Source organism: Streptomyces sp. NPDC051136, assembly GCF_044455745.1.
GTDB lineage: Bacteria > Actinomycetota > Actinomycetes > Streptomycetales > Streptomycetaceae > Streptomyces.
Window position 1 is genome coordinate 1 of record NZ_JBITFE010000016.1, and the last position, 54,720, is coordinate 54,720.

Sequence of the window (54,720 nt, forward strand, 5' to 3'; positions counted from 1 at the left end):
GAAACGCCCGGTTACATTTCGAACCCGGAAGCTAAGCCTTACAGCGCCGATGGTACTGCAGGGGGGACCCTGTGGGAGAGTAGGACGCCGCCGAATTCCTTTTAGAGCTCTGGCTCTTGGGCACGCAGCCCGAGAGCCAGAGCTTTTTTGCGTTGAGGTAAGGTCAGTGGGCATCATCGGCTCGTTCACCCCAGGAGGCCCCCGCGTGGAGGTCCAGGAGACCCGCGTGCAGACCGACCGGGTCTTCACCATCCCGAACATCCTCAGCATGGCGCGCCTGGTCGGCGTGCCCGTCTTCCTGTGGCTCATCCTGCGGCCCGAGTTCGGCGGCCCGCAGAGTGACGGCTGGGCGCTGTTGGTGCTGGCCCTCAGCGGGGTCAGCGACTACCTGGACGGAAAGCTCGCACGGCGCTGGAACCAGATCAGCAGCCTCGGCCGGCTCCTGGACCCGGCCGCCGACCGCCTCTACATCCTGTCGACGCTGGTCGGACTCACCTGGCGCGAAATTCTCCCGCTCTGGTTGACCCTTGTACTGCTGGCCCGGGAAGCGGTCCTGCTGGTGATGGTGGGCGTTCTCCGGCGGCACGGCTATCCGCCGCCGCAGGTGAACTTCCTGGGCAAGGCCGCCACCTTCAACCTCATGTACGCCTTCCCGCTGCTTCTGCTCAGTGACGGAAGCGGATGGATCGCGTCACTCGCCGCAGTTTTCGGATGGGCGTTCGCTGGGTGGGGTACAACCCTGTACTGGTGGGCAGGTGTTCTCTACATGGTGCAGGTCCGCCGCTTGGTACGTGCGGACTCCGCAGCCGATTGAACTCACAGATTGTGCGGCCCCGGTGGCCGGATGGCCCGCGCTGCAAAAGTGCGGGACCCTGGACGGGTGAAGTCGGCTGAACCGTCATCTCTCAGAGGAGGACGCTTCCGACATGAAGGCCGTCGTGATGGCTGGAGGCGAAGGTACACGCCTTCGTCCCATGACCTCGAGCATGCCCAAGCCGCTCCTGCCGGTGGCCAACCGGCCGATCATGGAGCATGTGCTTCGGTTGCTCAAAAGGCATGGGCTCAACGAGACCGTCGTCACCGTTCAGTTCCTGGCCTCACTGGTCAAGAACTACTTCGGTGACGGCGAAGAGCTCGGGATGGAGCTCACCTATGCCAACGAGGAGAAGCCACTCGGTACCGCCGGAAGCGTCAAGAACGCCGAGGAAGCGCTGAAGGACGACGCCTTCCTCGTTATCTCCGGTGACGCCCTGACCGACTTCGACCTCACCGACCTGATCAATTTCCACAAGGAAAAGGGCTCGCTCGTCACCGTGTGTCTGACGCGGGTGCCCAACCCCCTTGAATTCGGCATCACCATCGTCGACGAAGAGGGCAAGGTCGAACGCTTCCTGGAGAAGCCGACCTGGGGCCAGGTCTTCTCGGACACCGTGAACACCGGAATCTACGTCATGGAGCCCGAGGTCTTCGACTACGTCGACCCCGATGTGCCCGTGGACTGGTCCGGTGACGTCTTCCCGCAGCTGATGAAGGAAGGGAAGCCCATCTACGGCTACGTCGCCGAGGGCTACTGGGAGGACGTCGGCACCCACGAGAGCTACGTGAAGGCCCAGGCCGACGTCCTGGAGCGCAAGGTCGACGTCGACATCGACGGTTTCGAGATCTCGCCCGGTGTCTGGGTGGCCGAGGGTGCCGAGGTGCATCCGGACGCCGTGCTGCGCGGGCCCCTGTACATCGGCGACTACGCCAAGGTCGAGGCCGGGGCCGAGATCCGGGAACACACCGTGATCGGGTCCAACGTCGTCGTCAAGAGCGGCGCCTTCCTGCACAAGGCCGTGGTGGCCGACAACGTCTACGTCGGACCGCACAGCAACCTGCGGGGCTGCGTGGTCGGCAAGAACACCGACATCATGCGTGCCGCGCGGATCGAGGACGGCGCGGTCATCGGTGACGAATGCCTGGTCGGTGAGGAATCGATCATCCAGGGCAATGTGCGGGTCTACCCGTTCAAGACCATCGAGGCCGGCGCCTTCGTCAACACCTCGGTGATCTGGGAGTCCCGCGGGCAGGCGCACCTGTTCGGTGCCCGCGGTGTCTCAGGCATCCTGAACGTGGAGATCACCCCGGAGCTCGCGGTGCGGCTGGCCGGCGCGTACGCGACGACCCTGAAGAAGGGGTCCACCGTCACCACGGCCCGCGACCACTCCCGTGGTGCCCGTGCGCTGAAGCGGGCGGTGATCTCCGCTCTGCAGGCCAGCGCCATCGACGTACGCGACCTGGAGAACGTACCGCTGCCCGTGGCGCGGCAGCAGACCGCGCGGGGCAGTGCCGGCGGCATCATGATCCGGACCACCCCGGGTGTGCCGGACTCCGTCGACATCATGTTCTTCGACGGCCAGGGCGCCGACCTCTCGCAGGGGAGTCAGCGGAAGCTGGACCGGGTGTTCGCGCGCCAGGAGTACCGGCGGGCGTTCCCCGGAGAGATCGGGGACCTGCACTTCCCGTCGAGTGTCTTCGACTCCTACACCGGGTCGCTGCTGCGGAACGTCGACATCACGGGCATCGCGGAGTCCGGGCTCAAGGTGGTCGTCGACGCGTCCAACGGCAGCGCCGGGCTGGTGCTGCCCAGCCTGCTCGGGAAGCTCGGCGTCGACTCGCTGACCATCAACCCCGGTCTCGACGAGGCCAGGCCCACGGAGTCGGCCGACATGCGCCGGTCCGGCCTGGTGCGCCTCGGTGAGATCGTCGCGTCCTCGCGGGCCGCGTTCGGCGTGCGGTTCGACCCGGTCGGTGAGCGGCTGTCGCTCGTCGACGAGAAGGGCCGCATCATCGAGGACGACCGTGCGCTGCTGGTGATGCTGGACCTGATCGCGGCCGAGCGGCGCAGTGGACGGGTCGCGCTGCCGGTGACGACCACCAGGATCGCCGAGCAGGTCGCCGCGTACCACGGCACGCAGGTGGAGTGGACGACCACCTCTCCCGACGACCTGACCCGGGTCGGCGGCGAGGAAGGGGCGATCTTCGGCGGAGACGGCAAGGGCGGCTTCATCGTCCCCGAGTTCAGCAGCGTGTACGACGGCACCGCGGCCTTCGTGCGGCTGATCGGACTGGTCGCGCGCACCCAGCTCACCCTGAGCCAGATCGACGCGCGGATCCCGCGGGCCCACGTGCTCAAGCGGGACCTGGCCACTCCCTGGGCCGTCAAGGGCCTGGTGATGCGGCGGGTCGTCGAGGCGGCCGGGGACCGGTCCGTGGACACCACGGACGGAGTCCGGGTCGTCGAGGCCGACGGGCGCTGGGTGATGGTGCTGCCCGACCCGGCGGAGGCGGTCACGCACCTGTGGGCCGAGGGCCCCGACGACGCCTCGGCGCAGGCGCTGCTGGACGAATGGGCCGCGGTGGTGGACAGCGCGGGCCGCTAGGACGGGCCGCACGCGTACGTGCCGGACAAGTGTCCCCAAGGGGGCCTGTCCGGCACGCCGGTGGGGCCGTTCGGAGGTAGTGGCGGCGGCGTGCGACGATGTGCGGCATGCCGCAGCCACCCCCCGTTCGGAGCACAGCCACGCGGCCCGCGCGCCCGGACGCGTCCATGTCGTTGCTGACGAACGTCATGGACCACAGTCTCGACGACGGATACGCCGAGGCCGCCGCGCGGAAGAAGGCCGACGGCGGCGGCGGGATGCCCCGGACGCTCCGGGCCAAGCTGGGCCTGGCGGCCGGTCTCGTGCTCGCGGCCCTGGTCGTGACCGTCGGCGCCGCCCAGGCACGGGTGGCCGCTCCCGTGGTCGCCAAGGAACGTGAAGAGCTGGTCGACCGCATAGAGGGCGAGACCTCGGCCGCCGACAAGCTGGAGAAGAGCGTCGACGCGCTGCGCGACGACGTGAACACGCGACGGCGCGAGGCGCTGGAGAAGAGCGGCGAGGGCGACCGGTCCGACCTGGTGGGCATGCTGTCGGGCGCGGTCGAGGTGCACGGCCCGGGGGTGAAGCTCGTGGTCGACGACGCCAAGGACGTGAGTTCGGGCGCGGACGGGCAGCCGCGCGGCACCTCGGGCTTCTCCGACACGGGCCGGGTGCGGGACCGGGACATGCAGCGCGTGGTCAACGGGTTGTGGGAGTCGGGCGCCGAGGCGATCTCCATCAACGGACAGCGCCTGACGGCACTGTCGGCGATCCGGGCCGCCGGTGACGCGATACTGGTCGACAACAGGCCGCTGGTGCCGCCGTACTCGGTGCTCGCGGTGGGGGACGGCCAGGGGCTGAGCAGGGCCTTCCAGGACAGTGCCGACGGCTTGTACCTGAACGCTCTGCAGGAGAGCTACGGCATCCGCACCGCCATCTCCGTCGCGGACGACCTCACGCTGCCGGCCGCACCGAGTCTGATCGTACGTACAGCACAGCCGATAACCGAGAAGGGCACATCGTGATCGCCGTACTGGGCCTCGTCGTGGGAGTCGTGGCCGGATTGCTGGTCCGGCCCGAGGTGCCGGCGGCCGTGGAGCCGTATCTGCCGATCGCCGTCGTGGCGGCGCTGGACGCCGTCTTCGGTGGTCTGCGGGCCATGCTCGACGGCATCTTCGACGACAAGGTCTTCGTGGTGTCGTTCCTGTCGAACGTGGTCGTGGCCGCACTGATCGTGTTCCTGGGCGACAAGCTGGGCGTCGGGGCGCAGCTGTCCACCGGTGTCGTGGTGGTCCTCGGCATCCGGATCTTCTCCAACGCCGCGGCGATCCGACGCCACGTCTTCCGGGCGTGAGGCGGATGAGCGAGCACGACGAGCAGAGCGCGAACCGGCTGCGCAAGGAGCTGCCCGACGAAGTGGCGCCTTCGGCGGACCCGGGTCCGGACACGGAACCGCCGGCGGGCGGCGCACCGCCGGAGACCCGGCCGGAGCGAAACGGACCGACCGGCAGGCAGCGGCTCCTGAAGGGGCTGTGGCCGCCGCGCCTCACGCGGGCCCAACTCATCGTGGCCCTGCTGCTGTTCGGGCTCGGCTTCGGCCTCGCGGTCCAGGTGGCGTCCAACAGCGACAACGACAGTGCGCTGCGCGGCGCCCGCCAGGAAGATCTGGTCCGCATCCTCGATGAACTGGACGACCGTACTCAGCGTCTAGAAGACGAGAAGCAGGGTCTCGAGAGTCAGCGCGACGAGCTGGAGAACAGCTCCGACCAGGCGGAGGAGGCCCGCAAGCAGACGCTCGAGAAGGAGCGGCAACTGGGCGTTCTCGCGGGCACCGTGGCCGCGCAGGGGCCTGGCATCACGGTGACCATCGAGGACACGAAGGGGACGGTCGAGGCGGACATGCTGCTCGACGCGATCCAGGAGCTGCGTGCGGCGGGTGCGGAGGCGATCCAGGTGAACGGTGTCCGGGTCGTCGCCGGCACGTACCTCGCGGACTCCGGCAACTCCGTCGGCGTCGACGGGAACAAGATCAACGCGCCCTATCGTTTCCAGGTCATCGGCAAGCCGCAGGACCTCGAACCGGCTCTCAACATTCCTGGAGGAGTGGTGCAGACTCTGGAGAAGGAACAGGCCACCGTTACTGTTGAGCGGTCGAGCAAGATCGTCGTGGACGCCTTGCGAGCGGCGGAGCGGCCTGACTACGCTCGGTCGTCCTCCCAGTGAACCGGCGGTGCATGGGGGGCGTCCGGCGAGGGCATGAGGTTGCGGGGGGTCGGCGCACCGATTGGGTGGTGCGTGGTGGAAACTGTCCGGTGGAGACGGACGTTGTGAAGGTGTCCGGGTCGGTCAGTGCGTTCAGTAAGGGTTCGTCCTGCCCCACGGGCGGGTCTGTTTCGGTCAAGGGGAATCGCCCGTGAAGTTGTTTGCGAAGTTGTTCGGCAAGAGCGCGCGAGAGGGCAGCGGCGACAACGCGACCGCCCGTCATCGCGCACAGCCCGACGCGGAGGGCCGGCGCCCGATGTACCGGGACCAGGTGGGTGGTCCGGGCGCGCCGTCTGTTGACCCTGCTCAGTCCGGCGGCATAGGTTTCGGCCAGCCCTCCGCCGCAGGTACGGGTGGTGGGTACACCCCCGACCCGTACGCGTCGAACGCCCCGGTGGGGCAGCCGCGGCAGGAGGATCCGTCCATGTCGGCCCTGGTGTGTACGAGGTGCGGCAACCGCAACGCGGAGAACAGCCGCTTCTGCTCCAACTGCGGCGCTCCGCTGCGGGCCGGCGCGGTCCCGGAGCGTGCGTCGGAGACGACCTCCACGATCTCCATCTCCGGCCTGGAGGCCTACGACGCCGAGGTCACCGGCCAGACCGCGATGCCGTCGCTCTCTCCCGAGGCGCAGGCGGCCGTCGACGCGCTGCCGCTGGGCTCCGCGCTCCTGGTCGTGCGGCGCGGCCCGAACTCGGGCAGCCGCTTCCTGCTGGACGGCGAGCTGACCACCGCCGGACGTCATCCGCAGAGCGACATCTTCCTGGACGACGTGACGGTCTCGCGCCGGCACGTGGAGTTCCGCCGCAGCCCGGACGGTTCGTTCACGGTCGCCGACGTCGGCAGCCTGAACGGCACGTACGTCAACCGGGAGCGCATCGACCAGGTCGCCCTGTCGAACGGTGACGAGGTGCAGATCGGCAAGTACCGGCTGGTGTTCTACGCGAGCCAGCGGGGTTACTGACCCGCCCCCGGGCGGCCCGCCCGGGGAACCCCCAGGGAAGGTCCATGTTTCAAACACCGAGCGGCGGCGCCGGTCACGGCGTCGCCGCCACGGACAGTGGGCTGATGAGCATCGGCGCAGTGCTGAACGCGCTGCGTGACGAGTTCCCCGACATCACCGTCTCCAAGATCCGTTTCCTCGAGTCGGAGGGCCTCGTCGAGCCGCGGCGGACCCCGGCCGGGTATCGCAAGTTCAGCGCGCACGACGTGGAGCGCCTCGGTGAGGTGCTGCGCATGCAGCGCGACCACTACCTGCCGCTCAAGGTGATCCGCGAGCACCTGGACGCCGTGGAGCGCGGCGAGGCCGTCGCCCTGCCGAGAGTCGGCCGTCAGCGGGACGGGGAAGCCGTACCGGAACCGGCCGAAGGGGCGACGGTGGCCCGGATCGGGCGGGACGAGCTGCTCGCCACGGCCGGGGTCGACGACCGGGACCTGAAGGAGTGGGAGTCGTACGGGCTCCTCGCTCCGCTGCCCGACGGGGCGTACGACGCCGAGGCGGTCACCGTGGCGTCGCTGGTGGTGCAGCTGGGGCGGTTCGGGATCGAGCCGCGGCACCTGCGGGCGATGAAGGCCGCGGCCGACCGGGAGGCCGGGCTCGTGGACCAGGTGGTGGCCCCGCTGAAGCGGCACCGCAACCCTCAGACCAGGGCCCACGCGGAAGCCCGCACCAAGGAGCTGGCCGGTCTGGCGGTGAAGCTGCACGCGGCGCTGGTGCAGACCGCCCTGGGCGTGCGGCTGCCCTGAAGCAGGCGGGACGCGGAATCCTGGTCGCGCAGCCGATACGGACCCGGATCGCCCACCCGATCCCGGCCCGACTACCCAAACGTCCCGGGCACGGCCTAGGGTTGCTGTGTGAACGAGCTCGATGTCGTAGGTGTCCGGGTCGAGATGCCCTCCAACCAGCCGATCGTGCTGCTGCGCGAGGTGGGCGGCGACCGCTACCTTCCCATCTGGATCGGACCGGGGGAGGCGACGGCTATCGCCTTCGCCCAGCAGGGCATGGCCCCGGCGCGGCCGCTGACGCACGACCTGTTCAAGGACGTGCTGGAGGCCGTCGGCCAGGAGCTCACGGAAGTGCGCATCACCGACCTGCGTGACGGGGTCTTTTACGCGGAGCTGGTCTTCGCGAGCGGCGTCGAGGTCAGTGCCAGGCCGTCCGACGCCATAGCGCTGGCGCTGCGCACCGGTACGCCGATCTACGGCAGCGACACGGTCCTCGACGACGCCGGCATCGCGATCCCGGACGAGCAGGAGGACGAGGTGGAGAAGTTCCGCGAGTTCCTCGACCAGATCTCACCCGAGGACTTCGGGACCAGCAACCAGTGAGACGCGGCCCGTTTCGCGCACATCCGACCAGCCTTTCCCGGGATCGGGCACGCGAAACCACCCTTAGGGTGATTATCACTCGGCGTGCCGAGTGTGGCGATCGTTGACGCACCCTTGGTGACTGCCTACCTTCGAGGAGGCAGGTCAAGGACGGAGGTCGGCGTGAGAATCAGCGGCGACGGTACGGTTGGGGGTGGCGCCGGGCCCAGCCTCGGGGCAGGCGGTCCGTACCCTCCCCCGGGCTCCCGGCTCCGCGCAGGCGCGGGCCACGCCCAGCAGGGTGTTGCGGCCGATCCCGGTCCACAGCGACGGGCAGCCGTGCCGACCAGCGGAGGGGCGACGTCGATGGCGTCCGAGCAGATCGGCTACCGCGGGCCGACGGCCTGCGCGGCCGCCGGCATCACCTACCGGCAGCTCGACTACTGGGCCCGCACGGGTCTCGTCGAGCCCGGCGTGCGGCCCGCGCACGGATCCGGAACGCAGCGGCTCTACAGCTTCCGCGACGTGGTCGTGCTGAAGATCGTCAAGCGTTTCCTCGATACCGGGGTCTCCCTGCAGAACATCCGGACCGCCGTCCAGCACCTGCGGGAGCGCGGCTTTCGCGATCTGGAGCGGATGACGCTGATGAGCGACGGCGCCACCGTCTACGAGTGCACCTCGCCCGACGAGGTGCACGCCCTCCTCCAGGGCGGCCAGGGCATCTTCGGGATCGCCGTCGGGGTGGTCTGGCGGGACGTGGAGAGCGCGCTGTCCCAGCTGCACGGGGAGCGGATCGACACGGGTGAGACCCTGGTCGGGCACAATCCGGCGGACGAGCTGGCCCGGCGGAGGAACAACCGGGCGGTCTGACCGCGCCGCGCCCGGGTTCCGTCCGGCGGTGGTGACGGCATTGTCAGTGGCGTAGGGCAGCATCGGAGATGTGAGAACCGCGCCCACGATCCTGCATCTCGACATGGATGCCTTCTTCGCCTCGGTGGAGCAGGCGTCCAAGCCGAGCCTGCGCGGAAAGGCCGTGGTGGTGGGCGGCCTCGGGCCGCGCGGCGTGGTGGCCACCTGCTCGTACGAGGCGCGGGTGTTCGGGGTGCACTCCGCGATGCCCATGGGCCAGGCCCGTCGGCTCGCCCCGCACGCCGCCTACCTCGTCCCCCGCTTCGAGCTCTACCGGTCGATCAGCGAGCAGGTGATGCGGCTGCTGCGCGAGCTGTCGCCCCTGGTGGAGCCGTTGAGTCTGGACGAGGCCTTCGTGGACCTGGAGGCCGGTGGGACGGCCTGGGACGCGGAGTCGGCACGCCTGGCCGGCGCGAAGCTGCGTACGGACATCCGCGCCGTCACCGGGCTCACCGGCTCCGTGGGGCTCGCCGCCTCCAAGATGCTCGCCAAGATCGCCTCCGAGGAGGCCAAGCCCGACGGACTGGTGCTGATCCCGCCGGGGACGGAGCGGGCCATGCTGGAACCGATGACCGTGCGGACGCTGCCCGGAGTCGGGCCGGCCACGGGGGACCACCTGCGCCGGGCGGGGATCACCACGGTCGGCGAGATCGCCGAGGCCGGCGAGGACGAGCTGGTGCGGCTGCTGGGCAAGGCACACGGCCACGCGCTGTACGCGATGGCGCTGGCCCGCGACGAGCGGCCGGTCGTGGCCGAGCGGGAGACCAAGTCGGTGTCCGTTGAGGACACCTACGACGTGGACATCCACGACCGGGTACGGGTCGGCGTCGAGGTGGGGCGGCTCGCGGACCGCTGTGTGCGGCGGCTGCGCGGCTCCGGCCTGTCCGGGCGGACCATCGTGCTCAAGGTCCGCAGGTACGACTTCTCCACGCTCACCCGCTCCGAGACGCTGCGCGGGCCCACCGACGATCCGGCGGTGGTGCGGGAGGCCGCCGCCAGGCTGCTGGACTCGGTCGACACGACCGGTGGCGTGCGGCTGCTCGGGGTGGGGGTCACCGGGCTCGCCGACTTCACCCAGGAAGATCTGTTCGCCCAGGCCGCCGGGGGCCGGGCCGAGGCTCTCGCCGAGGAGCCCGAGGCCGAGCCCGTGGAGGAGCACAGCGCCTCACCCGCCGAGCGGCGGTGGCCGGCGGGACACGACGTGCGGCACGCGGAGCTGGGGCACGGGTGGGTGCAGGGCAGCGGACTGGGCCGGGTCACCGTGCGGTTCGAGACGCCCTACTCGGAGGTCGGCCGGGTGCGGACCTTCCCGGTCGGCGACCCGGACCTGACCCCGGCGGATCCCCTGCCGCTGGTCGCCGGCGCGGAGGGCAGGGAGGATCAGCCGTCGTCGTTGCCCTTGCCGGCCAGCTTGCCGAAGTCGTGGTCGGGGGGCGGGGGAGAGGCCGCCACGTCCAGGCCGTAGTGGTGGTAGAGCTGGAGTTCCTGTTCCGGCGAGAGATGGCGGCCGACGCCGAAGTCGGGCGCCTCCTTGATCAGGGACCGGTCGAAGGGCACGCGCAGGGCGCCGTCGACCAGCTCGCTCGGCTCCAGGGGGACGAAGGCGTCCCTGCTGAAAAGGCCCGTCCGTATCGCCGCCCACTCGGGAACGCCGGTGGCATCGTCGAGGTACACCTCGTCCACGGTGCCGATCCTGGTGCCGTCGCGGTCGAACGCCTTGCGGCCGATCAGGTTGCGCGGATCGATGTCAGTACGCACGGGGCCCTCCACTTGATCGCACCTGGGCCGCACTGGGTCACACACCAGCCGCCTAATCATCCGTAAGTACTACAAAAGAACACATGGCGTCGGTCGGCCACTCGAAGCACGGGGCCCGGCGGCCACGCCGAGTCCGCGCGCCGGCCTCGCTGGTACGCTGGCAAACGGCTGCTGACCCCGCGCGGGAGAGTCCTCCGGGCATCACCGGAGGCGCCGAAGGAGCAAATCCTCCCCGGAATCTCTCAGGCTCACGTACCGCACGGACGAGGTCACTCTGGAAAGCAGAGCGGGTGTCACGGCTTCCGCTCTCACCGACGGTGAAAGCCGGGAGAGCCCAGGGCTCGACCGGTGAAGCTCTCAGGTTGAGATGACAGAGGGGGAGGCCGTCCGGGTACCCGCGCCGTGGTGCCCCTCGAAGGTCGTCAGACCAGGAGGCCTCCGCAATGACCGCCCATCGCACTCCGCTCTCCGAACTCGAACAGGCCATGCCCTTCGAGCAGCGGCACATCGGCCCCGACCACGAGGCCCGGGCCAAGATGCTCGCGCAGGTGGGCTACGGCTCGCTCGACGAGCTGACGGCCGCCGCCGTGCCGGAAGTGATCAAGAACGCCGACGCGCTGGACCTGCCGGGTGCGCGCTCCGAGGCGGAGGTGCTGGCCGAGCTGCGCTCCCTGGCCGACCGCAACCAGGTCCTCGACTCCATGATCGGCCTCGGCTACTACGGCACCTTCACCCCGCCGGTCATCCTGCGCAACGTCATGGAGAACCCGTCCTGGTACACGGCGTACACGCCCTACCAGCCGGAGATCTCCCAGGGTCGGCTCGAGGCCCTGCTGAACTTCCAGACCATGGTCGCCGAGCTGACCGGCCTGCCCACCTCGGGTGCCTCGCTGCTCGACGAGGGCACCGCCGCCGCCGAGGCGATGGCGCTGTCCCGGCGCATGGGCAAGAACAAGAAGGGCCTGTTCCTGGTCGACGCGGACGCCCTGCCGCAGACGGTCGCCGTGATACAGACCCGTGCCGAGCCGACCGGTGTCGAGGTGGTCGTCGCCGACCTGAGCGACGGCATCCCGGCCGAGGTCGCCGAGCGGGAGATCAACGGTGTCCTGATCCAGTACCCGGGTGCCTCCGGTGCCGTGCGCGACATCAAGCCGGTGATCGACCGGGCGCACGAGCTCGGCGCGCTGGTCACCGTCGCCGCCGACCTGCTCGCCCTCACGCTGCTCACCTCGCCGGGCGAACTGGGCGCGGACATCGCCGTCGGCACCACGCAGCGCTTCGGTGTGCCGATGGGCTTCGGCGGACCGCACGCCGGCTACATGGCCGTGCACGAGAAGTTCGCCCGCAGCCTGCCCGGACGTCTGGTCGGCGTCTCCGTGGACGCGGACGGCAACAAGGCCTACCGCCTGGCCCTGCAGACCCGCGAGCAGCACATCCGCCGTGAGAAGGCCACCAGCAACATCTGCACCGCGCAGGTGCTGCTCGCCGTCATGGCCGGCATGTACGCCGTCTACCACGGCCCCGAGGGACTGCGGGCCATCGCCCGGCGCACCCACCGGTACGCCACGATCACCGCCGCCGGTCTCGCCGCGGGCGGCGTCGAGATCGTGCACGGCGCCTACTTCGACACCGTCACCGCCCGGGTGCCCGGCCGGGCCGACGCGATCGTCCACGCCGCCCGCGAGAACGGCATCAACCTGCGTCTCGTCGACACCGACCACGTGTCCTTCGCCTGCGACGAGACCACCACGCGTGCCCAGGTCGGCGGCGTGTGGAACGCGTTCGGCATCGAGGGCGACATCGAGGCCCTGGACGCCGACACCGGGGAGACGCTGCCCGAGGCGCTGCTGCGCACCGACGACTTCCTGACCCACCCCGTCTTCCACCAGCACCGTTCCGAGACCGCGATGCTGCGCTACCTGCGCCGCCTGGCCGACCGGGACTACGCGCTGGACCGCGGCATGATCCCGCTGGGCTCCTGCACCATGAAGCTCAACGCGACCACCGAGATGGAGCCGGTCACCTGGCCCGAGTTCGGCGCGCTGCACCCCTTCGCGCCCGCCGACCAGGCGCAGGGCTACCTGACCCTCATCCGCGAGCTGGAGGAGCGGCTCGCCGAGGTCACCGGGTACGACAAGGTCTCCCTCCAGCCCAACGCCGGGTCGCAGGGCGAGTTCGCCGGCCTGCTCGCCGTCCGCGGCTACCACCGGGCCAACGGCGACGAGCAGCGCACCGTCTGCCTCATCCCGTCCTCCGCGCACGGCACCAACGCCGCGAGCGCCGTGATGGCCGGCATGAAGGTCGTCGTCGTCAAGACCGCCGGGGACGGCGAGATCGACGTCGAGGACCTGCGCGCCAAGATCGAGAAGCACCGCGACGAGCTGGCCGTGCTGATGATCACGTACCCCTCCACGCACGGCGTGTTCGAGGAGCACGTCGCCGACATCTGCGCGCAGGTGCACGACGCGGGCGGCCAGGTCTACGTGGACGGCGCCAACCTGAACGCCCTGGTCGGCCTCGCCAAGCCCGGCCACTTCGGCGGCGACGTCTCCCACCTGAACCTGCACAAGACCTTCTGCATCCCGCACGGCGGCGGCGGCCCCGGCGTCGGCCCCGTGGCCGTACGGTCGCACCTGGCGCCGTACCTGCCCAACCACCCGCTGCAGCCCGCGGCGGGCCCGCAGACGGGCGTCGGGCCGATCTCGGCGGCGCCGTGGGGATCGGCCGGCATCCTGCCGATCTCGTGGTCGTACGTGCGGCTGATGGGCGGCGAGGGACTCAAGCGCGCCACGCAGGTGGCCGTGCTGTCCGCCAACTACATCGCCAAGCGCCTGGAGCCGCACTTCCCGGTGCTGTACACGGGCCCGGGCGGGCTGGTCGCGCACGAGTGCATCATCGACCTGCGCCCGCTCACGAAGTCCACCGGCGTCAGCGTCGACGACGTCGCCAAGCGGCTGATCGACTACGGTTTCCACGCGCCGACGATGTCCTTCCCGGTGGCCGGCACGCTGATGATCGAGCCGACCGAGTCCGAGGACCTGGCCGAGCTGGACCGGTTCTGCGAGGCGATGATCGCCATCCGCGCGGAGATCGAGAAGGTCGGATCGGGTACCTGGTCCGCCGACGACAACCCGTTGCGCGGCGCCCCGCACACCGCGGGCGCGCTGGGCGGCGAGTGGGACCACGCGTACACGCGCGAGGAGGCCGTCTTCCCGGCCGGCGTGTCCGCCGCCGACAAGTACTGGCCGCCGGTGCGCCGTATCGACCAGGCCTACGGCGACCGCAACCTCGTCTGCTCCTGCCCGCCGCTGGACGCGTACGAGGACTGAGTTCCGCAGCCGAGCGAGAGAGGCCCCGTCCGGGCTCCCAGGGACCGGACGGGGCCTCTCGGCGTCTCACGCCGTGGCGAGCGACACCTCCGTCGACTTGATCAGCGCGACGACGGAAGCGCCGACGGCCAGGTTCAGGTCGTCGGCGGCCTTCCGGGTGATGGCCGCGGTCAGCTCGGCGCCCTCGACGGCGACCGCGACGGAGGCCATCGCCGCGCCCGTGGTGAGGGCGGTGACCGTGCCCGGCAGCCGGTTGCGGATGGACAGGCCGTCGACGCGCCCGGTGGCCAGGGCGACCTCCGTGGACTTCACCAGGGCCCGCACGGCGGTGCCGGGGGCGAGCGCGAGGTCCTCGGCGGACTCCCGGGTGATCGCCGCGGTGAGGTCCTGGCCGCCCGGGAGACGGACCGAGACCGTCGCCATGGCCTCGCCCGGGGTGACGGAGGTGACGGTGCCGGGGAGCTGGTTGCGGATGCTCAGGCTCATGGGGGCACCGTAGCCCGGGGAAGGCGTTGTCCCGGGTACGTGCGGGTCCGGGCGGTCACGTCGCCACGGTGCGCGAGGGAAGTCGATGAAGATCCTTGTCGATGAATGGTCGCGGTCGAGGGGGGCGCGGGAAGGAGCAAGACTCAAGGGCGCGGGGCAAGGGGGTTGGCTGCGGGGTGTAACGCGATATAGCGTTAGTGTGCGGGTCGGGTCACAGGGACGGGGCGTTCGCGGAACGTCCGGGGAGAACGGGGTCGAGCTATGACGGTGCAGCCCTCGCAGGACGGTGCGATGCCCGCGCTCCGGGCCTCGCACACGGACCGGGACCGGGCGGTGGAGACGCTGTCCGCCGCCGCGGGTGACGGCAGGCTGACCGCCGAGGAGCTGGACGAGCGGGTGGGGGCGGCGCTCACCGCGCGCACCCAGGGGGAGCTGGCCGCCCTGACCGCCGACCTGCCGCTCGCGGCGGACGGTGCCGCGGCAGCGGCGGCAAGGGACGTCGTCCGCATCGAGCAGGAGGGCGCGTCCACCCGGCGGGGCGCGGGCTGGGTGGTCCCGCGACGGCTGGAGGTCCGGTCGGCCTGGGGCGAGGTGACGCTCGACCTCGCCCGGGCGGTGATCACGGGCGACACCCTCCGGATCGACCTGGACATGCGGGCCGGGGCGCTGAAGATCCTCACCCGGCCCGGCATCGTGGTGGACACCGACTCCCTCGTGACGAGCTACGCCGAGGTGAAGACGCCGAAGACCCTCGACACCGGCGCTCCCGTGGTGCTGAGGGTGGAGATCGCGGGCGAGATCAGCTGGGGGCAGGTCCAGGTGCGTGCGCCGCGCCGCATACGCGCGCGGAGGGCGTGAGGGGCGGAGGCGCCGTGCTGGAGCGGAGGACCAGTTCCGTGTCCAGCTCGGCACGGGGCGGGTCGGGCCGTTCGTCGCGGGCCCGGTCCAGCACCGTGCGCGCGGCCACCCTGCCCATGTCGGCGAGCGGCTGGCGCACGGTCGTCAGGGGCGGCGCCGACCAGCGGACCTCCGGCAGGTCGTCGAAGCCGACGACGCTCATGTCCCGCGGCACGGTCAGCCCGCGTCGGCGCAGCGCCTCGATCGCGCCGAGCGCCATCTGGTCGCTGGTCGCGAAGACGGCCGTCGGGGGATCGGCCAGGGCCAGCAGGGCCTCGCAGGCCGCGTAACCGGACTCGTGGCGGAAGTCACCGGAGACGATCAGCGACTCGTCCACGACGACGCCGGCGCCCTCCAGGGCGGCGCGGTAGCCGTCGTGGCGCGCTCGGGAGCACAGCAGTCGCGGCGGCCCGGCGATCAGGCCGATCCTGCGGTGTCCCAGCGCCAGCAGATGCTCGGTGGCCGCCATGCCGCCCGCCCGGTTGGCCGCGCCGACGGTGGGCACGTCCAGGGCCGGGGAGCCCGCCGGGTCGACGACGACCAGGGGCACGCCGAGGACGCGCAGCTCCTGCTGGAGCACGGGGTCCAGGGCCGAGGTGACCAGGACGACGCCGTCCGAGGCCCGGGCACGCAGATTGCGCATCCACTGCCGGGCGTCGCCCGAGCGTCCGCGGACCGCCGAGACCACGGTGCCGACCCCGGCGGCGTGGGCCACCTCTTCGACGCCTCGGATGATCTCCACGGCCCAGGGGCTGTCCAGGTCGTTGAAGACCAGGTCGAGCAGGGCGGCCCGGCGTCCGGGCGCCGCGGCGCGCTTGCGGTACCCGTGCCGGCGCAGCAGCTCCTCCACCCGCGCCCGGGTCCCGGGCGACACGTCCGACCGGCCGTTCACGACCCGGGACACGGTCGGCACCGAGACGCCCGCGCGGCGGGCGATGTCCGTGATCGTGACCCTGCCCCGCCCGCCGGAAGTCGTCCCGGCCCGGGCCTCGTCTGCTGCCACTTCCCCCACCTTCGCCGACACCGACCGTGAATCCTCCAGGAGTCTTCCGGAAACCGGACGCCCGGGGGAAGGCGTACCGGCCCGGGAAACCGGGCCGTCACCGTGTCGACGCGGGCGGACTACGGGGAGTGACCGGCCCCGGACACGCGTGGGGGCCGGTGCGCAGCCGTGGCTGCGGGCCGGCCCCGTGGGGCACCGGGCGGTGCGGTGTCACCCCGCCCGGACGGTGGTCAGGCGGCGGTCGTCAGACCCGCGCCGACCGGGCGGTGCGGGGCGATGACCCGGCCGTCCGGCAGTAGCTCACCGGTGTCCTCGAAGAGGACGACACCGTTGCACAGCAGGCTCCACCCCTGCTCCGGGTGGTGCGCCACGAGACGGGCGGACTCCCGGTCGGCGGAGACGGCTGAGGGGCACGGTGGCTGGTGCTGACACATGAGTGGGGTCTCTCGGTCCGTGGTGATGGGTGCGTTCGCTGTCTTGTCTGGCCTGCGGCGTGAAGCCTCGTTCATGGCCGCCCCCCGTTGTCGAGTCGGTCCGAACCCAGTGTTGCCCCACGGGCGTCGATCCGCAGGTATTTCGCAGCACCGCTTCTCACAGGTTGATGACGCATCACCCGCGCGGACGGTTCAGCCCAACTGCACTGTCACTTCGGGTGGTTCGGCATGGCCGGATGGGGCTAGTCCGCGCGGGTGGGTGGCGGACCGGGGCGGGCAGGGGCTGGGCCGTTCGGGCCGTCCCCACCCCGCCGGCCCGGGCGGGCCCTGGCCGGCGGGGCCGGGGTGCGACGGGTCGGGTCAGGCGGGGGAGCCCAGCAGCCGCGTCGGTGTCATCCGGTGCGTCAGGACCGGCAGCAGCTCGGCCACCCGGTGCGGCCGGTGGGCCGCGATGCCGGGCGGGGCCGGTGCCAGCGGCACCAGCAGGTCGGTGGCCGCGGGGTGCCCGGCGGCGGCGTCCGCGGCGCAGTCGCCGTGCAGCCACAGCGTCAGCATGTACAGCTCGGGAACCGACAGCAGACGGGGCTGGTACGGCTGCGCCATGGACTCGGCCTGGCGCAGGGCGTGCTCGGTCGAGGCGACGTAGGGACCCTCGAAGAAGTGCGAGAAGGCCCAGCCGTCGGGGGTCAGCCTCGTCTCCGCCGCGGCCACCGCCCGGTCGCCGCACCGGATGTGGAAGCGCCATCCGGTCAGCCGTGTCGCCGTCACGCCCTCCGCCGTGACCCGGTCGAGGACGTGCACGGGCAGCGGCAGTTCGGGTGTGGCGGGGCCCCGGGCGCCGAGCAGGGCGGGGGTGCGGGCCTCACGGACCGCGGTGGGCGAGGAGAGGGCCGTGAGGACGGAACGCAGGGCGGCCGCGGGGGCCTCGGGGACACGCAGGGGCATGATGGGTCGCCTCTCATTCGAAGGCACGGTGGCGCGAGGGCGGAGCGGGGCGGACGACGCTGTCGGCCACAGGGCTGGGAGAGGCAGGGACCGGTTCCGGAGAACGGGAAGTGGGAGAGGCCTGCCGCGCGTCAGCTCGACGGCAGGACCCGGCGACCGAGGGCGCCGGTCCACTGCCTGTTCGCGGAGTTTATACGACACGTGTTCAGACTGTGTTTCGACTAGCCGATTGCGGTAACCAGTACAAGGTTGCATTCGGCCGTCGTTCTGCGGGAATCCTCCGCATTTCGAACCGGGTGTACGACGGTGACCTCGGGGAATGTTCACCGAGCGGTCGGCCAATTGTCGTCGGCGTTTTTCACGAGGTGCCGGTCCGGGAAACTGCTCGACGTGCCATGCCTGGTGAATGTGCCACCGGACAACACCGGCACAGCGTAGCGGCTGCCGGACCGGCGCGGGGACGTTATCGATCGCTTCGGCTGGGCATCATCCCACCTGACCGGCCACCTGCCAGCGGCGGCCGGATCTTCCATACATCGCTCCGAGAAGGGACTCTTCCATGGGGGAGAAGGTCGTGGCAGGTCAGTTCGACCTGTCCGATCGCCAGCGCTACCGCGAGAAGCTCCAGCGGTGCCTGACGGGTCTGGAGCGACTTCTGGCGGAGAAGCGGTTCGACCGTCCGAAGAACCTGATGGGGCTGGAGATCGAATTGAATCTCGTCGGTGCCGACGGGATGCCGAAAATGTTGAATGCGCAAGTCCTCGAGCGCATCGCGAGCCGTGACTTCCAGACCGAGCTCGCCATGTTCAACCTGGAAGTCAACATCGCTCCCCACCGCCTGGGCGGCCGGGTATTCGACCGGCTCGCCGAGGAGATCCGCACGTCCCTGGCGTACGCGGACCGCAAGGCCGGCGAGGTCGACGCGGGAATCGCGATGATCGGTATTCTGCCGACCCTGGACCGGGACGACCTGGTCTCGTCCAATCTCTCGGCCGTCGACCGCTACGCACTGCTCAACGAACAGATCGTGGCCGCCCGCGGCGAGGACTTCACCCTCGACATCGAGGGTGTCGAGCGGTTGAGCTGCACGTCCAAGTCCATCGCCCCGGAGGCCGCCTGCACCTCGGTGCAGCTCCACCTCCAGGTCACCCCGGACCGCTTCGCCGACGTGTGGAACGCGGCCCAGGCCGTCACCGCCGCCCAGATCGCCCTCGGTGCCAACGCGCCCTTCCTCTTCGGCCGCGAGCTGTGGCGCGAGTCGCGGCCCCCGCTGTTCCAGCAGTCCACCGACACCCGCCCGCCCGAACTGCAGGCCCAGGGCGTACGCCCCCGCACCTGGTTCGGGGAGCGGTGGGTGACCTCGGCGTACGACCTGTTCGAGGAGAACCGGCGCTACTTCCCGGCACTGCTGCCGATCTGCGACGACGAGGACCCGCTGGACGTCCTCGACGCCGGAGGCGTGCCCTCGCTGTCCGAGCTCGTCCTGCACAACGGCACCATCTACCGCTGGAACCGCCCCGTCTACGACATCGCCGACGGCGTCCCGCACCTGCGGGTGGAGAACCGGGTCCTGCCCGCGGGCCCCACCGTCACCGACGTCATCGCCAACGCGGCCTTCTACTACGGGGTCGTGCGCGCCCTCGCCGACGAACCCCGGCCGGTGTGGACCCGGATGCCGTTCGAGGCCGCGGCCGCCAACTTCGAGGCCGCGTGCCGCCACGGCATCGACGCCCGTTTCGAGTGGCCCCGGCGCGGCCGTCTCGGTGGCACCGCCGAGATCGACGCCGCCGTCCTGGTCCGCGACGAACTGCTGCCGCTCGCCGAGGCGGGCCTGGACGCCTGGGGCGTGGAGCCCGCCGACCGGGACTTCTACCTCGGCGTCATCGACGAGCGGTGCCGACGCCGGGTCAACGGCGCGTCCTGGCAGGCGGCCACGTTCCACCGGGCACTGGAGGCCGGCCTGTCCCGGGAGGCCGCGCTGGCCGCCACGACCCGGCGCTACGTCGAGCTCATGCGGGAAGGAGACCCCGTGCACCTGTGGCCGGTGGGTCTGCCGGAGACGGAGCCCGAGCAGGAGTCGGTGTCGTTGAGCTGACCGCCGCCGGGCCCGCCCCCGCCGCGCGCCGCCCCATACTGATCGGGCAAGCTGTGACGTTCCAGCTGGAGGCAGGTGTGCATGGCGGAGGCGGGCCCGGTGGACGATGCGTTCCCTCAGAAGCGACTCGGCGAGCAGCCCTTGACCGAGGGGCGGCTGTCGCGGCGGATCCTGCGGGACGAGACGCTGCTCGTCCTCGCGCTCTCGCTCGGCGCGAGCGGGGTCTCCGCCCTCATCAGCTTCATCGGCTCGGTCACCCGGCCGGGCGGGCTCAAGGACCAGGCCGCCACCCTCAACGCCTCGGCGGCGCCCGGCCGCCCCTGGCTCGACCTGGCCTGGCAGCTCTTCGGGATCACCACGGCACTCGTCCCGGTCGCCCTCGTCGCGCACTTCCTGCTGCGTGAGGGGCGGAGCCTGCGCACCCTCGGCTTCGACCGCACCCGTCCGTGGCCGGACCTGGCCTGCGGGGCCGCGGTGGCCGCCGTCATCGGCAGCACCGGCATCGCCTTCTACCTGGCCGCGCGCGGCCTCGGCTTCAACCTCACCGTGGTGCCCGAGGCCCTGCCCGACGTGTGGTGGAAGTACCCCGTCCTCATCCTCTCGGCGGTGCAGAACTCCGTCCTGGAGGAGGTCATCGTCGTCGGCTACCTGCTGCGCCGGCTCGACCAGCTCGGCTGGGGGACGGGCGCGTCCCTGGCCGCCAGTTCGGTACTGCGCGGGTCGTACCACCTCTACCAGGGGATCGGCGGGTTCGTCGGCAACATGGTGATGGGCGTGGTGTTCGTCCACCTGTACCGGCGCTGGGGGCGCGTGGGGCCGCTGGTGGTGGCCCATTCGCTGCTCGACATCGGGGCCTTCGTCGGCTACGGCCTGCTCGCCGGGAAGGTGGACTGGCTGCCGACGGCATGAGCGTGCGGGCCCCGCGGCCCTCGCGCACCCGGGTCTCCGCGAGGACCGGTCCCCTCGGCGTGACTCAGACCAGCAGCTCGCCGTCGATCACCGTCACCGCGTGTCCGTTCAGCAGCGTGCGCCCGCCGCGCAGGTGCGTGCGCACGCGCCCGGAGCGGGGTGACGCCTGGAGGCCGGTGAGTCCGGGGCGGCCGAGGCGCGCGGACCAGAAGGGCGCGAGTGCCGTGTGCGCGCTGCCGGTGACCGGGTCCTCGTCGATGCCGACGTTGGGGAAGAAGCACCGGGAGACGTAGTCGTAGCCCCGGGCCGGGTCCTCGGCCCGGGCGGTGGCGATGACGCCGCGCTCCGAGTGGGCGGCCAGTGCCCTGAGGTCCGGTGCCAGTGCGCGGACGGTCTTCTCGTCGGCGACCTCGACCAGCAGGTCCCGGATGTTCGGGCCGGTGTCCAGGACGGTCAGGGGCTCGGCGCCCAGGGCCGCCGCGACGCCCGCCGGCGCCTCGACCGGGGTGAGCGGCGCGGTCGGGAAGTCCAGGGTGATCGAGCCGTCCTCGCCGGGCGTCGCCACCAGGACGCCGCTGAGCGTGGCGAACCGCACCGGCCCCTCGTGCGTGCCGGTGGTGTGCAGGACGTGGGCCGTGGCGAGCGTGGCGTGGCCGCACAGCGCGACCTCGGTGGCCGGAGTGAACCAGCGCAGCGCCCAGTCGGCCTCGCCACCCGCGGGCAGGCGGTGGGCGAACGCGGTCTCGGCGTGGTTCACCTCCTGGGCGACCTGCTGGAGCCGCCCGTCGTCCGGGAAGGCGTCGAGGAGGAGGACCCCCGCGGGGTTGCCGGCGAAGGGCCGGTCGGTGAAGGCGTCGACGATTCGGATGCGCATGTCCCGACGGTAGGACCCGCCCGAGCCCGCGGGCCAAGGCCAATTCCGCGACGCCGGCCCGTTTTCCGCGCGTCCGGCCGGTGGGACCCGGGACCGGTGGGTCCTCGGGGCCCGCTGGTGCTCGTGGGGCCGGCGCGCCGGGCTCGTCCGGTGCGCGAGGTACCCACTGCCGCGCCACCGGATCGGCGATGCTTGCTCTCCGATACTTTCCGATATATCGTTGAGACATCGCGACAGATCAACGACTGAGTGGAGTGATGGCGATGCGCAACCACGGACACGAGCGCGGGCACGGTGGGCACGGTCCCGGTCACGGAGAAGGCGGCCCGTTCGGGCCCTACGGCCGGGGCGGCTTCGACGGCCGGCGTGCGGCCTTCGGCCCGTTCGGGCCGGGTGGGCCCGGCGGCGGTCCCGGCGGCCCCTTCGGGCCGGGCTTCGGTCACGGGGGCCCCTGGGGAGGCCGAGGACGCGGCGGACCCAGGGGGAGGGCACGGCGGGGAGACGTACGAGCGTCGATCCTGGCCCTCCTGAAGGACCGGCCCATGCACGGCTACGAGATGATCCAGGAGATCGCCGAACGCAGCGGCGGGGCGTGGAAGCCCAGCCCCGGTTCGGTGTACCCCACCCTCCAGCTGCTGGAGGACGAGGGGCTGATCGCCAGTGAGAGCGAGGGCGGCAAGAAGCTCTTCGCGCTCACCGAGGCGGGCCGCACCGCGGCCGAGGAAGGCCCGGAAGCACCCTGGGAGGAGGCCTCGCGGGGCGTCGACTGGGAGGCTCTCAACGACATTCGGCAGGCCGGTTTCGGCCTCATGGAGGCCTTCGGCCAGGTCTGGAAGACCGGCAGCAAGGAGCAGCGCGAGAAGGCGCTCGCCGTCATCGGCGACGCCCGCAAGAAGCTGTACCTGATCCTCGCCGACGAGGACTGACGCCGACCGGACCGGCGCCGACCGGGAAGTGGGCCCCCGGGGCCCACCCCGGGGGCCGTGCGGGGGGGGGGGGGGGGGGGGGGGGGGGGGGGGGGGGGGGGGGGGGGGGGGGGGGCGCGGCCGCCGCCCCCCCCCCCCCCCCCCCCCCCCGCCCCCCCCCCCCCCCCCCCCCCCCCCCCCCCCCCCCCCACTTCCGTGGGCGAGGGGCGAGGGGCGCGGCGGGGGCGCGGGAGGGCTCGGGCGGTGCGCTCCGGGGCGGGCAGGGCGGTGCGCGCCCGGCCGGCGGGAACGGCCTGATCTCATCCGCAAGGAGGAGATTCCGGCCCTGTGGGTCCACTCTGCGTGGGACGGCGAAATGCTTCCCCCCGGGGATGACCGGGCCGCCCGGGACTGGTGAGCTGGAAGACGTGCAGCCCCGTATCCCCCGGCAGTCGGCCGGCGAGCAAGGCGGCCGGTGGCCGGACGGCACCGACCTCGACGACCGGTTCAGCGCGGAACTGGCCTCCGCGGTCTCCGGTGCCCGGCGCCGGGCGGTGCGGGACGGGGACCGGCAGATCGACACCGCCCACCTGCTGCACTCGCTGCTGGAGTGCGACGCCCAGGCCCGCGGGCTCCTCGGGGACGCGGCGAGGACCGCCCGGGTTCTCGGCTACCTCGTGCAGCGCAGCATCGGCTACGGACTGCGCTGGCAGAGCTCCGTGGAGGACTCGGGCGCCGTACCCGCCGTGCCCGGTGTCGCCGGTTTCTCTCCTCCCGCGGCGGCCGCCATGGAGGACGCCTGCGCCCGCGCCGCCCGGCGCGGGTCGGCCCGGGCCGGGGGAGTGGACCTGCTCGCCGCGCTGGTCGCCGACCCGCGGACGCGGGCCGGTGAGGTGCTGGCCCGCGCCGCCGTCGAGCCGCACGCCGTCCTGGCCCGCGTGGAGAGCCACGTCGAGCCGACTGCCTGAGCCCGCCCCGCCCGCCGCCTCGCTCACGGGGCACCCGCCACGCACGCGTGCTCCCCCGCTCAGGGGCGTCCAGGCCACGCACGCGTGCTCCCCCTCCCAGGGGCGTTCAGGCCACGCACGCGTCGTTCCCCCTCTCGCGGACGTTCAGGCCACGCACGCGTGCTTCGGTGCATGGACGTTCACGCCGGTCAGGGGCGCTCCCGCCCCCTCAGGGGGCATTTCGTCCCCGTCCGGCCGCCACCCGGCCGTCCAGTCGGTGAGACAGGTGTCAACGAGGGTGACGGTCATGTCGACCCCTGTCATCATGTGCCGGTGCATACGTCTGACAGCGCTCGCGGTCCCCGCGGCAGGGGCGCCGGGCTCGGCCTGGCGCTCGCCTCCGCCTTCGCCTTCGGAGGCTCGGGAGTCGCGGCGAAACCACTGATCGAGGCCGGACTCGACCCGCTGCACGTGGTCTGGCTGCGCGTGGCCGGAGCGGCCCTGGTGATGCTGCCGCTCGCCGTGCGCCACCGCGCGCTGCCGCGCCGCCGCCCCGCACTGGTCGCCGGATACGGCCTGCTCGCCGTGGCCGGTGTGCAGGCCTGTTACTTCGCCGCCCTCTCCCGCATCCCCGTGGGTGTCGCACTCCTCGTCGAGTACCTGGCGCCCGCCCTGGTCCTCGGCTGGGTCCGGTTCGTGCAGCGGCGTCCGGTGACGCGGGCCGCCGCGCTCGGTGTGGTCCTGGCGGTCGGCGGACTCGCCTGCGTGGTCGAGGTCTGGTCCGGACTCGGCTTCGACGCCTTCGGGCTGCTGCTCGCGCTCGGCGCCGCCTGCTGCCAGGTCGGTTACTTCGTCCTGTCCGACCAGGGCAGTGAAGCCGGCGAGGAGGCACCCGACCCGCTCGGCGTCATCGCCTACGGTCTGCTCGTCGGCGCCGCCGTGCTCACCGTCGTCGCCCGCCCCTGGTCGATGGAGTGGTCCGTCCTCGCCCACGACGCCCCCATGGACGGCACGCCCGTGCCCGCCGCCCTGCTGCTGGCCTGGACCGTGCTCGTCGCCACGGTGCTCGCCTACGTCACCGGCATCGTCGCGGTGCGCCGTCTGTCGCCCCAGGTCGCCGGCGTCGTGGCGTGCCTCGAAGCCGTCATCGCGACCGTCGCGGCCTGGGTGCTGCTCGGCGAGCACCTCTCCGCGCCGCAGATCGCCGGCGGCTTCGTGGTGCTGGCCGGCGCCTTCATCGCCCAGACCTCCACGCCGGCGAAGGGCGCCGCGGAACCGGTGGCCGGCGGGGGACCCGAAAGGGAGTTGTCGAGCCGGGGGACCGCGACCTAAGGTGCCGATCATGCACTTCGACGCACTCGTCCTCCCGCCTCCGGCCGCCTGAGGCGGGCCCTGTGACCGGCCCGGCGCGCTGTCGCCGGGCCGGACGGTGCTGCCCGCAGACGCAAGTCCCCGCGCCCCGGCCGTTCGTTCCGGGACGCCTCGAACTTCCGCGCCTCGTGCGCGTCTGCGGAGAGAACTCGTGTCGAAAGCCGTCTCCGGCCTGCCCGTCGGGCGTGGCCTCCTCTATCTGATCGTCGCCGGTGTCGCCTGGGGCACCGCCGGTGCCGCCGCCTCGCTGGCCTACCGCGTCAGCGACATGGGCCCCGTCGTCCTGTCGTTCTGGCGCTGCGCGGCGGGACTCGTCCTCCTGCTCGCCGCCCGCCCGCTGCGCCCGCGGGTCCGCCCGGCCGTCCGGGGACCCTTCAGGCGCCGGGCGTCGCGCGCCGTCGTCACCGGGCTGGGGCTCGCGGTGTTCCAGACCGCCTACTTCGCCGCCGTACAGTCCACCGGTCTCGCCGTCGCCACCGTCGTCACCCTCGGCGCGGGGCCCGTACTGATCGCCCTCGGCGCCCGCCTCGGCCTCGGTGAACACCTCGGACGTGGCGGCGTCGCGGCCGTCGTGGGCGCGCTCGCCGGGCTCGCGGTGCTCGTCCTCGGCGGCGGGGGGACGACCGTCCGCCTGCCGGGCGTGCTCCTCGCACTGCTGTCCGCCGCCGGGTACTCGGTGATGACGCTGCTCACCCGCTGGTGGGGGCGGGACGGCGGGGCGGACGCCGCGAGTGCGTCCGTCGGGGCGTTCGCCGTCACGAGCCTGTGCCTGCTGCCGCTCGCCCTCGCCGAGGGCCTGGTGCCGCACACCGCCGAACCGGTGCGGCTGCTGTGGCTGCTCGCCTACGTCGCGGCCGTCCCGACCGCCCTCGCCTACGGGCTCTACTTCGCCGGCGCGGCCGTCGTCCGGTCCGCGACCGTCTCCGTGATCATGCTCCTGGAGCCGGTCAGCGCGGCGGCGCTCGCCGTCCTGCTGCTCGGGGAGCACCTCACGGCGGCGACCCTCGCCGGCACCCTGCTGATGCTCGGCTCGGTCGGGGGGCTCGCGGTGGCGGAGACGCGAGCGGCACGGGAGGCCAGGGAGGCACGGGCCCGGCCGACGCCGGCCTGACGGCGGGGCCGGCCTGCCGGGGGCCCGCCCCCTCCCGTGCGGGCCGGTGTCACCGGGCCGACAGGTAGTCCGGCAGCGCGGTGGCGGGGTCCAGGGCCGGGTCGGCGACCGGGGCCTCGTACCCCTTGCGCAACGGGACGAGGCCGGCCCAGTGGGGGAGGGCGAGGTCCTCCGGCTCGTCGTTCACCCCGCCGGTGCGGAGCTTGGCGGAGACCTCGTCGAGGTCGAGGCGGATCACGGCCGTGGCGGCCAGCTCCTTCTTGCTGGCCGGCCGGGAGTCGCGGGAGCGGCCCGGGACGACATGGTCGACCAGGGCGTCCAGGGCCGTGCGCCGCTCCTCGGGGTCCGTCACCTCGTACGCCGTGCCGTGCACCACCACCGACCGGTAGTTCATCGAGTGGTGGAAGGCCGAACGGGCCAGGACCAGCGCGTCCACGTGCGTCACGGTCAGGCACACCTGCAACCCCGGGTCGGCCGCGCCGGCCATCCGCAGCGGGCGCGAGCCCGTCGAACCGTGCACGTAGAGCCGCTCGCCCACCCGGCCGTACAGCGTCGGCAGGACGACCGGGGCACCGTCGCGGACGAAGCCGAGATGGCAGACGTACCCCTCGTCGAGTATCGCGTGCACCAGCTCCTTGTCGTACGCGGCCCGGTCGGCGGAGCGGGTGGGGACGGTGCGGTCGGTGGGCGGATAGGTGGCGGTGGGCTGCGACGGCGTCCCCGTGGTCCCCTGCATGGCGCTCTCCCTTGTACTAGTGCATAATCTGTTTTGTGCTAGGAGAGTATCGGATCACCGGGCGGGGCGCAGCGGAGATTTCCGCGAGCGTCGAGCGTGCGGTGGGTGCCGGAGAGCTGCAACCGGGACAAACCCTTCCGCCCATGCGGGAGTTGGCGCGGAGCCTGGGGGTGAACCCGAACACCGTCGCCGCGGCGTACCGCACCCTGCGTGAGCGCGGGGTCATCGAGACGGCCGGGCGGCGGGGGAGCCGGGTGCGCGCGAAGCCGGCCACCACCGGGCGGGAGTTCATCCGCGTCGACGTGCCCGAGGGGGTGCGCGACGTGTCCGACGGCAATCCGGACCCGGCGCTGCTGCCCGCGCTGGGCCCGGTGTTCGCAGCGGCGGCGGAGGCGGGCGACCGTGAACCGGTGCTGTACGGGCACGCCTCCCTGGACCCGGAGCTGGTCCGGGTGGCCCGGGCCGAACTGGACGCCGACGGGGTGCCCGAGGGGCCGGTCGCGGTGACGTCGGGCTCGCTGGACGCGATGGAGCGGGTGCTGGCCGCTCATCTCAAACCCGGGGACGCCGTCGCCGTCGAGGACCCGGGCTGGGGCAGCCTCCTCGACCTGGTGCCCGCGCTCGGCCTGCGCACGGTCGCCGTCGGAGTGGACGACCAGGGGCCGCTGCCCGAGGACGTACGCCGGGTCCTCGAGGCCGGCGCCCGCGCCCTGGTGGTCACGGACCGCGCGCAGAACCCGACGGGTGCGGCGGTGGGTGCCACGCGCGCGCGTGCCCTGCGGTCCGTCCTGCGCGACCACCCGGCGACGCTGCTCATCGAGGACGACCACGGCCACGGCATCGTCGACCTCCCCCTGCACCCCTTGGCCGGCACGACCGGCAGCTGGGCCCTGGTCCGTTCCGCCGCCAAGGCCTGCGGTCCCGACCTGAGGCTCGCCGTGCTCACCGGGGACCCCGTCACGCTCGACCGGGTGCGCGGACGGCAGCGGCTGGGCCCCGGCTGGGTCAGCCGCATCAGCCAGCGGGCCGTGGCCCGGCTCTGGTCGGACGGCGCGGTGGACACCCGCGCGGTGGCGGAGGTGTACCGGCGACGACGGGAGGCGCTCCTCGGCGCCCTCGCGGAACGCGGGGTCACGGGGTTCGGGCGCAGCGGGATGAACGTGTGGATCCCGGTGCCGGACGAGACCGGCGCCGTCGCCCGGCTCCTGCACGCCGGCTGGGCGGTGGCCCCCGGCGCCCGCTTCCGCCTGAGCGCTCCGCCCGGCATCCGGATCACCGTGTCGACGCTCGGGGAGGACGACACCGGACCGTTGGCGGCGGCTGTCGCGGCGGCCGTGGGACCGGGGGCCGGGCCGCCGCGGAGCTACGTCTGAGGAAGGACTCCGGGCGCGGTTCTCAGACCCGCGACTCCTGCCGTACCCCCGTCGGCGCCCCGGCCGCCGGCGCAGGCGTGTTCCCGCCCCGGGCGGACCTTGGGCGGGCCTGGGTCAGTGCCGCGCCGGCGAGGACGACGACCGCTCCGACCGGCGTCGACCAGGACAACGACTCGCCGAGGAGCGCGACGCCCGCGGCCGTGGCGATGACCGGGGTGAAGTAGGTGACCATCTGGGCCGTGGTCGGGCCCACCTCGGCGACCAGGTCGTACTGGATCAGGAAGGCGAGCCCGGTGCCCAGCGCCCCGAGGGCCGCTACCGCCAGCAGGGGGAGCACCGGGAAGCTGGTCGGCACCGAGGTGAACAGCGGTGTGACGACCGCCAGTTGCACCGTGGCCAGGCCCAGCTGGGCGCCGGTCAGCGAGAGGTGGGAGTGGCGGGAGCCGGCCAGGGTGCGGCGGACGTAGATCCAGCCGACCGGGTAGCTGAGCGAGGCCAGCAGGGCCAGCGCCGTGCCCGTGACGTCGAGGCCGTGGAAGCCCTGCCAGACGCCCAGCACCGTCAGGACGCCGAGGAAGCCGATGCCGAGGCCGGCCACCCGGCGCCGCGTCGGCCGGTCCTCGGAGAGGGCGACCAGCGACAGGGCCATGCCCCACAGCGGCGAGGTCGCGTTGCAGATGCCCGCGAGGGACGACGGGATCGTCAGCTCCGAGAAGGCGAACAGGGAGAACGGCAGCGCGTTGAGGAGGAGCCCGGCCACCGCCAGGTGCACCCAGGTCCACGTCCCTCGGGGCAGACGCTCCCGCTGCACCGCCATCGCGACGGCGACCACGGCCGTACCGAAGACCAGCCGTCCGAGCGTGACCTGGAAGGGGGCGAAGCTCTCGGTGCCCACCTTCATGAAGAGGAAGCTGAAACCCCACACGAGGGAGAGGAGGCCGAAGCGCAGCCGCCAGTCGAGGACGCGGCGGGGCGCGGAGGACGCGGTGGACGAAGGGGAGGGGGCGCTGCTGCTCATACGGACAACGATGCGGCAGTCGTCTTCGTAGCACAATCGAGATTTCGCACGCAGTACCTCGTAGTATTGCTTACATGTTGAACCTGGAGCGCCTGCGTACCCTCGACGCCCTCGCCCGGCACGGATCGGTCAGCGGAGCCGCCGCCGGCCTGCACATCACCACCTCGGCCGTCTCCCAGCAGATGGCCAAGCTGGAGCGCGAGGCCGGTCAGCAGCTGCTCGCCAGGAACGGCCGGGGTGTGCGGCTCACGGACGCCGGCCGGCTGCTCGCCGAGCACGCGGCCCGCATCCTCTCCCAGGTCGAGCTGGCCCAGGCCGACCTGGAGGCGCAGCGCGGACAGGTGGCGGGCGAGCTGAGGCTGTCGGCGTTCCCCACCGCCGCCCGCGGACTCTTCCCGGCCACGCTGGCGGCGTTGCGCGCCGAGCACCCCGCGCTGCGCATCCGCTCGGCGGAGCTGGAGCCGGAGCGCGGCATCAACGGCGTGGTGCGCGGCGACCTGGACCTGGCCGTCGTACTCGACTGGTACAACAAGCCGATGCCGCTGCCCGACGGCCTGGTCAAGGCACCGCTCCTCGACGACCCCGCCGACGTCGCCATGCCCGCAGGCCACCGGCTCGCGAGCCGGGACGAGGTGGATCTGGCCGAGTTCGCCGAGGACGAGTGGATCACGTGGGGGGAGGGCGAGTTCTGTCACGAGTGGCTGATGTTCACGCTGCGTTCCAAGGGCGTCGAGCCGATCGTCGGCCACCGTGCCGCCGAGACCCACACCCAGCTCGGGCTGGTCGCCGCGGGGCTCGGCGTGTGCATCGCCCCGCTGCTCGGACGCCACCCGATGCCCGCAGAGGTCGTCACCGTGCCGCTGAAGCAGCGGGTGCGGCGGCACGTGTACGTCGTGTGGCGGGCGGACGCCGACCGCCGCCCGTCGATCCGGGCGGCGGTGGACGCGCTGCGGGCGGCGGCGCGGACCGTGGCACAGACGGGATGAGCCGCGGCCGGGGTGCGGCCGCCTAACCCGGCGGCAGCTTGCGGAAGTCCCAGGAGACGACCTTCTGGGGCGTCAGACGCAGCCAGGCGTGCCGGCCGTCGTGCGGCATCTCCTGGAGGCCGAAGTTCTTGCGGGCGAACAGCGTCTCCGGGAAGTCGAGTTCGGCGCACAGCTCACCGGTGCGCGGTGCCTCGCCGACGAACTCCACCCGGCCGGACAGCTCCGCGCCCCGCAACTGGTCGTACTCCTCGCCGGTGTCGACGACGACCGCCACCCGCGGGTCGCGCCGCAGGTCCGTCCAGCGGCGGCTGCGCACGACCGAGTACAGCCACATCGATGCGCCGTCCCAGGCGAACCACAGCGTGCTGACGTGCGGGCTTCCGTCGGCCGACACGGTGGCCACGCGGCAGGTGCGCTGGGTGGTGAGGAACGCCTCCAGCTCGCCGGGGGTCATCATGATCCTGCGCCCCCGGCGCTGCGCCACGGTCACCCGGCCAGCCGGATCGAGTCCCCGCTGACCGTGATCTGCACGGCGGGCAGCGGCTTGGGAGCGGGGCCGCCCTGCACACTGCCGTCCGTGATCGAGAAACTGCTGTTGTGACAGGGGCAGTTGATGATGCCGTCGGACACGCTCTTCACGGCACAGCCCTGGTGGGTGCAGGTGGCGGAGAACGCCTTGAACTCGCCCGCGGCCGGCTGGGTTACGACCACCTTCTGGTCGGGGAAGACCTTCCCGCCGCCCTCGGGTATGTCGGCGGTCGTCGCGAGCGCCGCCCCCGCGCCCTCGCCGCCCGCGTCCCGCGAGGCGGAGCCGGGGGCGGCGCCGGTGTCGCTCGACGCGTCGTCGTCCGAGCCCGAGCACGCGGCCAGCACGGCGGTGAGGCCCGCCGCTGAGGCCGCCGCCACGACGGTACGACGGGCCGGTCCCGTCGCGGGGTGAAACGAAGCGCTGGTCATGCTGGGGTTCCCTTCCCGGGTGGACGTGGTGGTCTGCCGACAGGTACGGCCCGGCGGCACGTGTTGTTCAGCGACCGTCCGCCCCGGGTGCCGCGATACGGCCGAGTGGGCCGGTCCGGTACGGCGACCGCACGCCACGGATCAGCGCGAGGGCCCCGCCTCACGCTGCCCGGTGTCGCCGTCCGGGACGGCCCAGATGCCGCGGACGTGCCCCAGGTGGCGGGTCATGACCTCCTCGGCCCGCGCGCGGTCACGGGCCAGCAGGGCCTCCAGGATCTCCAGGTGCTCGTCCGCCGACCCCTTGAGGCGCCCCTCGGCGACCAGTGAGGTGAGGCCGTACAGCCTTGAGCGGGTGCGCAGCTCGCGCACCACCTCCACCAGGTGCCGGTTGCCCGAGAGGGCGAGCAGCTCCAGGTGGAAGCGCAGGTCCGCCGCCACGTAGGCGACCAGGTCCCCGGACGTGGCGGCCGTGACGATCTCCCCGGCCACCGGGCGGAGTGCCTCCAGCGCCGCCGGATCGGCCGTCGTCGCCAGGTCCGCGGTGGTGGGGATCTCGATCAGCGCCCGGATGTGGGTGTACTCGTCCAGCTGCCGGTCGGACACCTCGGTCACCCGGAACCCCTTGTTCGGCACCGCGGTGACCAGACCCTCCTTGGTCAGGTCCAGCATCGCCTCGCGCACCGGCGTGGCCGACACCCCGAACCGTGCGGCCAGGGCGGGCGCCGAGTAGACCTCGCCCGGACGCAGTTCGCCGGCGATCATCGCGGCCCGCAGCGCGTCGGTCACCCGCTCACGGAAACTGCGGCGCGTTCCCCCGAGGACGGGCAGATCGGGGTCGGTCGGCGAGGCGGCCACGGGAGTCCTCTCGGTGCAATGTCACGTAGCACCAGGGTATCGGCGGCCGCTCCGCCCGTTCCCGGGCGGCGGGCACGCGCCTTCGACCCCGAACCACTGCGAACGGCGGACGGTGGGGACGCGCGTCGCGGTCCGTGCCCGCCTCGCCGACGGTCACCCGTGGTCACTATGCTCACCGCATGCCCGGGGGAGCCTCCCCGCGGCGAGGAGGCAAGGCCGAAGAGACGGGTGACCCGCACAAGTGTTGAGCAAGGTCCTGGCGACCCGTTACATCACGCCCCTGCGCGAGGGCGGCTCGCTCCCGGGTCTCGTCGAGGCCGACGACCTCGGCACCTACGTCCTGAAGTTCACCGGCGCGGGACAGGGCCGCAAGACGCTCGTGGCCGAGGTGGTCTGCGGCGAACTCGCCCGCAGGCTGGGCTTCCGGGTACCGCGGCTGGTGACGGTCGACCTCGATCCGGTGCTCGGGCTCGGCGAACCCGACCCGCAGGTGCAGGAACTGCTCAAGTCCAGCGGCGGCACCAACCTCGGCATGGGCTTCCTCTCCGGAGCGCTCGGGTTCGACCCGCTCGCCTTCGAGGTGAGCGCCGAGGAGGCCGGACGCATCGTCTGGTTCGACGCGTTGGTCAACAACGTCGACCGCTCGTGGCGCAATCCCAACCTGCTGCGGCTGCACGGCGAGACGTGGCTCATCGACCACGGCGCGACCATGATCTGGCATCACAACTGGCCCGGCGCCGAGGCCTCCGCCGCCCGCCCCTACGACGCCGCCGACCACGCCCTGGCCCGGTTCGCGCCGGACGTCCGGTCGGCCGCCGCCGCGCTCGCGCCGCTGGTCACCGAGGAACTCCTCACCGAGGTCACCGCCGAGATCCCCGACGTCTGGCTGCGGGACGAACCCGGCTTCGCCACCCCCGACGACCTCCGCCGTGCCTACGCGCGGCCCCTGCTCGCACGGGCCGCCACGATCCACGAACGCGTCAAGTGAGCCAAGGGGGAGCGGTGAGCGACCGCCACGTCTTCGAGTACGCGCTGCTGCGCGTCGTGCCGCGCGTCGAACGCGGGGAGTGCGTCAACGCCGGCGTCCTCGTCTACTGCCGTGCCAAGTCCTACGTCGGGGCCCGCACCCACCTCGACGAGAGCAGGCTGCTGGCCCTTGACCCGCACGTCGACCTGCCCGGAGTGCGGGCGGCGCTGCGTGCCGTGGAGGGCGTCTGCGCCGGAGGGGACGCGGCGGGCCAGGCGGCCGGGGACGACGCCGGCCGCCGGTTCCGCTGGCTGATCGCGCCCCGCTCGACGATCGTCCAGCCCGGCCCCGTCCACACCGGCCTCACGGCCGACCCGGCCGCCGAGACGGAGCGGCTGCTCGACCTGCTGGTGCGGTGAGGACGCGGGGACCGGACCGGGCGGCTGGGGGTGGCGTTCGGATCAGGCCGGCTCCGGGTGCGGGTTCCTCGTTGCCGGCCCGAGCGGGGTCAGCTGCGGGTGCCGGACCCGGCGAGCGCGGCCGGATCCGAACGACACCCCCTGGGCCCGTGCGGTGCCTCAGGCGCGTCGGCGGCGCCTGATCACCCAGCCCGCCGCGAGCGCGGCGCCGGTCACGAAGCTCAGGCCGATGCCGATGTCCCAGTCGCTGGGACCGGTGCCCGAGGCGCCGCCCAGGCCGCCCTGGGTGCCGAGCGTCGGCGCGACGGAGGGGGAGGTCACGGGTGCCGGCGCGGTGGTGGCCGGAGCGGGGGTGGTGACCGGGGCCGGCCTGGTGGTGGCGGAGATCGTCGGGAGCTGGTCCCCGCGCGGATGCGCGGCACCCCCGCCCATGCCGCCGTCTCCCTCCCGGATCTCCCGGATGCCGCCCTGGTCGAAGGGCCCCTGACCGGTGGAGTGCGACGTCCCGGGCCGGTTCTGATCGAGCCGGCCGTCCCCGGGACGGCCCGGAGCGAGTCCGCCTCCGTCGGGCAGGCCCTCGTCCGGCCGCCCGTCGCCGAGGCCGCTCCCGTCGAGCCGGCCGTCGTCGAGACCGCCCCCGTCGAGCCGGTCGTCGTCGAGACCGCCCCCGACCAGCGGAGCGTCTTCGGGCGGGGCGTCGAACAGCGCGTCCGGGCACAACGGGTCCGGGACGCCCGGATCCGCCTCCAGCCCGATCGGCACCGCTTCCTGGTAGGTGGAGCTCAGGCAGTCCGACTCCAGGTTCGAGTCGAGGGCCTGGGCGGGTGCGGGGTCGGCCAGCGGCACGATCGCGGCGATCGCGACGGCTATGCCTGCTGCACCGGTACGACGGCGCATGGACGCCTCCTTTCCGGCCACGAGTGGCTCGCGCTTCGACGCTAGGGGCCCGGCGGCCCGGCGGCCCGCAGCGCTGGGCCGATCGGGCGACCGGTGCGGGGCGGCGCGCCGGGACGGCCAGGTAATGGATCACACCGGCCCGGTGTCCCGTTGACACCGCGTGCCAGGGCTTCTAGCGTCACGTCTGCGGAAGGTACTAAGCGGTCGCTCACCCCAGGGCGCACGCTCCGCACGGGCCGCATCCCCAGGACGAGGAGAAGCAGCGAATGTCCACCACTGAGCAGCGGGTCGCCGTAGTCACCGGAGCCGCGCGCGGCATCGGCGCCGCCACCGCCGTACGACTGGCCGCCGAGGGCCGTGCCGTCGCCGTCATCGACCTCGACGAGGCCGCCTGCAAGGACACCGTGGAGAAGATCACCGCGGCCGGCGGCACGGCGCTCGCGGTCGGCTGCGACGTCTCCGACGAGGCCCAGGTCGAGGCGGCCGTCGCGCGGATCGCCGAGGAACTGGGCGCGCCGACGATCCTCGTCAACAACGCGGGCGTGCTCCGCGACAACCTGCTGTTCAAGATGAGCGTCTCCGACTGGGACACCGTCATGAACGTGCACCTGCGCGGTGCCTTCCTGATGTCGAAGGCCTGCCAGAAGCACATGGTCGACGCCAAGTTCGGGCGCATCGTCAACCTGTCCTCCTCCTCCGCCCTCGGCAACCGCGGCCAGGTCAACTACTCGGCCGCCAAGGCCGGTCTTCAGGGCTTCACCAAGACCCTCGCCAAGGAACTCGGCAAGTTCGGCGTCACCGCCAACGCCGTGGCCCCCGGCTTCATCGCCACCGAGATGACCAAGGCGACCGCCGACCGCGTCGGCATGGGCTTCGACGACTTCAAGGCCGCCGCCGCCACCCAGATCCCCGTCGCCCGGGTCGGCGAGCCCGAGGACATCGCCAACGCCATCGCCTTCTTCACCGGCGAGGCCGCCGGCTTCGTCTCCGGCCAGGTGCTGTACGTGGCCGGCGGGCCGCTCGACTAGGGAACACGGAGACCAGGAACGGTGGGGAACACTGACATGACTGAACTGCCCGCACTCTCCGGCAAGGTCGCGCTGGTCACGGGCGCCAGCCGCGGCATCGGCTACGGCGTCGCCGAGGCCCTGGTCGCCCGCGGCGACCGGGTCTGCATCACCGGCCGCAACGAGGACGCCCTGAAGGAAGCCGTCGAGAAGCTCGGCTCCGACCGGGTCATCGGCGTCGCCGGCAAGGCGCACGACGAGGCCCACCAGGCCGTCGCCGTCGAGCGCGTGATGGAGGCCTTCGGACGCGTCGACTTCCTGGTCAACAACGCCGGCACCAACCCTGTGTTCGGGCCGATCGCCGACCTCGACCTGAACGTCGCGCGCAAGGTCTTCGAGACCAACGTGATCTCCGCGCTCGGCTTCGCCCAGCGCACCTGGCACGCCTGGCAGAAGGACAACGGCGGCGCGATCGTCAACATCGCCTCCGTCGCGGGCCTCTCGCCCTCGCCCTTCATCGCCGCGTACGGCGTCAGCAAGGCCGCGCTGATCAACCTGACCGCGCAGCTGGCGCACGAGTTCGCGCCGAAGGTGCGGGTCAACGCGATCGCCCCGGCGGTCGTGAAGACCAAGTTCGCCGCCGCCCTGTACGAGGGACGCGAGGAGGAGGCCGCCTCGGGCTACCCACTGGGCCGGCTCGGCGTGCCCTCCGACATCGGCGGCGCCGCGGCCTTCCTCACCTCGGAGCAGTCCGCCTGGGTGACGGGCCAGACGCTCGTCGTGGACGGCGGCATCTTCCTCAACGCCGGCGTGGCCTGATCTCGCCCACGGGGAACCCCTCGGATCGATACGCGGACACGGGCGCCGTCCACCCGGACGGCGCCCGTGTCCGCGTATCGGAGCACGGCGCCCGATGACAACGTAGTCATCGCCAAATGATCAAAACCCCTGTTCAGAAGGGGGTTCAGGGGGCGTGGCGCTGCGGTATGGTCTGCCGACCCTTGGTACGGCGGATCGAGGAGCGTGCGCGTGTTCAACCGGAAGCGGGGCCTGCGGCGGGTCGCGGCCATCGTGTCCATATCGTCCTTGGTCACCGGATGCGGCATCCTGTCGTCCGACAGTTCGGAGGACGAGGAGCCCATCGTCGTCGGGACGACCAGCGCCCCCAGCACCCTGGACCCGGCCGCTTCGTGGGACGGTTCCTGGGAGCTGTTCCGGAACATCTACCAGACGCTGCTCAGCTACCCCAGCGGTGCCACCGCGCCCCAGCCCGACGCCGCCGAGCAGTGCTCGTTCACCGACACGGCGAACCAGGTCTACCGCTGCGAGCTGCGCGAGGGCCTGACCTTCTCCAACGGCGACCCGCTCGACGCCCAGGCCGTCAAGTTCTCGATCGACCGGATCAAGGACATCAACGTCAACGGCGGTCCGGCCGGCCTGCTCGGCAGCCTCGAACGGGTCCAGGCGCCGAGCGAGCGCGAGGTGGTCTTCCACCTCAACAAGCCGGACGCCACCTTCCCGTTCGTGCTCGCCACGCCCGCCATGTCGATCGTCGACCCCGGTGACTACCCCGCGGACGCCCTGCGCGAGGGCAGCGGCATCGTGGGCTCCGGCCCGTACACCCTCCAGTCGTACGAGGACGGCGAGCGGGCCGAGCTGCTGCGCAACGACCGCTACGAGGGCTTCGCCGAACGGCACAACAAGGCGGTGACGATCCGCTACTTCAAGGACTCCGCCGGCATGGTGAAGGCGCTGCGCGACGGCGACATCCAGGTCACCTACCGCGGTCTCGCCGCCGACGACGTCATCACCCTCCAGGGCAAGGAGGGCAAGGAGGAGAACCTCCAACTGGTCGAGGGCAGCGGTACGGAGATCAGCTACCTGGTCTTCAACCCCGAGGACCCGTGGGCGGGGCGCAAGGAGGTGCGCCAGGCCGTCGCCCAGGTGGTCGACCGGGCGGTGATCGCGCACAAGGTCTACCAGGACACCGTCGACCCGCTGTACTCGATGGTCCCCAAGGGCCTCACCGGCCACACCACCGGCTTCTTCGACGACTACGGCGACCCCAGCGTCCCCAAGGCCCGCGAGATGCTCAAGGACGCCGGCATCACCGAGCCGGTCCCGCTCACCCTCTGGTACACCACCGACCGCTACGGCTCCGAGACGGCGTCGGAGTTCAAGGAGATCAAGCGGCAGCTCGAAGCCTCCGGCCTGTTCGAGGTGACCCTCGAGAGCCGCCCGTGGAAGACGTACGTCGCCGGGTACCAGAAGGGCGAGTACCCGGTGTTCGGGCGCGGCTGGTCCCCGGACTTCCCGGACGGGGAGAACTTCATCGCCCCCTTCGTCGGCGAGCAGAACGCGCTCGGGACGCCCTACCTCACACCGGAGATCACCGGCGAGCTGCTGCCGCGCTCACGCCGGGAGAGCGACCGCGCCAACGTGGAGAAGGAGTTCGAGCGGGCCCAGCAGATCATGGTGGACGACGCGCGGCTGCTGCCGCTGTGGCAGGGCAAGCAGTACCTCGCCGCCAGCACGGACATCTCCGGCGCCGAGCAGGCCCTGGACCCGTCCACGATCATGATGATGTGGCAGCTCCACCGGAAGACGAGCTGGTAGACGAGCTGGTGGACGAGCTGGTGGACGAGCTGGTGGACGATCCGTCGGAGGGACCGACAGGCGGCGTCACCGTTGTCAGTGGTCGGCGGTAGGTTTCTGAGCACCGGAAGCGACCGCACAGCGTAAGGAAGTTGACGTGACCGACATCGCCATCCTGCCCGAGTCCTGGCGCGAGGTACTGGGCGGCGAGCTGCAGCAGCCCTACTTCAAGGAGCTGATGGAGTTCGTCGAGGAGGAGCGGGCGAGCGGCCCCGTCTACCCGCCGCGCGACGAGGTCTTCGCCGCGCTGGACGCCACGCCCTTCGACCGGGTGAAGGTGCTGGTCCTCGGCCAGGACCCGTACCACGGCGAGGGCCAGGGGCACGGGCTGTGCTTCTCCGTCCGGCCCGGCGTGAAGGTGCCGCCGTCCCTGCGGAACATCTACAAGGAGATGCACGCGGAGCTGGGCACCCCGATTCCGGACAACGGCTATCTGATGCCGTGGGCCGAGCAGGGCGTCCTGCTGCTGAACGCGGTGCTCACGGTCCGGGCCGGCGAGGCGAACTCGCACAAGTCCCGCGGCTGGGAGCTGTTCACCGACGCGGTGATCCGCGCGGTCGCCGAGCGGACCGACCCGGCGGTGTTCGTGCTGTGGGGGAACTACGCGCAGAAGAAGCTGCCGCTGATCGACGAGACGCGGCACGTCGTGGTCAAGGGCGCCCATCCCTCACCGCTGTCGGCGAAGAAGTTCTTCGGGTCCCGCCCCTTCACGCAGATCAACGAGGCGGTCGCGGCGCAGGGCCACGAGCCGATCGACTGGACCGTCCCGAACCTGGGCTGACCCGGGTCCTCCGGGCCGGTCCGCCGGCGTCCGGCCCCCGCGCTCCCCGGTGCCGCCTGACCGGGAAAGCGGGTGCGTGCGGTTAGCGTCGTCGGGACAGCCGACGAGGGCACGGAGGACGCGGTGGCGAAGGGACAGGAGCAGGCGGCGCCGGACGCCGTGCTGACGCGGATCGGCCAGGTCGCCATGCTGCACCACGCGGGCGACCGCGAGGAGGCCCGGCGCCGCTTCCTCGGGCTGTGGGCGGAGATCGGCGAGGGCGGCGACCCACTGCACCGCTGCACGCTGGCCCACTACCTCGCCGCCGCCCAGGACGACCCGCGGGAGCAACTGGCCTGGGGCCTGAGGGCGTTGTCGGCCGCCGAGGAGCTGACCGAGGACCGCCTCGCCGACCGGCACGAGGGCACGCCCGCCGCCCGCGCCCTCTCCCCCTCGCTCCACCTGCACGTGGCCGCCGACTACGACCGGCTCGGTCACCGCGAGGCGGCCCGTCTGCACCTGCGGCGCGCCCGCGCAGCGGCCGAGTCCCTCGCCCCCGGCCGCTACGGAGAGGGCGTACGCGCCTCGATCGACCGGCTGGAGCTGCGCCTGGCAGACCCCGGGCGGCCCGACGGCTCCGAGGGACGGGGCCGCCCCCCGCGGCAGCGGCCGTGACGCCGCCCGGCCCCCGTCGGCGCGGACCGGCCTCAGTGTCCGTACGCCTGCTCGCAGATGCGGGACTCGGGGCTGCCCGGGCGCCAACCGCCGTACTGCTTGCCGAGGGAGCACACGTCGGCCTTCCCGCCGCTGCCGGCGCCGGAGGTGCCGGGCAGGTCGGGCACCCGGGGCCGGGGCCGGGCCGTGTCGGGGGCACGGGTGTGCTCGGGCGGCGCCGGGCGGACGGGCCGCCGGCCGGGAGCACGGGCCGCGGGCGGGTCGTGCGGCGCGGTCGAGGCGGTCGGCGGCTTCGAGCGGCGGGGTGCGCCGGCGGCTCGCTCCGCGGTGGGGGAGGGGCCGATCATCTCCAGCGCCTCCCGGGCCGGGGCCTGGACGACCCGCGGCTCGGCCGGGCCCTCGGGGCGAGGCGCGGACGAGCGGGCGCCGGCCCCGGAGGGGGTGTGCACGGCCGGGCCGCCGACCGTCGTACAGCCGGTCAGGGCCGAGACGGTCACGGTCAGCAGGAGCGTTGCGGTGGTCGTCGTTCGATGCACCCGCGCCACTCTGCTGCCTCCGGCACCGCAACCGGAGCCGGACAAGCGGAGGTTGCCCCGCACGGGTGATCTCCGGCCCCGTACGGAGGTCCGGCGGCGACGGGAGGTGACGTCAGGCGCCCGTGGCTCCGTCCAGGCGCTCACGGATCAGGTCCGCGTGCCCGTTGTGACGCGCGTACTCCTCGATCATGTGGGTGTGGATCCAGCGCAGGGTCGAGCGCTCGCCGGTACGCAGGTGCCTGCCCCGGGACGTCTCGCCCAGCGGGACGCCGGACGCGTTGCGGCGGGCCGCCTCGATCTCCGCCTGCCAGGTGGCGTGGGCCTCGGCGAAGGTGTCCGCCTCGGTGAACCGGAACTCCCCCTCCGGTTCCCCGTCGGAGGAGTAGATCAGGCCCGCGTCCTCGGCCGCCAGCACCCTGCGGTACCAGCTGCGCTCCACCTCCGCCATGTGCCGGACGAGTCCCATCAGGGTCAACGTCGACGGCGCCACGGACGCCGTCCTCAACTGCTCGTCGGTGAGTCCCTCGCACTTCTGGGCGAGGGTCTGCCGGTGGTACTCGAGCCAGCCCTCCAGCATGGCGCGTTCGTCGGCGTCGACGGGGGGTTCGCGGCGTTCGGTCGTCATGGTGGCATCCTCGCCCGTACCGGCCGGTCCCACCAGGGGATTTCAGCCCTCCGGCAGGTCGTGGGGCGGGCCGCCCAGCATGCCGTCCAGAAGCTCCCGCAGCCCGGACCGCACGTCCTGGAGGCTCGGCACCTCGGCGTGGAAGGTCCCGGCCACGCAGCTGAACATCAGCCCGTCCGCCCAGGCGACCAGCGAGAGCACGTGCCGGGCCGGGTCCGTCGAGCCCATCGCCGTGACGAGAGCGCCCAGTTGCTCCCGGAAGCGGGCACCCGCCGCGTCGAAGTGCGCCCGCAGCTCCGGGCGGCGGGTGGCCTCCAGGGCCAGTTCGTACCGGGCCAGCGTCAGCGCGCGGTTGCGGGTCAGGGCCCGGTGGGTCGCCAGTGCCAGCGCGTCGGCCAGCGCGTCGAGACCGGCCCGCGGGTCCGGCATCTCGTGCAGCGCGAGCACCCTGGCCTCCCGGTCGGCCAGCCGCCGCACCGCCCGCTCCAGCAGCGCCTGCCGGGTCCGGGCCACATTGGACGTGGAGCCCTGCGGGAGCCCGGCCGCCTCGTCGACCGCCCGGTGGGTGAGCCCGCGCATCCCGCGCTCGGCCAGCAGCGTCAGCGCGGCGTCGGCGACCCGGTCGGCGCGAGAGGCGCCGGACGACGACCCGGAGGGTGCGGCAGGAGAGGACATGGGACTCAATCTACCCGGCTCACTACGGCTGTAGTACAGTCGGCGGTGAGCCCTACTACAGCTGTAGTGAGCCGAGCGTGGAGGAGAGCCATGACACGGACGAGGACGGCCGTCGTGATAGGCGGCGGCATCGGCGGACTCACCGCGGCGGCCGCCCTGCACCTGAGCGGCCTGCGGGTCACTGTCCTGGAGCGCGCCCCCTCGCTCCGGCCGGTCGGCGCGGCCATCTCGCTGTCGCCCAACGCCCTGCGCGCCCTGGACGTGATCGGCCTCGGCGATGAGATCCGCGACCTCGCCGCCTGGCAGGGCGACGGGGGACTGCGCACCCCCGGCGGGCGGTGGCTCTCCCGGTCCAGTGCCGAAGCCGCCGAAGCACGCTTCGGCGGCCCGCTGGTACTGCTCCACCGGTCCACCCTCGTCGAGCGCCTCGCCGCGCTGCTGCCGCCGGAGGCGGTCCGCACCGCCGCCGACGCCGTCCTGGCCGACCCCGGCGACCGCGACCGGCCGGCCAGGGTCCGCCTCCCGGACGGCGAACTGGAGGCCGACCTGGTCGTCGGGGCCGACGGCATCCGCTCCGCCGTGCGCCGCACGCTGTTCCCGCGCCACCCCGGCACCGTCTACTCCGGCTTCACCACCTGGCGGGTCGTGATCCCCGTCCCCGGCGTCGAGTTCGCCTCCCACGAGACCTGGGGCCCCGGCCGCCTCTGGGGCACGCATCCGCTCAAGGACGGCCGGGTCTACGCCTACGCCGCCGCCGTCACCCCGGCCGGCGGACACGCGTTGGACGAGAGGGCCGAACTGCTGCACCGCTACGGCGACTGGCACGACCCGATCCCCGCGGTCCTCGCCGCCGCCCGCCCCGAGGACGTCCTGCGCCACGACGTGCACCACATCGCCGAGCCGCCGCCCTCCTACCACCTGGGCAGGGCCGCCCTGCTCGGGGACGCCGCGCACGCCATGCCGCCGACCCTCGGCCAGGGCGGCAACCAGGCCATCGAGGACGCGGTGGTGCTGGCCCACCACAGCCAGGACCTCGCCGCCTACACGGCCGCCCGGCTGCCCCGCACGACCGCCGTCGCCCGCCAGGCCGTCAGGACGGCCCGCCTCAACATGATGGGCAGCCGCACGGCCGTCGCCGTCCGCGACGCCGCCCTCCTCGCCCTCTCCAAGGCCGGACCGGCGCTGTTCCTGCGCGGCTTCGACGGCATCGCCGACTGGCGGCCCCCGCAGCCCCCGTATGCTTCCCGGCGGACCCAGGTCGGCGAGCGTTAGAGGAGCACATCCCGTGAAGGTCGGCTGCATCGGACTCGGCGACATCGCGCAGAAGGCCTACCTGCCGGTGCTCGCCGCCCTCCCCGGGATCGAACTGCACCTGCAGACCCGCACCCCCGCCACCCTCACCCGGGTCGCGGACAAGCTGCGCGTCCCGGCGCGGCAGCGTCACGCCGACCTCGACGCGCTCCTCGCCCAGGGCCTCGACGCCGCCTTCGTGCACGCGCCGACGTCCGTCCACCCCGAGATCGTGACCCGGCTGCTGGAAGCCGGCGTGCCCACCTACGTCGACAAGCCCCTCGCCTACGAACTCGCCGACTCCGAGCGCCTGGTCGTCCTCGCCGAGGAGCGGCGCACCAGCCTCGCCGTCGGCTTCAACCGGCGTCACGCCCCGGGGTACGCGCAGTGCGCCGAGCACCCGCGCGAGCTGATCCTCATGCAGAAGAACCGCACCGGCCTGCCCGAGGACCCGCGCACGATGGTCCTCGACGACTTCATCCACGTCGTCGACACCCTGCGGTTCCTGGTGCCCGGACCGGTCGACGACGTGACGGTGCGCGCCCGCACGGAGGACGGTCTGCTCCACCACGTCGTGCTGCAGCTCGCCGGGGACGGCTTCACCGCGCTCGGCGTGATGAACCGGCTCAGCGGCTCGACGGAGGAGATCCTGGAGGTCTCCGGCCAGGACACCAAGCGCCAGGTGGTCAACCTCGCCGAGGTGATCGACCACAAGGGCCAACCGACCGTGCGGCGGCGCGGCGACTGGGTGCCCGTGGCCCGCCAGCGCGGCATCGAGCAGGCGGTGCTCGCCTTCCTCGACGCGGTGCGCTCCACCGAGGTGCTCAGCGCCCGGGACGCGCTGGAGACCCATGAGCTGTGCGAGCGGGTGGTCCGGGCCGTCGTGCCGCCCCGCTCCGCCTGAGCCGCACCGTCCGCACGCCCTCCGCGGCGCCCCAGACCCCCAGGGTCAGCAGCGCCGCGTAGACCGTCCAGTCTCCGTAGCGGACGTACGGCGTGGTGCCCCGGGCCAGCGGGATCTCGTAGACCCGGGAGGCGCTCGCGCCGGTGCCGAGCCAGGAGCCGATCCGCTCGCCGTCCGCGCCGTAGACGGCGGAGACACCGGTCAGGGTCGCGTGCACCATGGGCCGGCCGGTCTCGGCGGCGCGCAGCGCGGCGAGCGAGGCGTGCTGCTCGGGCGCCCAGGTGTGCTGGAAGGTCGAGGTCGAGGACTGGGCGACCAGCACCTGGGCACCGTCGGAGACCAGACTGCGGCTCATGTCGGGGAACGCGCTCTCGAAGCAGACCATCGGCCCGATCCGCAGGCCGTCGCCGACCTCCATCACCACCTGCTCGGTGCCCCGCCTGCGGTCCTCGCCGGCCGCCTTGCCGACCGAGGTGGCCCAGCCGAGCATCGAGCGGAACGGCACGTACTCGCCGAAGGGGACGAGCCGCATCTTGTCGTACCGATCGCCGGTCGGGCCCGCGGCCCCGACGAGCACCGAACTCTTGTAGATGCCGGGTTTGTCGGAGCGCCGGGCGTCCACGTTGACCAGGATGTCCGCGCCCGTCTCCCGGGACAGGGCCGCGAGCCGCCGGGCGAAGTCCGGCCGGTCGTCGAGGTCGTAGCCGACACTGCTCTCGCCCCAGACGACCAGGTCGAGATCCCGGCCCGCCAGCCGCCGGGTCAGCTGCTCCTCGCGGTCGAACCGCCGGTCCGCGCTGTCCGCCCCGGCGACGATGCCCGGCTGCACCACGGCGATCGCGACCCGCTCGCCGGTGTCGGGGCGCGGTGACCAGACCCAGGCCGCCGAGGCGGCCGCGGCGGTGGCGACCAGCCCGGCCAGGGCCGGCACCCTCGCCCGCCGCACGGCCACGAGGACCGCGACGGCCACGTTGACGGCCACCACGAGGAAGCTGAGCAGCCACACCCCGCCCACCGAGGCGAGCCGCAGCGCCGGAGCGACCTGCCACTGGGAGGCGCCGAGCATGCCCCAGGGGCCGCCGAGTCCCTGCCAGGAACGGACCAGCTCCGCCAGCAGCCAGCCCGAGGGCAGCACCACCAGGGCCGCCGTGATCCGGCCGGCGGACGGCGCCCCGCCCAGCATCCGGCGCACCAGCCAGCCCCACGGGACCCACAGTGCGCCGAGCAGGGCGGCGATGACGAAGGTGAACACGTGCAGGTTCGGCAGCAGCCAGTGGTGCATGGCCAGCACGAACCCGAACCCGCCGCACCACCCGTCGTACGCCGCCCGCTTCCCGCGCGGGGCGGTACGGGCCAGCGAAATCCAGGGCACCAGCGCGAACCATGCCCACCACCACAGGGCCGGGCCCGGGAAGGCGAGCACGGGCAGGGCCCCGGCGAGCACGGCGAGGACCGAGCGCCGCCACGAGGAGGCGAGCCAATGGTCGAGCGTCTTCATGGGCGCCTCCCTACCCGGTGATCTGTCCAGTGTGCGTCCGCGACGACAGCGAATTCAGTTGATCACACCGGGGCCTGGGCAGCGCGCGACACTCCTCCTAAGATGATCGATGATCGATCAAAAGGGAGGTGCTCATGAAGCGACCCATCACGGTGGTCACCGGCGGCAGCCGGGGCATCGGCGCGGCGACCTGCCTGCGGCTCGCGGCGGAGGGACACGACGTCGCCGTGGGCTACGCGGCGGACGCTGCCGCCGCCGAGACGGTCGTCGCGGCGGTGCGCGAGGCGGGCGGGCGTGGCGTCGCCGTGCGCGCGGACACGTCCGTCGAGGCCGACGTCGAGCGACTCTTCGACACGGTGGAGGAGCGGCTCGGTCCGGTGACGGGGCTGGTGAACAACGCGGCCGTGACCGGTCCGCTGGGCCGGCTCGCCGACAGCGACACCGCGGACCTGCGCCGGGTCCTCGACGTCAACCTCCTGGGCGTGCTGCTGTGCTCCCGGCGGGCGGCGCGGCTGATGACACCGCGGCGGAGCGGCGTGATCGTGAACGTGTCGTCGGGCGCGGCGACGCTGGGCAGCCCGGGGGAGTACGTGCACTACGCGGCGAGCAAGGCGGGCGTCGACGCACTGACCCTGGGCCTGGCCAAGGAACTCGGTCCGGACGGCATCCGGGTCAACGCCGTCGCACCCGGCGTGATCGACACCGAGATGCACGCGGCGGCGGGCGACGCGGGCCGGGCGGCCCGGATGGGGGCTGCGGTGCCGATGGGACGTGCGGGCCGCGCGGAGGAGATCGCCGCGGCGATCGCCTGGCTGATGTCGTCCGACGCGTCGTACACGACGGGGACGGTGCTCCGGGTCGCGGGCGGGCGCTGACCCCTCCCGGGGTGATCTCCCGGAAGGCGGTGCGGCGGCGGGCTGAAACCAGGACCGTCACCCGCGCCGGCCGGGCGTCCTGTGACGGCGGGCCCCCGCGCCGGACCGGACGGCCCCGTGACGACGTGCCCTCGCGCTGAGCCGGGCCGCCGGTGGCGACGCGCCCCCGCGCCGGACCGCCTCCGTGCCGAGCAGGGCCCCGGCCCAGGCCGCCCTCCGGGGGGCCCGCGCTCGGGGCCGGGCCGCTCCCGTCGTTCAGGCCGCCTCGACGACCTCGCCGCGGATCGCCGTCGCCCACTCGACCACCAGCAGCTCGTACTCCACGCGCTCCTGCGCGGACAGGGAACCGCCCGCGCGCCGCCACAGCGCGCGGATCCGATCGTTCAGCTCCGCGGCGGACCGCACGGAACCAGGGGTCGTGTAATCGGGGGACATGCGGACAAGCCTAGGGGCAAGCACTGACACTGCGCTACCGGACCGCTACACAAACGGGCGGTCAGCCGGCGGACTCCGCGGCGTGCGGGCTGAGGACACCCGCCGCGACCAGGGCGATGATGGCGATCCCGAGCGCGATGCGGTACCAGACGAACGGCATGAAGCTCTTGGTGGAGATCCACTTCATGAACCAGGCGATGACCACGTACCCGGTGGCGAAGGCGATGACCGTCGCGAAGAGCGTCGGCCCCCAGGAGACGTGGTCGCTCTCCATGGCGTCCTTCAGCTCGAACACGCCGGACGCCAGCACCGCCGGGACCGCCAGCAGGAACGAGTACCGGGCGGCGGCCTCACGCCGGTAGCCCATGAAGAGACCGCCGCTGATGGTCGCGCCGGAGCGGGAGACGCCGGGGATGAGGGCCGCCGCCTGGCACAGACCGTAGATCAGGCCGTCCCGCACACCCAGGTCCTTCAGCTCCTTGCGCTGCTGAGGGGCGCGGTGCCGGCCGCCCCTCTCGTCCCGGGCGGCCATCCGGTCGGCGACGCCGATGACGACGCCGACGACGATCAGCATCGTGGCGGTGATCCGCAGGTCGCGGAAGGGGCCCTCGATCTGGTCCTTCAGCGTCAGGCCGAGCACGCCGATCGGGATGGAGCCGACGATCACCAGCCAGCCCATGCGCGCGTCGGGGTCGTGGCGCATCGCCTTGTCGGTGAGCGAGCGGGCCCACGCCGAGATGATCCGACCGATGTCCTTGCGGAAGTAGATGAGCACCGCGGCCTCGGTGCCGATCTGCGTGATCGCCGTGAAGGCCGCCCCCGGGTCGTGCCAGCCGGCGAACGCCGCGGTCAGCCGCAGGTGCGCGCTGGACGACACGGGCAGGAACTCGGTCAGCCCCTGGACGAGTCCAAGGACGAGGGATTCAAACCAAGACATGGAGTTACGTCAGTCCAAGGGGCGATCGAGAAACGGTCGGCGGACACGCCGAACCGTCGTGTGCGTGATCGGGACCTGGCGTGCCGAGGGGCAGCGTAGCGCCCCCGGATGAACCCCGGGTGACGGGGGGAGCGGCCCCCGGTCACCGCGGCCGTGGCCGCGGGACGACGTCCCGTCACTGCCCGCGCAGCCGGTGACGCTTGCGCCAGGCGACGACCGCCCCCGCGAGCCCGGGCAGGGCGATGCAGGCCAGCGCGATCAGGAAGGCGGGAGAGGTCGGCGTCGAGGCGCGGGCGCCCGCGACGACGTAGGCGGCGGTGTTGGGGATCGAACCGAGCGCCGTCGCCAGCAGGAAGGGCAGCAGACCCATGCGGGAGACGGCGGCGCAGTAGTTGGCGGCGGCGAACGGCACCCCGGGGAACAGCCGCGCCGCCAGCATCGAGCGGAAACCGTGCCGGCTCAGCTGCCCGTCCGCGGCCTTCAGCCACTTGCCGCGCAGCAGCGGACGCAGCGCCTCCTGGCCGAGGACCCGGCCGAGACAGAAGGCGATCCCGGCGCCGAGCACCGTCCCGGCCAGCGCGGAGGCCAGCCCCAGCTGCGAGCCGAACAGGGCACCGGCGGCCAGGTTGAGCAGCGGACGCGGCACGAAGGCGACCGTGCACAACCCGTACGCCACCGCGTACGCGACGGCCGCGGCGGCACCCCCCAGCTGGGGTGGCCAGCCGTCGGTCAGCAACTGCTGCGGCTGGAACAGCACCACCGTCGTCGCGGCCGAGGCCAGCAGGGCGACGAGCAGGGAGAGCCGCGACCACGGGGACAGCAGCACTCTCGTCACACGGGTGGTGGGGCCGGTCGGCGAGGCCGGTCCGGCGGTGGCGACGGCGAGTTCGGCGGCGGCGGTCCGGGGACTGACCGTGGCGGTGCCCCCAGAGCGGGTGGTGGCATCGAGCATCCGGCGACACTAACCGACACATGTGTGTGATCGCCGTATGCTGCGTCTCATGAGCGTCACAACCCGGCCGGTTCCGGACGCGCCGCACAGCGCTCTCGCCGACACGGTACTGCGGCGGCTCACCGCCGAGTACCCCGCCGCGGCCGATCCCGAGCGGGCCGTCGGGCAGCGGGCGTACATGCGGGACGTGGCTCCGTTCCTGGGCCTGACCTCCTCCGTTCGCCGCTCCCTGTCCCGTGCCGTCCTGTCCGGCGTGCCCCGCCCCGGCGAGCCGGACTGCGCCGCGGTCGCGCTGCGCTGCTGGCAGTTGCCCGAGCGCGAGTACCACTACTTCGCCGTCGACTACCTGCGCCGGTATGTGACGTACTGCTCGTCCGATTTTCTGCCGGTGGTGCGGTACCTGCTCACCACGGTGCCCTGGTGGGACACCGTCGACCTGCTCGCCGCGCACGTCGTCGGGGGCCTGGTCGCCGCCGACGGCGACCTCACGGCCGACATGGACGCCTGGATCGAGGACGCGGACCTCTGGCTGGTCCGCGCGGCGCTCCTGCACCAGCTGCGCTACAAGCAACGCACCGACACCGACCGCCTCTTCGGCTACTGCGCTCTCCAGTCGGGTCACGGCGACTTCTTCGTCCGCAAGGCCATCGGCTGGTGCCTGCGCGAGTACGCCAAGACCGACCCGGACGCCGTGCGCGCCTTCGTGGCGGGGCACCGGGACCGCCTCGCGCCGCTGTCCGTGCGGGAGGCGCTGCGGACCGTCGGCCCGTAGCGCGGAGCGGCCCGGACCCCGAACTCCCCTTCCGCGAAAACCATTCGACGTGCGGCGAGGCGTCGGCGATGATCGGCGTCATGTTCCGGTACGCCTTCCACCTCGCAGCATCCGCGGTCGCGGATGCCCCGAAGGCTGCCGTCGCCCACTTCACCGCCGCAGTCGACGGCGCCCGAAGCTGACCCTCCCCGGATCGTCCGGCGGACCCCGCAGGGGGAGGGTCGGCCGGCCCCAGGGGTCCCCGCCACACCGCCACGAGGCTTCGAGGTACCGCCATGTCCAAGACGGCGTACGTCCGCACCAAACCGCATCTGAACATCGGCACGATGGGCCATGTCGACCACGGCAAGACCACCCTGACCGCCGCCATCACCAAGGTCCTCGCCGAGCGTGGGACCGGCACGTTCGTGCCGTTCGACCGCATCGACCGCGCCCCGGAGGAGGCGGCGCGCGGCATCACCATCAACATCGCGCACGTCGAGTACGAGACCGACACCCGGCACTACGCGCACGTCGACATGCCCGGGCACGCCGACTACGTCAAGAACATGGTCACCGGCGCCGCGCAGCTGGACGGGGCGATCCTCGTCGTCTCGGCGCTGGACGGGATCATGCCGCAGACCGCCGAACACGTGCTGCTCGCCCGGCAGGTGGGCGTCGACCACATCGTGGTCGCGCTCAACAAGGCCGACGCGGGCGACGAGGAGCTGACCGACCTGGTCGAGCTGGAGGTACGGGAACTCCTCACCGCGCACGGCTACGGCGGCGACGCCGTGCCCGTCGTACGGGTCTCCGGGCTGAAGGCCCTGGCGGGCGACCCGAGGTGGACGGCGTCCGTCGAGGCGCTGCTCGACGCCGTGGACACCTACGTGCCCATGCCCGAGCGGTACCTGGACGCGCCGTTCCTGCTGCCGGTGGAGAACGTGCTCACCATCACCGGCCGCGGCACCGTCGTCACCGGCGCCGTCGAGCGCGGCACCGTGCGCGTCGGTGACCGGGTCGAGGTGCTCGGGGCGTCCGTCGAGACGGTCGTCACCGGTCTGGAGACCTTCGGCAAGCCGATGCAGGAGGCGCAGGCCGGGGACAACGTGGCGCTGCTGCTGCGCGGAGTCGCCCGCGACACCGTGCGCAGGGGACACGTGGTCGCCGTGCCCGGCAGCGTCGTGCCCGCCCGCCGCTTCACCGCACGGGTGTACGTGCTGTCGACGCGCGAGGGCGGCCGGTCGACGCCGCTCACCACCGGGTACCGGCCGCAGTTCTACCTGCGGACCGCGGACATCGTCGGTGACGTCGACCTCGGCGAGCCGGCCGTGGCGCGGCCCGGGGACACCGTCACCATGACGGTCGAGCTGGGGCGGGACGTGCCGCTGGAGACGGGACTCGGCTTCGCGATCCGCGAGGGCGGCCGCACCGTGGGGGCGGGGACCGTGACCGCGGTGGGGTGAACGCCCCGCCGGGCACCGGCACAATGGGCAGGTGAACGAAGCCATACCCGTCAGCCGCGTCACCGACCACGGCACGGCCAAGCTCATGCCCGACGTCGACCGGGAACGGGCCTGGCTGCTCACCGTGGACGGGGCGCCGCAGTCGTACGTCGACCTGGACGAGCCGGCGCACCTGGAGTTCGAGTACACGCGCCGGCTCGGCCACGTCCTGGATACGGTGGCCGAGCCGGGGCGCGCGCTGGACGTCCTGCACCTGGGCGGCGGCGCGCTGACCCTGCCCCGGTACGTGGCCGCGACCCGGCCCGGCTCGCGCCAGGACGTGGTGGAGGCCGACCGGGGGCTGCTCGGCCTGGTCGCCGAGCACCTGCCGCTGCCGCCGGGCGTGGGCGTCACCGCCCACGGCGACGACGCCCGCGCCTGGCTGGAACGCGCCCCCGCGGACTCGGCCGACGTACTGGTCGCCGACGTCTTCGGGGGCTCGCGGGTGCCCGCGCACCTGACCTCCACGGGCTACGTGCGCGAGGCCGCCCGGGTGCTGCGGCCCGACGGTGTCTACGTGGCGAACCTGGCGGACGGGGCGCCGTTCGCCTTCCTGCGCGGCCAACTGGCCGGATTCGCCCTGTACTTCGAGGAGCTGGCGCTGATCGCCGAACCGGGGGTGCTGCGCGGGCGCCGCTTCGGCAACGCGGTGCTCGTCGCCGCGCACCGGCCGCTGGACGTCGCGGCCCTGGCCCGGCGCACCGCCGCCGACGCCTTCCCGGCCAGGGTCGAGCACGGGCCCGCGCTGCGGGACTTCACCGGCGACGCCCGGCCGGTGCGCGACGAGGACGCCGTGCCGTCGCCGGAGCCGCCCGCCGGGGCGTTCGGCATCGGCTGAGCGGCGCGCGAGCCCCGCGGCGCGGGTGCGTTACGACTCGGTCGGCGGTTCCTCGGTGAGGCGTACGGTGCTGAGGATCTTCTGGATCGTCGCCTCCGGGATCTCCTCGTCGACGCCCTTGGCGCCGTAGAGGTTCCAGGTGACGAAATCGTCGGCACCGTTCTTGAACGCGAAGGTGATCGCCTTGCCCTCGGTGTCGCACTTGCCCTTCTGGGGCGTGCCCTCCGAGTGGGCGGTGATGACGCTGCCCTTGATGCCGGAGGCGGTCGTGTACGCCTTCGGCTTGCCGTACTTGACGCTCTTCTTGTCGGGCTCCGTGTAACCGCCGTAGATCCACCACGGCACCCGGGTCTCGGCCGCCATGTCGGTGTCCTTGGCACCGCTCTCGCCGCGGGTGCCGGCGGTGGCGAGGGCGGTGCTCTCCTTGCGGCCGTCCTTGTTCTCGTCGGTCGTGCACCATTCGGACTTGAGGTAGGCCGGGGCGGTGACGGTGGTGCGCTCGGTCTTGCCGTCCTCTTCCCACTCGAAGCCGACGCTGGTGTCGGTGCTGTCGATCTCCCAGTCCGCGGGCACGTCGAACATGGTGCCGAAGCGCGGGTTGGCGACGACCTTCCAGCCGTCGACGGTGGCCTTCGCGCCCTCACCGCCGCGCGGGTTGTCGTCGGAACCCGTCGCGGTCGGGTCGGCGGTGGGGGACTCGGACTTGCCCGTGGTCGGGCTCGCGGACGTCTTCTTGTCCTTGCCGTCGTCCGCCTGGTCGTCCTTGTCACCGCCGAGCACCAGGAACCCGGTGACACCGGCGGCCACCACCACGGCGAGGGACGCGACGATCGCGACCAGCTTCGTCCGGTTGCCCCCGCCGCCACCGCCACCGCCCGGCGCCGGCTGCGGCGCGGTGGGGGGCTGCGGCGTACTCCACTGCTGCTGCCCGTACGCGCCGGGCTGCTGCTGGTAGCCGGGCTGCTGGTACGGATTCGGCTGCTGGTACCCCGGCTGCTGGTAGGGGTTGTTCTGGTTCTGCGGGTTCTGCTCGCCCCCGGGCGGCTGCTGTCCTGGCCACATGAGCAGTCACCCTAATGCCGCCCAGGACACGATTCGGTCACCGGCCCTTGTCAGGGACGTACCGAAAACGGGGCGGGCTAGGAGTACGACGGGGTGTATTCCCTGACGGTGGCCGCAATCTTGCGGACGGTGGCGTCGGGCACCTCTTCGGCGACGCCTGCGGCGCCGAAGAACGACCACGAGACCAGGTCGCCGTCGGCCGACGTGAAGGCGAAGGTGGTCGCCTTGCCGTTCACGTCGCACTTGTCCTGCTTCGCCACTCCCGAGGACCGTGAGGTGGCGAGGCTGCCCTCGATGCCCGAGGCGGTCGTGAAGGACGTCACCGGGCCGGTCGCGACCTTGTCCCGGTCCGGCTGGGTGTAACCGCCGTAGACCCAGGCCGCCGAGTCGTTGCGGGCTATCTCCTCGGTGCTCCGTGCGCCGTTGTTGCCGCGGGTGCCCGCACTGGCCAGGGGTGTGTGGTCCACCGAGCCGTCCCGGTCGTCGTCCGACCCGCACCACTCCTCCTCCAGGACGGCGGGTGCCTTCATGGCGACCAGTGGCTTCTCCTGGGGATCGTCGTCCTCCGACACGTAGGTGACCCAGTCGCGCGCCTGCGGCACCCAGGTGGCCGGTACGTCGAAGGCGAGGCCGTGGTCGGGGTTGGCCACGACGGTCCAGCCCTCGACGGTGGCCTTCGGCGCGCCGTCCCCACCGCGCGGGTTGTCCGCGGGGGACGCGGCCGGGGAGGACGCGGTGGGGCCGGGCCCGGCCTCGGCGTCCTCGTCGCCACCCCACAGGACGACTCCGGTCACGGCGGCGGCGACCACCACGACCGCGGCGGCGACGATCGCCACCACCTTGGTACGGCCGCTGCCGGGTCCCGGCCCGGCCGGCCCGCCGGACGCGACCGTGGGGGCGTCCCAAGGGGCGGGCTGCTGCCCGCCGTACGGCGACGGCTGCCGGTAGCCGGGCTGCTGGTACGGGTTCGGCTGTCGCGGGTCGGGTCCGCCCGCGGACGACTGCTCTCCTGGCCACATGGGCGCTCAGCATACGGCGATCTTCACAAACGCCTGGTCCTGGAAGCTACTCACGGGTAACCTGCCTCCATGAGCGCAGACCAGATGTCGATCGGCGAGTTGCTCGCCGCCACGGTGCCGATGGTCAGGACCCTGAACCTCGAGTACCTGGAGACCACCCCGGAGAAGGCCGTCCTGGCCCTCCCGGACCAGAGCGAGTACCGCAACCACGTCGGCGGACCGCACGCCGGAGCCATGTTCACGCTGGGCGAGTCGGCCAGCGGCGCGATCGTGCTGGCCGCCTTCGGCGACCAGCTCAGCCGCGCGGTGCCGCTGCCGGTCACCGCGGAGATCGCCTTCAAGAAGATCGCCCTCGGCCCGGTGACCGCCACCGCCACGCTCGGCCGCCCGGCCGCCGACGTCGTCGCCGAACTGGACGCCGGCAGCCGCCCCGAGTTCCCGGTCAGCGTCGCCATCCAGCGCGAGGACGGTGCCGTGACGGGTGAGATGACCGTCATATGGACGCTGCGACCCAACGGCTGACCCGCGTCGACCCGGTACGCTTCCCGGTGCGCCTCGACCGAGGCGCACCGGGAACAGGTATCCGAAGCGGAGGGTGGGGCGTTGCACGTCCAGGAATGGCTCGACACGGTGCCCGCGGTGGCCGTCTACGCAGCCGTCGCGCTGGTCATCGGTCTGGAGAGCCTGGGCATCCCGTTGCCCGGCGAGATCATCCTGGTGTCGGCGGCCCTGCTGTCGTCGCAGCACGGCGGGATCGACCCGCTGGTCCTCGGCATCTGCGCCAGCGCGGGCGCGGTGATCGGCGACTCCGTCGGATACGCCATCGGCCGCAAGGGCGGCCGGCCCCTGCTGGCCTGGCTGGGCGGGAAGTTCCCCAAGCACTTCAGCGAGGGGCACGTGGCCACCGCCGAGCGGTCCTTCCAGAAGTGGGGCATGTGGGCCGTGTTCTTCGGCCGCTTCGTCGCCCTGCTGCGCATCTTCGCGGGCCCGCTGGCCGGTGTGCTGCGGATGCCGTACTGGAAGTTCCTGATCGCCAACGTCCTCGGCGGCATCGTCTGGGCCGGCGGCACCACCGCCGTCATCTACTACGTCGGCGTGGTCGCGGAGGACTGGCTCAAGCGCTTCTCCTGGCTGGGCCTGGTGGTGGCGGTCCTGATCGGCGTCGCCTCGATGCTGGTCGTCAAGCGCAGGGCGGGCCGGGCCCAGCCGGAGCCCGAGCCCGCGACCGCCGGGGACTGAAGCGCACCGAGGGGACGCGGAGAACCGTGCGCGCCACCACGACCGCCCCGCCGACGGCCTCCTACGGAGCCTCGCCCAGCGCATCCCGGTGCTGCCCGGCCAGCGCCGCGTACATCGTGCCGTTCAGCGTGACGCCCTGACGCTCCTCCTCCGTCAGCTCCCGCCTCACCTTCGCCGGCACCCCCGCCACCAGCGACCCCGGCGGCACCCGCATCCCCTGCGGCACGAGTGCCTGGGCGGCGACCAGCGAACCGGCGCCGATCACCGCACCGTTGAGGACCGTGGCGCCCATGCCGATCAGGCAGTCGTCCTCGACGGTGGCGCCGTGCACCAC

Annotated in this window: 57 protein-coding genes, 1 rRNA gene and 1 riboswitch (1 of these 59 only partly in view); of the genes, 36 read left to right on the forward strand and 22 right to left on the reverse strand. The window is 72.7% G+C overall.

Going from position 1 to position 54,720, the window contains the following annotated elements; all coding sequences use genetic code 11:
- The 11 genes from rrf to ACIBCJ_RS34150 all read left to right on the forward strand — a co-directional run.
- Positions 1-96, forward strand: a 5S ribosomal RNA gene (gene rrf / locus ACIBCJ_RS34100); the annotation flags it as partial.
- Between the two features lie 109 nt (positions 97-205).
- Entirely contained in the window at positions 206-814 is a 609-nt protein-coding gene (locus tag ACIBCJ_RS34105; protein ID WP_362106143.1) for a CDP-alcohol phosphatidyltransferase family protein, read from the forward strand.
- 112 nt (positions 815-926) lie between these two features.
- Positions 927-3,422, forward strand: coding sequence for a mannose-1-phosphate guanyltransferase (locus ACIBCJ_RS34110; RefSeq protein ID WP_362106140.1), 2,496 nt, complete (start codon positions 927-929; stop codon positions 3,420-3,422).
- 167 nt (positions 3,423-3,589) lie between these two features.
- Positions 3,590-4,426 carry a DUF881 domain-containing protein gene (locus ACIBCJ_RS34115; RefSeq protein WP_362106137.1) on the forward strand — a complete coding sequence of 279 codons (837 nt, stop codon included), beginning with the start codon at positions 3,590-3,592 and terminating at the stop codon, positions 4,424-4,426.
- The gene (locus tag ACIBCJ_RS34120; RefSeq protein WP_003977440.1) at positions 4,423-4,755 is read left to right on the forward strand and encodes a small basic family protein; all 333 of its coding nucleotides are present in this window, start codon (positions 4,423-4,425) and stop codon (positions 4,753-4,755) included. The genes ACIBCJ_RS34115 and ACIBCJ_RS34120 overlap by 4 nt, the downstream gene beginning before the upstream one ends.
- A 5-nt stretch (positions 4,756-4,760) precedes the next feature.
- The gene (locus ACIBCJ_RS34125; protein ID WP_365979651.1) at positions 4,761-5,624 is read left to right on the forward strand and encodes a DUF881 domain-containing protein; all 864 of its coding nucleotides are present in this window, start codon (positions 4,761-4,763) and stop codon (positions 5,622-5,624) included.
- Positions 5,625-5,772: 148 nt separating this feature from the next.
- Positions 5,773-6,624, forward strand: a complete 852-nt coding sequence (locus tag ACIBCJ_RS34130; protein WP_362513095.1) for an FHA domain-containing protein — start codon at positions 5,773-5,775, stop codon at positions 6,622-6,624.
- Positions 6,625-6,668: 44 nt separating this feature from the next.
- Positions 6,669-7,406: a MerR family transcriptional regulator gene (locus tag ACIBCJ_RS34135; RefSeq protein ID WP_362106130.1), complete on the forward strand. Its 738-nt coding sequence runs from the start codon at positions 6,669-6,671 to the stop codon at positions 7,404-7,406.
- Between the two features lie 108 nt (positions 7,407-7,514).
- Positions 7,515-7,988, forward strand: a complete 474-nt coding sequence (locus tag ACIBCJ_RS34140) for a bifunctional nuclease family protein (RefSeq protein WP_030189411.1) — start codon at positions 7,515-7,517, stop codon at positions 7,986-7,988.
- A 162-nt stretch (positions 7,989-8,150) separates the two neighbouring features.
- On the forward strand, positions 8,151-8,837 hold the full coding sequence (locus tag ACIBCJ_RS34145; RefSeq protein WP_362106126.1) for a MerR family transcriptional regulator: 687 nt from the start codon (positions 8,151-8,153) through the stop codon (positions 8,835-8,837).
- Positions 8,838-8,907: 70 nt separating this feature from the next.
- Positions 8,908-10,341, forward strand: a complete 1,434-nt coding sequence (locus ACIBCJ_RS34150; protein WP_365979652.1) for a DNA polymerase IV — start codon at positions 8,908-8,910, stop codon at positions 10,339-10,341.
- Here ACIBCJ_RS34150 and ACIBCJ_RS34155 read toward each other — a convergent pair.
- Positions 10,257-10,634: a PRC-barrel domain-containing protein gene (locus ACIBCJ_RS34155; protein WP_362106120.1), complete on the reverse strand. Its 378-nt coding sequence runs from the start codon at positions 10,632-10,634 to the stop codon at positions 10,257-10,259. The two genes, ACIBCJ_RS34150 and ACIBCJ_RS34155, sit on opposite strands and share 85 nt — an antisense overlap.
- Positions 10,635-10,806: 172 nt before the next feature.
- Positions 10,807-10,902: riboswitch (glycine riboswitch) on the forward strand.
- Positions 10,903-11,077: 175 nt separating this feature from the next.
- Between ACIBCJ_RS34155 and gcvP the strand changes: the two genes are divergently transcribed.
- Positions 11,078-13,963, forward strand: a complete 2,886-nt coding sequence (gene gcvP, locus ACIBCJ_RS34160) for an aminomethyl-transferring glycine dehydrogenase (RefSeq protein WP_362106117.1) — start codon at positions 11,078-11,080, stop codon at positions 13,961-13,963.
- A gap of 66 nt (positions 13,964-14,029) precedes the next feature.
- Here gcvP and ACIBCJ_RS34165 read toward each other — a convergent pair whose 3' ends face one another.
- Complete coding sequence (locus tag ACIBCJ_RS34165; RefSeq protein WP_365979653.1) at positions 14,030-14,449, reverse strand: TOBE domain-containing protein; 420 nt, start codon at positions 14,447-14,449, stop codon at positions 14,030-14,032.
- 291 nt (positions 14,450-14,740) lie between these two features.
- On the opposite strand from ACIBCJ_RS34165, the gene ACIBCJ_RS34170 reads away from it, so the two are divergent.
- On the forward strand, positions 14,741-15,307 hold the full coding sequence (locus tag ACIBCJ_RS34170; protein WP_365979654.1) for a DUF1707 domain-containing protein: 567 nt from the start codon (positions 14,741-14,743) through the stop codon (positions 15,305-15,307).
- On the opposite strand, the gene ACIBCJ_RS34175 is transcribed toward ACIBCJ_RS34170, so the two are convergent.
- The 3 genes from ACIBCJ_RS34175 to ACIBCJ_RS34185 form a co-directional block, all read right to left on the reverse strand.
- Complete coding sequence (locus tag ACIBCJ_RS34175; protein WP_365979655.1) at positions 15,249-16,349, reverse strand: LacI family DNA-binding transcriptional regulator; 1,101 nt, start codon at positions 16,347-16,349, stop codon at positions 15,249-15,251. The genes ACIBCJ_RS34170 and ACIBCJ_RS34175 overlap by 59 nt on opposite strands.
- A 230-nt stretch (positions 16,350-16,579) precedes the next feature.
- Positions 16,580-16,783, reverse strand: coding sequence for a DUF5999 family protein (locus ACIBCJ_RS34180; RefSeq protein WP_003977451.1), 204 nt, complete (start codon positions 16,781-16,783; stop codon positions 16,580-16,582).
- A 360-nt stretch (positions 16,784-17,143) separates the two neighbouring features.
- Positions 17,144-17,728: a hypothetical protein gene (locus ACIBCJ_RS34185; protein WP_362513074.1), complete on the reverse strand. Its 585-nt coding sequence runs from the start codon at positions 17,726-17,728 to the stop codon at positions 17,144-17,146.
- Positions 17,729-18,287: 559 nt separating this feature from the next.
- Between ACIBCJ_RS34185 and ACIBCJ_RS34190 the strand changes: the two genes are divergently transcribed.
- Together ACIBCJ_RS34190 and ACIBCJ_RS34195 are read left to right on the forward strand one after the other, a co-directional pair.
- Positions 18,288-19,823, forward strand: a complete 1,536-nt coding sequence (locus ACIBCJ_RS34190) for a glutamate--cysteine ligase (RefSeq protein ID WP_362106104.1) — start codon at positions 18,288-18,290, stop codon at positions 19,821-19,823.
- A gap of 81 nt (positions 19,824-19,904) precedes the next feature.
- Positions 19,905-20,732, forward strand: coding sequence for a type II CAAX endopeptidase family protein (locus tag ACIBCJ_RS34195; protein WP_365979656.1), 828 nt, complete (start codon positions 19,905-19,907; stop codon positions 20,730-20,732).
- A 64-nt stretch (positions 20,733-20,796) separates the two neighbouring features.
- On the opposite strand, the gene ACIBCJ_RS34200 is transcribed toward ACIBCJ_RS34195, so the two are convergent.
- Positions 20,797-21,606 (reverse strand): PhzF family phenazine biosynthesis protein, encoded by an 810-nt coding sequence (locus ACIBCJ_RS34200; protein WP_365979657.1) that lies wholly within the window; start codon positions 21,604-21,606, stop codon positions 20,797-20,799.
- Between the two features lie 263 nt (positions 21,607-21,869).
- On the opposite strand from ACIBCJ_RS34200, the gene ACIBCJ_RS34205 reads away from it, so the two are divergent.
- From ACIBCJ_RS34205 to ACIBCJ_RS34220, 4 genes are all read left to right on the forward strand, one after another.
- Entirely contained in the window at positions 21,870-22,532 is a 663-nt protein-coding gene (locus tag ACIBCJ_RS34205; RefSeq protein ID WP_365979658.1) for a PadR family transcriptional regulator, read from the forward strand.
- A 407-nt stretch (positions 22,533-22,939) separates the two neighbouring features.
- Positions 22,940-23,479 carry a Clp protease N-terminal domain-containing protein gene (locus ACIBCJ_RS34210; protein WP_365979659.1) on the forward strand — a complete coding sequence of 180 codons (540 nt, stop codon included), beginning with the start codon at positions 22,940-22,942 and terminating at the stop codon, positions 23,477-23,479.
- A gap of 306 nt (positions 23,480-23,785) precedes the next feature.
- On the forward strand, positions 23,786-24,790 hold the full coding sequence (locus tag ACIBCJ_RS34215) for an EamA family transporter (RefSeq protein WP_365979660.1): 1,005 nt from the start codon (positions 23,786-23,788) through the stop codon (positions 24,788-24,790).
- 190 nt (positions 24,791-24,980) lie between these two features.
- On the forward strand, positions 24,981-25,940 hold the full coding sequence (locus tag ACIBCJ_RS34220) for an EamA family transporter (protein WP_365979661.1): 960 nt from the start codon (positions 24,981-24,983) through the stop codon (positions 25,938-25,940).
- Between the two features lie 49 nt (positions 25,941-25,989).
- On the opposite strand, the gene ACIBCJ_RS34225 is transcribed toward ACIBCJ_RS34220, so the two are convergent.
- Positions 25,990-26,676, reverse strand: coding sequence for a pyridoxamine 5'-phosphate oxidase family protein (locus ACIBCJ_RS34225; protein ID WP_362106083.1), 687 nt, complete (start codon positions 26,674-26,676; stop codon positions 25,990-25,992).
- Between the two features lie 35 nt (positions 26,677-26,711).
- On the opposite strand from ACIBCJ_RS34225, the gene ACIBCJ_RS34230 reads away from it, so the two are divergent.
- Positions 26,712-28,049 (forward strand): aminotransferase class I/II-fold pyridoxal phosphate-dependent enzyme, encoded by a 1,338-nt coding sequence (locus ACIBCJ_RS34230; RefSeq protein WP_362509619.1) that lies wholly within the window; start codon positions 26,712-26,714, stop codon positions 28,047-28,049.
- Positions 28,050-28,071: 22 nt separating this feature from the next.
- On the opposite strand, the gene ACIBCJ_RS34235 is transcribed toward ACIBCJ_RS34230, so the two are convergent.
- Positions 28,072-29,067 carry a DMT family transporter gene (locus ACIBCJ_RS34235; RefSeq protein ID WP_365979662.1) on the reverse strand — a complete coding sequence of 332 codons (996 nt, stop codon included), beginning with the start codon at positions 29,065-29,067 and terminating at the stop codon, positions 28,072-28,074.
- A 74-nt stretch (positions 29,068-29,141) separates the two neighbouring features.
- Between ACIBCJ_RS34235 and ACIBCJ_RS34240 the strand changes: the two genes are divergently transcribed.
- The gene (locus tag ACIBCJ_RS34240) at positions 29,142-30,053 is read left to right on the forward strand and encodes a LysR family transcriptional regulator (RefSeq protein ID WP_362106074.1); all 912 of its coding nucleotides are present in this window, start codon (positions 29,142-29,144) and stop codon (positions 30,051-30,053) included.
- A gap of 22 nt (positions 30,054-30,075) precedes the next feature.
- Here ACIBCJ_RS34240 and ACIBCJ_RS34245 read toward each other — a convergent pair whose 3' ends face one another.
- The 3 genes from ACIBCJ_RS34245 to ACIBCJ_RS34255 all read right to left on the reverse strand — a co-directional run bounded on the left by ACIBCJ_RS34245 (position 30,076) and on the right by ACIBCJ_RS34255 (position 31,865).
- Positions 30,076-30,543: a pyridoxamine 5'-phosphate oxidase family protein gene (locus ACIBCJ_RS34245; RefSeq protein WP_362106071.1), complete on the reverse strand. Its 468-nt coding sequence runs from the start codon at positions 30,541-30,543 to the stop codon at positions 30,076-30,078.
- The gene (locus tag ACIBCJ_RS34250; RefSeq protein ID WP_362509628.1) at positions 30,540-31,010 is read right to left on the reverse strand and encodes a Rieske (2Fe-2S) protein; all 471 of its coding nucleotides are present in this window, start codon (positions 31,008-31,010) and stop codon (positions 30,540-30,542) included. The genes ACIBCJ_RS34245 and ACIBCJ_RS34250 overlap by 4 nt, the downstream gene beginning before the upstream one ends.
- Positions 31,011-31,151: 141 nt before the next feature.
- Positions 31,152-31,865, reverse strand: a complete 714-nt coding sequence (locus tag ACIBCJ_RS34255) for a GntR family transcriptional regulator (protein ID WP_365979663.1) — start codon at positions 31,863-31,865, stop codon at positions 31,152-31,154.
- A 241-nt stretch (positions 31,866-32,106) separates the two neighbouring features.
- On the opposite strand from ACIBCJ_RS34255, the gene ACIBCJ_RS34260 reads away from it, so the two are divergent.
- Positions 32,107-32,853, forward strand: a complete 747-nt coding sequence (locus tag ACIBCJ_RS34260; RefSeq protein ID WP_362106062.1) for a HipA family kinase — start codon at positions 32,107-32,109, stop codon at positions 32,851-32,853.
- A gap of 14 nt (positions 32,854-32,867) precedes the next feature.
- Positions 32,868-33,251: a DUF3037 domain-containing protein gene (locus ACIBCJ_RS34265; protein WP_362106059.1), complete on the forward strand. Its 384-nt coding sequence runs from the start codon at positions 32,868-32,870 to the stop codon at positions 33,249-33,251.
- A 159-nt stretch (positions 33,252-33,410) separates the two neighbouring features.
- On the opposite strand, the gene ACIBCJ_RS34270 is transcribed toward ACIBCJ_RS34265, so the two are convergent.
- Entirely contained in the window at positions 33,411-34,148 is a 738-nt protein-coding gene (locus tag ACIBCJ_RS34270) for a hypothetical protein (protein ID WP_365979664.1), read from the reverse strand.
- A 266-nt stretch (positions 34,149-34,414) separates the two neighbouring features.
- On the opposite strand from ACIBCJ_RS34270, the gene fabG reads away from it, so the two are divergent.
- From fabG to ACIBCJ_RS34295, 5 genes are all read left to right on the forward strand, one after another.
- On the forward strand, positions 34,415-35,176 hold the full coding sequence (gene fabG, locus ACIBCJ_RS34275) for a 3-oxoacyl-ACP reductase FabG (RefSeq protein ID WP_133887004.1): 762 nt from the start codon (positions 34,415-34,417) through the stop codon (positions 35,174-35,176).
- Positions 35,177-35,212: 36 nt separating this feature from the next.
- Positions 35,213-35,974, forward strand: coding sequence for an SDR family oxidoreductase (locus ACIBCJ_RS34280; RefSeq protein ID WP_362106052.1), 762 nt, complete (start codon positions 35,213-35,215; stop codon positions 35,972-35,974).
- Between the two features lie 210 nt (positions 35,975-36,184).
- On the forward strand, positions 36,185-37,771 hold the full coding sequence (locus tag ACIBCJ_RS34285) for an ABC transporter substrate-binding protein (protein WP_362106049.1): 1,587 nt from the start codon (positions 36,185-36,187) through the stop codon (positions 37,769-37,771).
- A 136-nt stretch (positions 37,772-37,907) separates the two neighbouring features.
- Entirely contained in the window at positions 37,908-38,591 is a 684-nt protein-coding gene (gene ung / locus ACIBCJ_RS34290; protein WP_362509640.1) for a uracil-DNA glycosylase, read from the forward strand.
- A 123-nt stretch (positions 38,592-38,714) separates the two neighbouring features.
- Entirely contained in the window at positions 38,715-39,245 is a 531-nt protein-coding gene (locus ACIBCJ_RS34295; protein ID WP_365979665.1) for a hypothetical protein, read from the forward strand.
- Positions 39,246-39,277: 32 nt separating this feature from the next.
- On the opposite strand, the gene ACIBCJ_RS34300 is transcribed toward ACIBCJ_RS34295, so the two are convergent.
- The 3 genes from ACIBCJ_RS34300 to ACIBCJ_RS34310 all read right to left on the reverse strand — a co-directional run bounded on the left by ACIBCJ_RS34300 (position 39,278) and on the right by ACIBCJ_RS34310 (position 41,081).
- Positions 39,278-39,781 carry a hypothetical protein gene (locus ACIBCJ_RS34300; protein ID WP_365979666.1) on the reverse strand — a complete coding sequence of 168 codons (504 nt, stop codon included), beginning with the start codon at positions 39,779-39,781 and terminating at the stop codon, positions 39,278-39,280.
- 112 nt (positions 39,782-39,893) lie between these two features.
- The gene (locus ACIBCJ_RS34305) at positions 39,894-40,406 is read right to left on the reverse strand and encodes a DinB family protein (protein ID WP_365979667.1); all 513 of its coding nucleotides are present in this window, start codon (positions 40,404-40,406) and stop codon (positions 39,894-39,896) included.
- 42 nt (positions 40,407-40,448) lie between these two features.
- Complete coding sequence (locus ACIBCJ_RS34310) at positions 40,449-41,081, reverse strand: TetR/AcrR family transcriptional regulator (RefSeq protein ID WP_362106034.1); 633 nt, start codon at positions 41,079-41,081, stop codon at positions 40,449-40,451.
- 90 nt (positions 41,082-41,171) lie between these two features.
- Between ACIBCJ_RS34310 and ACIBCJ_RS34315 the strand changes: the two genes are divergently transcribed.
- A complete protein-coding gene (locus ACIBCJ_RS34315) occupies positions 41,172-42,353 on the forward strand; it encodes an FAD-dependent monooxygenase (protein ID WP_365979668.1) in 1,182 nt (393 codons plus the stop codon).
- Positions 42,354-42,366: 13 nt separating this feature from the next.
- The gene (locus ACIBCJ_RS34320; RefSeq protein WP_365979669.1) at positions 42,367-43,275 is read left to right on the forward strand and encodes a Gfo/Idh/MocA family oxidoreductase; all 909 of its coding nucleotides are present in this window, start codon (positions 42,367-42,369) and stop codon (positions 43,273-43,275) included.
- Here ACIBCJ_RS34320 and lnt read toward each other — a convergent pair.
- Positions 43,196-44,773 (reverse strand): apolipoprotein N-acyltransferase, encoded by a 1,578-nt coding sequence (gene lnt / locus ACIBCJ_RS34325; RefSeq protein WP_365979670.1) that lies wholly within the window; start codon positions 44,771-44,773, stop codon positions 43,196-43,198. The genes ACIBCJ_RS34320 and lnt overlap by 80 nt on opposite strands.
- A 134-nt stretch (positions 44,774-44,907) precedes the next feature.
- Between lnt and ACIBCJ_RS34330 the strand changes: the two genes are divergently transcribed.
- Positions 44,908-45,648 (forward strand): SDR family oxidoreductase, encoded by a 741-nt coding sequence (locus ACIBCJ_RS34330; protein WP_362106022.1) that lies wholly within the window; start codon positions 44,908-44,910, stop codon positions 45,646-45,648.
- 255 nt (positions 45,649-45,903) lie between these two features.
- On the opposite strand, the gene ACIBCJ_RS34335 is transcribed toward ACIBCJ_RS34330, so the two are convergent.
- The 3 genes from ACIBCJ_RS34335 to ACIBCJ_RS34345 form a co-directional block, all read right to left on the reverse strand.
- Complete coding sequence (locus ACIBCJ_RS34335; protein WP_133886992.1) at positions 45,904-46,083, reverse strand: hypothetical protein; 180 nt, start codon at positions 46,081-46,083, stop codon at positions 45,904-45,906.
- Between the two features lie 61 nt (positions 46,084-46,144).
- A complete protein-coding gene (locus tag ACIBCJ_RS34340; protein ID WP_362106018.1) occupies positions 46,145-47,020 on the reverse strand; it encodes an undecaprenyl-diphosphate phosphatase in 876 nt (291 codons plus the stop codon).
- 175 nt (positions 47,021-47,195) lie between these two features.
- On the reverse strand, positions 47,196-47,972 hold the full coding sequence (locus ACIBCJ_RS34345) for a TVP38/TMEM64 family protein (protein WP_365979671.1): 777 nt from the start codon (positions 47,970-47,972) through the stop codon (positions 47,196-47,198).
- 49 nt (positions 47,973-48,021) lie between these two features.
- On the opposite strand from ACIBCJ_RS34345, the gene ACIBCJ_RS34350 reads away from it, so the two are divergent.
- The 3 genes from ACIBCJ_RS34350 to ACIBCJ_RS34360 all read left to right on the forward strand — a co-directional run bounded on the left by ACIBCJ_RS34350 (position 48,022) and on the right by ACIBCJ_RS34360 (position 51,066).
- Positions 48,022-48,744 (forward strand): DNA alkylation repair protein, encoded by a 723-nt coding sequence (locus ACIBCJ_RS34350; protein WP_362106012.1) that lies wholly within the window; start codon positions 48,022-48,024, stop codon positions 48,742-48,744.
- A 275-nt stretch (positions 48,745-49,019) separates the two neighbouring features.
- A complete protein-coding gene (gene tuf, locus ACIBCJ_RS34355; protein ID WP_365979672.1) occupies positions 49,020-50,189 on the forward strand; it encodes an elongation factor Tu in 1,170 nt (389 codons plus the stop codon).
- A gap of 31 nt (positions 50,190-50,220) precedes the next feature.
- Complete coding sequence (locus ACIBCJ_RS34360) at positions 50,221-51,066, forward strand: fused MFS/spermidine synthase (RefSeq protein ID WP_365979673.1); 846 nt, start codon at positions 50,221-50,223, stop codon at positions 51,064-51,066.
- Positions 51,067-51,096: 30 nt separating this feature from the next.
- On the opposite strand, the gene ACIBCJ_RS34365 is transcribed toward ACIBCJ_RS34360, so the two are convergent.
- Both ACIBCJ_RS34365 and ACIBCJ_RS34370 read right to left on the reverse strand, forming a co-directional pair.
- A complete protein-coding gene (locus ACIBCJ_RS34365; RefSeq protein ID WP_362106004.1) occupies positions 51,097-52,128 on the reverse strand; it encodes a hypothetical protein in 1,032 nt (343 codons plus the stop codon).
- A gap of 77 nt (positions 52,129-52,205) precedes the next feature.
- The gene (locus ACIBCJ_RS34370) at positions 52,206-53,147 is read right to left on the reverse strand and encodes a hypothetical protein (RefSeq protein WP_365979674.1); all 942 of its coding nucleotides are present in this window, start codon (positions 53,145-53,147) and stop codon (positions 52,206-52,208) included.
- Positions 53,148-53,231: 84 nt separating this feature from the next.
- On the opposite strand from ACIBCJ_RS34370, the gene ACIBCJ_RS34375 reads away from it, so the two are divergent.
- Both ACIBCJ_RS34375 and ACIBCJ_RS34380 read left to right on the forward strand, forming a co-directional pair.
- On the forward strand, positions 53,232-53,669 hold the full coding sequence (locus ACIBCJ_RS34375; RefSeq protein WP_356369155.1) for a DUF4442 domain-containing protein: 438 nt from the start codon (positions 53,232-53,234) through the stop codon (positions 53,667-53,669).
- Positions 53,670-53,750: 81 nt separating this feature from the next.
- The gene (locus ACIBCJ_RS34380) at positions 53,751-54,386 is read left to right on the forward strand and encodes a DedA family protein (RefSeq protein WP_362105998.1); all 636 of its coding nucleotides are present in this window, start codon (positions 53,751-53,753) and stop codon (positions 54,384-54,386) included.
- Between the two features lie 61 nt (positions 54,387-54,447).
- On the opposite strand, the gene ACIBCJ_RS34385 is transcribed toward ACIBCJ_RS34380, so the two are convergent.
- Positions 54,448-54,720, reverse strand: the 3' portion of a protein-coding gene (locus ACIBCJ_RS34385) for a gamma carbonic anhydrase family protein (protein ID WP_362509675.1). 264 nt of this gene lie beyond the right edge of the window; the window shows 273 of its 537 coding nt (coding positions 265-537); its start codon lies off the right edge, out of view — the gene reads right to left on this strand; it ends in the stop codon at positions 54,448-54,450.

What these genes read in the sequence shown, in the direction of transcription:
- ACIBCJ_RS34280 (WP_362106052.1), top strand. Translation starts at nt 35,213, where the DNA reads ATGACTGAACTGCCCGCACTCTCCGGCAAGGTCGCGCTGGTCACGGGC.
- ACIBCJ_RS34335 (WP_133886992.1), bottom strand. Translation starts at nt 46,083, where the DNA reads ATGTCCCCCGATTACACGACCCCTGGTTCCGTGCGGTCCGCCGCGGAG.
- ACIBCJ_RS34225 (WP_362106083.1), bottom strand. Translation starts at nt 26,676, where the DNA reads ATGCAGGGGACCACGGGGACGCCGTCGCAGCCCACCGCCACCTATCCG.
- ACIBCJ_RS34180 (WP_003977451.1), bottom strand. Translation starts at nt 16,783, where the DNA reads ATGTGTCAGCACCAGCCACCGTGCCCCTCAGCCGTCTCCGCCGACCGG.
- ACIBCJ_RS34200 (WP_365979657.1), bottom strand. Translation starts at nt 21,606, where the DNA reads ATGCGCATCCGAATCGTCGACGCCTTCACCGACCGGCCCTTCGCCGGC.
- ACIBCJ_RS34170 (WP_365979654.1), top strand. Translation starts at nt 14,741, where the DNA reads ATGCCCGCGCTCCGGGCCTCGCACACGGACCGGGACCGGGCGGTGGAG.
- ACIBCJ_RS34340 (WP_362106018.1), bottom strand. Translation starts at nt 47,020, where the DNA reads ATGTCTTGGTTTGAATCCCTCGTCCTTGGACTCGTCCAGGGGCTGACC.
- ACIBCJ_RS34350 (WP_362106012.1), top strand. Translation starts at nt 48,022, where the DNA reads ATGAGCGTCACAACCCGGCCGGTTCCGGACGCGCCGCACAGCGCTCTC.
- gcvP (WP_362106117.1), top strand. Translation starts at nt 11,078, where the DNA reads ATGACCGCCCATCGCACTCCGCTCTCCGAACTCGAACAGGCCATGCCC.
- fabG (WP_133887004.1), top strand. Translation starts at nt 34,415, where the DNA reads ATGTCCACCACTGAGCAGCGGGTCGCCGTAGTCACCGGAGCCGCGCGC.
- ACIBCJ_RS34135 (WP_362106130.1), top strand. Translation starts at nt 6,669, where the DNA reads ATGTTTCAAACACCGAGCGGCGGCGCCGGTCACGGCGTCGCCGCCACG.
- ACIBCJ_RS34240 (WP_362106074.1), top strand. Translation starts at nt 29,142, where the DNA reads ATGTTGAACCTGGAGCGCCTGCGTACCCTCGACGCCCTCGCCCGGCAC.
- ACIBCJ_RS34310 (WP_362106034.1), bottom strand. Translation starts at nt 41,081, where the DNA reads ATGTCCTCTCCTGCCGCACCCTCCGGGTCGTCGTCCGGCGCCTCTCGC.
- ACIBCJ_RS34195 (WP_365979656.1), top strand. Translation starts at nt 19,905, where the DNA reads ATGGCGGAGGCGGGCCCGGTGGACGATGCGTTCCCTCAGAAGCGACTC.
- ACIBCJ_RS34185 (WP_362513074.1), bottom strand. Translation starts at nt 17,728, where the DNA reads ATGCCCCTGCGTGTCCCCGAGGCCCCCGCGGCCGCCCTGCGTTCCGTC.
- ACIBCJ_RS34190 (WP_362106104.1), top strand. Translation starts at nt 18,288, where the DNA reads ATGGGGGAGAAGGTCGTGGCAGGTCAGTTCGACCTGTCCGATCGCCAG.
- ACIBCJ_RS34330 (WP_362106022.1), top strand. Translation starts at nt 44,908, where the DNA reads ATGAAGCGACCCATCACGGTGGTCACCGGCGGCAGCCGGGGCATCGGC.
- ACIBCJ_RS34250 (WP_362509628.1), bottom strand. Translation starts at nt 31,010, where the DNA reads ATGACCAGCGCTTCGTTTCACCCCGCGACGGGACCGGCCCGTCGTACC.
- ACIBCJ_RS34305 (WP_365979667.1), bottom strand. Translation starts at nt 40,406, where the DNA reads ATGACGACCGAACGCCGCGAACCCCCCGTCGACGCCGACGAACGCGCC.
- tuf (WP_365979672.1), top strand. Translation starts at nt 49,020, where the DNA reads ATGTCCAAGACGGCGTACGTCCGCACCAAACCGCATCTGAACATCGGC.
- lnt (WP_365979670.1), bottom strand. Translation starts at nt 44,773, where the DNA reads ATGAAGACGCTCGACCATTGGCTCGCCTCCTCGTGGCGGCGCTCGGTC.
- ACIBCJ_RS34315 (WP_365979668.1), top strand. Translation starts at nt 41,172, where the DNA reads ATGACACGGACGAGGACGGCCGTCGTGATAGGCGGCGGCATCGGCGGA.
- ACIBCJ_RS34165 (WP_365979653.1), bottom strand. Translation starts at nt 14,449, where the DNA reads ATGAGCCTGAGCATCCGCAACCAGCTCCCCGGCACCGTCACCTCCGTC.
- ACIBCJ_RS34110 (WP_362106140.1), top strand. Translation starts at nt 927, where the DNA reads ATGAAGGCCGTCGTGATGGCTGGAGGCGAAGGTACACGCCTTCGTCCC.
- ACIBCJ_RS34205 (WP_365979658.1), top strand. Translation starts at nt 21,870, where the DNA reads ATGCGCAACCACGGACACGAGCGCGGGCACGGTGGGCACGGTCCCGGT.
- ACIBCJ_RS34270 (WP_365979664.1), bottom strand. Translation starts at nt 34,148, where the DNA reads ATGCGCCGTCGTACCGGTGCAGCAGGCATAGCCGTCGCGATCGCCGCG.
- ACIBCJ_RS34365 (WP_362106004.1), bottom strand. Translation starts at nt 52,128, where the DNA reads ATGTGGCCAGGACAGCAGCCGCCCGGGGGCGAGCAGAACCCGCAGAAC.
- ACIBCJ_RS34115 (WP_362106137.1), top strand. Translation starts at nt 3,590, where the DNA reads ATGTCGTTGCTGACGAACGTCATGGACCACAGTCTCGACGACGGATAC.
- ACIBCJ_RS34375 (WP_356369155.1), top strand. Translation starts at nt 53,232, where the DNA reads ATGTCGATCGGCGAGTTGCTCGCCGCCACGGTGCCGATGGTCAGGACC.
- ACIBCJ_RS34235 (WP_365979662.1), bottom strand. Translation starts at nt 29,067, where the DNA reads ATGAGCAGCAGCGCCCCCTCCCCTTCGTCCACCGCGTCCTCCGCGCCC.
- ACIBCJ_RS34345 (WP_365979671.1), bottom strand. Translation starts at nt 47,972, where the DNA reads ATGCTCGATGCCACCACCCGCTCTGGGGGCACCGCCACGGTCAGTCCC.
- ACIBCJ_RS34370 (WP_365979674.1), bottom strand. Translation starts at nt 53,147, where the DNA reads ATGTGGCCAGGAGAGCAGTCGTCCGCGGGCGGACCCGACCCGCGACAG.
- ACIBCJ_RS34125 (WP_365979651.1), top strand. Translation starts at nt 4,761, where the DNA reads ATGAGCGAGCACGACGAGCAGAGCGCGAACCGGCTGCGCAAGGAGCTG.